Origin of the sequence: Kitasatospora brasiliensis, from assembly GCF_032654805.1 — a bacterium.
Classification (GTDB): Bacteria; Actinomycetota; Actinomycetes; order Streptomycetales; family Streptomycetaceae; genus Kitasatospora; species Kitasatospora brasiliensis.
Map to the genome: position 1 here is coordinate 172,360 of NZ_JAUOOW010000005.1, position 57,671 is coordinate 230,030.

Here is a 57,671-nt window from a genome sequence, read left to right on the forward strand (position 1 = left end):
ACGTGCGCGGCAAGCACGAGCCCGTCCAGGTCGTCGCGCTGCCGTTCTACAAGCGCGCCCGCTGAGGCTCGCCGAAGCCCCCGATTTCCCATACCCGCACGTCGCGAGCCGTCCGAGCGGCGGCCCGCTTCGCCGTGCCCGCTTCCCATCCTGGAGAATGACGCCATGAGCAACCCCCAGCACCTTCAGTACACCAAGGAGCACGAGTGGCTGACCGCCGCCGAGGCCGGTGTCTCCACGGTCGGCATCACCGAGCACGCCGCCACCGCCCTGGGTGACATCGTCTACGTGCAGCTGCCGGCCGTCGGCGACACCGTGACCGCCGGCGAGACCTGTGGCGAGCTGGAGTCGACCAAGTCGGTCAGCGACCTGTTCTCCCCGGTGACCGGCGAGGTCGTCGAGATCAACGAGGACGTCGTCTCCGACCCGGCCATGGTGAACGCCGACCCGTTCGGCAACGCCTGGCTGATCAAGGTGCGCGTCGAGGCCACCGACACGCTGCTCAGCGCGGACGAGTACACCGCCTTCATCGGCGGCTGAGACACCTGACCGGGGCGGTCTCCGTTCGGCGGCCGCCCCGCCCCAGCCGCGGCCCCCTTTCCTCCTCCACCGGGAAGACCACCACCATGACGGTTCTCAACCAGTCCCTGCACGCCCTCGACCCGGAGATCGCCGCCGCGGTCGACGCCGAGCTGCACCGCCAGCAGACCACCCTGGAGATGATCGCCTCCGAGAACTTCGCCCCGGTGGCGGTCATGGAGGCCCAGGGCTCGGTTCTCACCAACAAGTACGCCGAGGGCTACCCCGGCCGCCGCTACTACGGCGGCTGCGAGCACGTCGACGTGGTCGAGCAGATCGCCATCGACCGCATCAAGGCCCTGTTCGGCGCCGAGCACGCCAACGTCCAGCCGCACTCCGGCGCGCAGGCCAACGCCGCCGCGATGTTCGCGCTGATCCAGCCGGGCGACACCATCCTGGGCCTGAGCCTGGCCCACGGCGGTCACCTGACCCACGGCATGAAGATCAACTTCTCCGGCAAGCTCTACAACGTGGCCGCGTACCACGTGGACGAGAAGACCGGCCAGGTCGACATGGCCGAGGTCGAGCGCCTCGCCAAGGAGCACCAGCCGAAGCTGATCATCGCCGGGTGGTCCGCCTACCCGCGCCAGCTGGACTTCGCCGCGTTCCGCCGGATCGCCGACGAGGTCGGCGCGCTGCTCATGGTGGACATGGCGCACTTCGCCGGCCTGGTGGCCGCCGGTCTGCACCCGAACCCGGTGCCGTACGCGGACGTCGTCACCACCACCACCCACAAGACCCTGGGCGGCCCGCGCGGCGGCGTCATCCTGTCCAAGGCCGAGTACGCCAAGAAGATCAACTCCGCGGTCTTCCCCGGCCAGCAGGGCGGCCCGCTGGAGCACGTGATCGCCGGCAAGGCGGTCGCCTTCAAGGTCGCGGCCTCGGAGGAGTTCAAGGAGCGCCAGCAGCGCACCCTGGACGGTGCCCGCATCCTCGCCGAGCGTCTGCTCCAGGCCGACGTGGCCGAGGCCGGCGCCACCGTGCTCTCCGGCGGCACCGACGTCCACCTGGTCCTGGTCGACCTGCGCAACAGCCAGCTCGACGGCCAGCAGGCCGAGGACCGGCTGCACGAGGTCGGCATCACCGTCAACCGCAACGCCGTCCCGAACGACCCGCGCCCGCCGATGGTCACCTCGGGCCTGCGCATCGGCACCCCGGCCCTGGCCACCCGCGGTTTCCAGGCCGAGGACTTCCGCGAGGTCGCCGACGTCATCGCCGAGGCGCTCAAGCCCGCCTTCGACGAGACCGTCGCCGCCGCGCTGAAGGCCCGGGTCACCGCCCTGGCCGACAAGTACCCGCTCTACCCCACCCTGGGCAACCAGGAGTGATCCCGCTCGGGATGAGGTGACCGGCCTCACCCCGCCGGCGCACCTGGGCCCCCGGGGCACCGCGCACACTGGACAGTGCGCGCGGTGCCCCGTCCCGTGTCATCCCCCTGCCCGTCCTTCCACGAGACCAGACAAGGACGTCCCCGTGGCCATCAGCGTCTTCGACCTCTTCTCCATCGGCATCGGCCCGTCGAGCTCCCACACCGTGGGCCCGATGCGCGCCGCCCGGATGTTCGCCCGCCGACTGCGCTCCGAGGGCCTGCTGGACCGGGTGACGGGCGTGCGCGCCGAGCTGTACGGCTCGCTCGGCGCCACCGGCCACGGCCACGGCACCCCGAAGGCCGTCCTGCTGGGCCTGGAGAACGCCTCGCCCCGCACCGTCGACGTCGACCAGGCCGACAAGGACGTCGAGCGGATCATCGCCGAGAAGCGGATCAACCTGCTCGGCGAGCACACCATCGACTTCGACCCGGACACCCAGCTGGTGCTGCACCGCCGGCGCTCGCTGCCGTACCACGCCAACGGCATGACCCTGTGGGCGTACGCGGCCGACGGCTCGACCCTGCTGGAGAAGACCTACTACTCGGTCGGCGGCGGCTTCGTGGTGGACGAGGACGCGATCGGCGCGGACCGGGTCAAGCCCGACGACACCGCGCTGCGCTACCCCTTCCGCACCGGCGAGGAGCTGCTGCGGCTCACCCGCGAGACCGGGCTGTCCATCTCCGGCCTGATGCTGGAGAACGAGAAGGCCTGGCGCAGCGAGGAGGAGATCCGCACCGGGCTGCTGGAGATCTGGTCCGTGATGCAGGAGTGCGTGCGGGCCGGCATGACCCGCGAGGGCATCCTGCCGGGTGGGCTGAAGGTCCGCCGCCGGGCCGCCGCGGCGGCGCGGACGCTGCGCGCCGAGGGGATCGGGCCGGCCAACGCGATGGAGTGGGTGACCCTCTACGCGATGGCGGTCAACGAGGAGAACGCCTCCGGCCGCCGGGTCGTCACCGCGCCGACCAACGGCGCCGCCGGGATCATCCCGGCCACCCTGCACTACTACCTGAACTTCATCCCGGGCGCCGACGACGAGGGCATCGTCCGCTTCCTCCTCGCCGCCGGCGCCATCGGCATGCTCTTCAAGGAGAACGCCTCCATCTCCGGCGCCGAGGTCGGCTGCCAGGGCGAGGTCGGCTCCGCCTGCTCGATGGCCGCGGGCGGCCTCGCCGAGGTCCTCGGCGGCACCCCCGAGCAGGTCGAGAACGCCGCCGAGATCGGCATCGAGCACAACCTCGGCCTCACCTGCGACCCGGTCGGCGGCCTGGTCCAGATCCCCTGCATCGAGCGCAACGGCATGGCCTCGGTCAAGGCCGTCACCGCCGCCCGGATGGCGCTGCGCGGCGACGGGCGTCACCACGTCTCGCTGGACAAGGCGATCAAGACGATGAAGGAGACGGGCGCGGACATGAAGATCAAGTACAAGGAGACCTCGCGCGGCGGTCTCGCCGTGAACGTCATCGAGTGCTGATCGCCGCGGTTTGACGGCCCTGTGCCGCGAGCCCCTCGCCTCAGGCCCCCCGGGCGGAACTCCCGTCCGCCCGGGGGGCTTTCGCTCTGCCACTGGCGACGGCACGCCGGGAGGTCCATAATCCCGTCGGGTTGGCGCACGCCGAAGGGGGATGTGAATGGACTACCAGGCGTCGGTGCCCCACCAGCAACCGTACGGGCCTCCACCGGATCCGCCGCCGTCCCCGCACGCCAAGTCCGAGGCCACCCGGCTGATGTGCGCCGGGGTGTACCTCGACCCGGAGTTCCGCCGGCGGGTGATCGGCGAGCTGGTCGAGCACGACGAACGCACCGTCCCGCCCTCGCTCGGCTTCGACGCGATCACCGTCCTGGCACACGCGCTGCGGGCCCGCGTGCTGGAGCTGCGGACCGGCGCGGTGCTCGCCGCGATCTGGCTCGGCTTCGCGTACACCTCGATCGCACCGGCCTTCGAGGACACGTCGTCGGGCGGCCTCTGGGGCCCGTACGACGGGCGGGCGGGCGGCTACGGCTCGTACGCCGGCTCGGCGTCCGACCAGCCGTTCGGCTCGCTCGCCGAGCACCTGCCCGCCCAGACCACCAACTTCGCCGTCGCGTACGCCCTGGTCACGCTGGTCTCCTGGTTCGCCAAGCCCGCGCGGGTCCGCGAGTACGCGCTGTACGCCCCCGCCACGCCGGGCGGCACCCGGGCCACCGCACGGCGCTCCGGCGGCTTCCGTACGGCCGGCGCCGTGATCCTCCAGCTCTGGTACTGGGTGGCGGCGGTGGTGTCCCTCTTCCACTCGCACCCGGAGGGCGCGCTGTTCCCGCTGGCGCTCGCCGCGACGATCGGCGGGCACCGGCTGCTGGTCGCGCAGCTCGTCCGACGGGAACTGAGCCGCGGGGGTTTCGGCGACGGGACGCCGCTCGCGCTGCCCGACCGGCCGTACTACCGGCGGCTGCGGCGGGCGATCGCCGCCGAGCAGGACTCCCAGCTGATCGTCTACGACCCCGCCGACCCCTTCCTCGGCGCCGGATTCCCGTACCGCGCCTGGTCGTTCTCGCTGGAGCTGAAGCGCCGCCAGACCGGTCCGGTGGCCGTCCCCGACGGGGAGCTCACCGCGCGCGCCGTGCTGGAACTGGTCGTTCCGCGCCTGGCCGACCTGCGGCAGGCCACCGCCGACACCAGCCTGGACCGGCTGCGGGACCTGGAGATCGACCACGTGGTCTTCCTCCCGTACGGGCCGACCCGCGGCAACGTGCCCCGCGGGCAGGCCGACATCACCCAGCACATCGCCGAGGCGGTGGACGAGGGCGGCGAGCGGCGCCGGCACTTCCTGCGGGTCCGGGTCGGCGCCTGGGACGAGCAGGTGGTGCTGACCGTGCACCTGCGGGTGCACACCCAGGGCGGGCTGCTGGTGCTGGAGGTCGTCCCGCACGTGCTCGGGCCGGTGTGGCGCGAGTACGAGCTGCTGGCGGACGCGGCGGCCCAGCAGGGCACGCGGCTGCGCCGCAGCCGCCCCGCCGTGTCCGCGTTCACCGCCGGTCCGGCGGCGCTCCGGGCCCTGGTGCGGCCGGGCGGCCGGGCCGGCGCGGCGGAGGAAGCCGATGCCGCACCGGTGTCGGCCCGCCCGATGGTGTCGCTGCGCGAGTCCGCCTCCTCCCGGACCGTCTCGATCTTCCAGGAGCTGGACATCAACCGGTACCTGAAGACGATCCAGGAGCGGGTCATCGACGGCGTGCGCGAGGCGCTGCACCGCCAGGGCTACGAGACCGGGCGCTTCGAGCAGACGGTGGTGCAGGTGATGGCGGGCGGCATCCACATCGGGGAGATGAGCGGTGGCGCCGTCGCCACCAACGGCGGCACGGCGACGTCCAAGGTGAACGTCGCGGCCCAGGGAAACGTCGGACCGGCCGCGTGGCAGGGGAGTGCGGAGAACACATGAGCGAGGAACAGCACGTGGAGCAGAGCGGGAGCAGCGGCGGGGTGTCGATCGGCGCCATGACGGGCGGCGCGGTCGCCTCGGGCCCCGGCGCCAACGCGGAGGACCGCTCCCAGCGGGTCGGCGGGGCGGACGCGGTGCCGGACGTCAGCGGGCTGACGGTGCCCGCCCCGGCGGCGGGTGGCGTCTCCATCGGCGTGCTCACGGGCGGCGCGGTGGCCTCCGGGCCGGACGCCCGGGCGGTCGACGCCTCGGTGCGGATGGGCGCCTCGGCGCGGCAGCTGCTGGAGGCGCTGGCCGAACTGCGGGGCCAGCTGCCGCTGTTCGCGCGGGTGGAGGGCAACGGGGTGAGCGAGGTGGAGCAGGAGGTGACGGCCGTCCACACCTCGCTCCAGGAGAGCGGAACGGCCCCGCGCACCCGGTTGGAGCGGCTGCGCGGCCTCCTGCGGAGCTCGACCACGGTGGTCTCCGGTCTCGCGTCGGCGGTCGCGGTGGTGCAGGCGATCGAGCAGTTCCTGGGCTGAGAGGCGGGGCGGGGCGGGGCGAAGCGGGACGACGGGGGAGCGACGGGTGGCGCAGTACTGGGACAAGAACCTCCAGCGGTGGGTGGAGCGGCCGGTGACGACGGGTGCGGCTCCGCCGCCTCCGCCACCTCCGCCACCTCCGGCGCCTCCGGTCGTGCCGCCGGTGCCTCCCCGCCCCGAGGAACCGCCGTCTCCCCGCCGTGAGGAGCCCCCGCCGCCGTCTCCCCGCCGTGAGGAGCCCCCGCCGCCGGTCCGGCCGTCCCGGCGGCTGCTGCTGGTGGCGGTCGCCTCGGCGCTCATCGGGGCGCTCGTGGGCGGCGGCGCGTACCTGCTGACCCGGGACGACGGCGGCAAGCCGACCCCCGTCGCCACCGGCACGGGCTCGCCGACGGTGTCGGCGAGCCCGTCCCCCACGAGGACGTCCGCCTCGCCGTCCCCGACGTCCACGCCCACCCCCACGCCCACGCCCATCCCCACCGGGGTCCGCCTGACCCCCGTCCAGGACCCGAAGGGCTTCACCCTCCTCGTCCCGGACGGCTGGCAGCGCCGCGACGACGGCACGTCCGTGTTCTACGACTCCCCCGACCGCACCAGCCTGATCCAGGTGTTCGCGATGGGCACCGACACGCCGTACCAGCAGGCCGTCGCCACCGACAGCAGCCTGGCCGGCCAGTCCTCCCGCTTCCCGGGCTACCGCCGCCTGCGCCTGGAGCGGACCGCCGACGGCGGCGCCGAGTTGGAGTACTCCTACGACCTGGCCGGCACCGGTGTCCGCCACACGGTCGACCACATCCTCACCGGTCCGGACGGCGCCGCCTGGGCCGTCCTGGTCGCCGGCCCGGAGAGCGGCTGGCCCACTCCGCTCCGCGACCTGCTGCGTTCGGAGCTCACCTCCTTCTGCTTCACCGGCCGCTGCCCCTGACGCGCTACCCGACGGTCTCCTTCACCTGCGCGCCCTCCGCCACCGCGCCCTGGGCCGGGCGGGCCAGGCAGGCCACCGCCGTGGCCAGCGCCGCCAGGGCGGCGCCGCCGAGGAGCGTGCCGTGCAGGCCGCTGGTGACGGCCTCGCCGACGGCGTCCCGTACAGCCGGCGGCAATCCGGTGAGGGAGGCCGGGGTGAGGCCTCCCCCGCCGGTGAGGCGGGCGGACTCCTCGGGGCCCAGGTGGGCGGTGAGCCCGTCGGTGAGCCGCGCCGTGTAGACCGCGCCGAGGGCGGCCATGCCGAGCGACCCGCCGATGCTGCGCAGCAGGGTGACCACGCCCATCGCGGCGCCCATGTCCTGGCGCGGCACGGCGCCCATCGACGTCAGCAGGGTGCTCTGCATCAGCAGGCCGAGGCCGATCCCGGCGACGGCGGTGAGGGCGGAGGCGAGGGCGATCGGGGTGTCCGCGCCCAGGAGCAGCAGCAGCGCGGCGCCGACCAGGGCCAGTGTCCCGCCGAGCAGCGGGTAGCGGCGCTCGCCGCCCGGCCGGCTCATCAGCCGGGCCGTCACCAGCTGGGTGCCCATCATGCCGAGCATCAGCGGCAGCAGGAGCAGGCCTCCGACGGTGGGCGAGGCGCCCTGCACGAACTGGAGGTACTGCGGGAGGTAGCCGACCAGGGCGAGCATCACCGCGCCGGCCAGGAAGCCGAGCACCTGGGCCACCGAGAAGTTGCGGTCGCGGAACAGAGCGGGCGGGATCAGCGGCCCGGGGGCGCGCAGTTCGGTCCGGACGAACCAGCCGAGCGCGCCCGCCGCCACCACGGCCGTCCCGAGGATCCAGGGGGACGTCCAGGCGTACTCGGTGCCGCCCCAGCTGCTGACCAGGGTGAGCGCGAGGATGCCGGTGGTCAGCAGGGCCACGCCGGCCCAGTCGAACGGCGCCCGCACCCGCTCGGTCCGCAGCCGTACCCCGACGCCCACCGCGAGCAGCGCGAGCAGTCCGACCGGCAGGTTGACGTAGAACGCCCAACGCCAGCTGAGCCGGTCGGTGAGGAAGCCGCCGAGCAGCGGGCCGCCGACGAAGGCGATCGGCATCAGCACCCCGATCACCGACTGCACCCGGCCCCGGTCGGACGCGGGCACCAGCACCCCGATCACCGAGAGCGCGCCGACCATCAGTCCGCCCGCGCCGACGCCCTGGAGCGCCCGGAAGGCGATCAACTCGCCCATGTCCTGGGCGAGTCCGGACAGCATCGAGCCGGCCAGGAACAGCACCACCGCCCACTGGTAGGCGCCCTTGCGCCCGTAGAGGTCGCCGAGCCGGCCCCAGAACGGGGTGGCGGCGGCGGAGGTCAGCAGGTAGGCGGTGACCGCCCAGGAGAGGTGCTCCAGTCCGCCGAGGTCGCCGACGATGGTCGGCAGCGCGGTGCCGATGATCTGCCCGTCGAGGGCCGAGAGGAAGATGCCGAGCATCAGCCCGATCACCCCGAGCAGCGGCGGCTTGGGCGGGTCCTCTGTGGTTTCCATGTCTGCACTCGGACCTCTCAGGCCTGTCAGGCCACTCAGGCCACTCAGGCTGCGAACGGGCGGGCCTGCCGGGCGTCCCGCAACGCGCGGGCCCACCAGGCGAGTTGGTCGAGCATGGTCTTGGCGGCGGCGTCGGCGGCCGGGTCCTTCGCCTGACCGTCGGCGTCGAAGCACTGTGCGGCACCGTGGAAGCTGACCGTGTTGCGGATCGTCGCCGCGTTCAACTCGGCCATCACCACCCGCAGTTGCTCGACCGCCCGGAGCCCGCCGGACAGCCCGCCGTACGAGACGAAGCCGACCGGCTTGCCGTGCCACTGCCGGTTGTGCCAGTCGATGGCGTTCTTCAGCGGCGCCGGGAAGCTGTGGTTGTACTCGGGCGTGACGAACACGAAGGCGTCGGCCGCCTCCAGCCGGGGCGACACGGCGGCCAGCAACTCGGCGTCGCCAGGCGCCATTTCGCCGCCGAAGGACGGGAAGGCGGTGGGCAGCGGGGTCTCCACCAGGTCGATCCGGTCGGCGGCGAGGTCGCCGTGCGCTTCGAGGTGGCCGAGCAGCCAGTCGGCGACCACCGGGCCGAAGCGGCCGTCGCGGGTGCTGCCGAGTACGACCGCGACCTTCAGGTGCTGTTCTGTGGACATGGGAATCCCCCTCCAGGATCTGCCGATGTGTACGCCGTATCGGCTCTGGATACAACGTACACAGCAACGCGTACGCCGTCCACTGCCGGTGTACGCCGTACACATCAGTGCTACCGTGGGCCCATGTCCACCCAGCAGGCCCCCAGCGGCGACAGCGACAAGCCCCAGGTCTCACTCTGGGAGCGCCTGGAGCGCCCGGCCCCCGCGCCGCGCACCACCCTGACCGCGCACCGGATCGCCGAGGCCGCCGTCGCCATCGCCGACGCCGAGGGCCTGGACGCCGTCACCATGCGCCGACTGGCCGCCGACCTCGGCGTCGCCCCGATGGCCGCCTACCGGTACGTCTCCGGCAAGGACGAACTCATCGAGCTGATGGTCGACTTCGTGTACGGCCAACTCCCGCTCGGCGCCCCCGCCGAGGGCTGGCGGGACACCATGCGCGCCCTGGCCGTCCACCTACGGGCGATGCACCTGGCCCACCCGTGGACCGTCCGGACGACGACCCCGTTCTCCCTCAGCCCCAACCAACTGGCCGTCCCCGAGCGCGCGTTCGCCGCCCTCGCCGGCCACGGCCTGGACGCCGACACGACGATGGCGGTGTTCCGCACCGTCACCGGCTACGTCCACGGCTCGGTCACCACCGAAGTCACCCTGGACGCCCTGCGCCGCAAGCACGGCTGGTCCGACGGCCACCAGACCCGCATCGGCCTCGCCCCCCAGATGAGCTTCCTGATGAACACCGGCCGCTACCCCGCCTACCAGCGCTACCTCCATGAGGCCACCCGCAAGGACGACCCCGACTGGCAGTTCGAAACCGGCCTCGACTGCGTCCTCACCGGCATCGCCACCCACTTCGGCCTCTGAGCCCTCTACGCCCCCGACTGCGCGGCGGTGAGCACCTCCGGGTCGGCCCCCGGGTGGACGGCCGGCTCACTCGCGCACCCCGCCCTCGGCGCTTGCCCGATCACGCGGGAAGTCGGCCGGTCCGACGTCCCGCGCCCGCTCGCCCGCGACGACCAGGCGGTAGCCGTAGTCCACGCTCTCCCGGTCGAGCAGGTCGGCGTACCGCCGGTACCACTCCCCCGAGGCCAGGTCGGCCCGCCGCCGGGCGACCCGCCGCAACTCGGCGAGCCCCTGCCGCAGGTCCGGCCAGTGGTGGACGGTCAGCACGGCCATCGCCGCATCGAACGCCCCGTCGGCGAAGGGGAGTCGAGAGGCCGACGCCTTGACCTTCCGCCGCCCCGGATGCTGGTCGAGCATCACCTGCGAGGGGTCGACGGCCGTCACCTCGGCCCCCTCCGGCTCGTACGACCCAGCCCCCGCCCCCACGTTGACCACCGTCCGCGCCCCGCCCAGAGCGCCCCCGATCAGCGCATGCAGCCGCGGATCGGGCCGACGAACCTGCCGGTACCCCACCCCGATCCGGTCATACGCCGCCAGTTCGCCCGCGCTCCCCGGATGTCCCATCCACCCACTCCAGCAAAGACACCCGGCATCGGCAACCGCCCCACACCGCGCAGGAAGTCGGCCGACCCGACTTCCTGCGCGGGGGCGGGTGGCTACCGCCGTGCCGGGAGGGTGAGGAAGGCCAGGCCGGCGGCGAGGATGGCGAGGCCGGACCAGGAGAGGGCGGGTAGGCGTTCGCCGAGGGCGGCGACGCCGAGGAGGGCGGCGACGGCGGGTTCGGCAAGGGTGAGGGTGGTGGCGGTCTGGGCGGTGGTGTGCCGGAGGCCGTGGCCGAAGAGGCGGTAGGCGAGGAAGGTGGTGATGACGGCGAGGTGGAGCACCACGCCCGTTCCGCGCGCCGAGGCGAGCCACCCGGTGTCGCCCGCGAGCAGTACCGGCAGGACGATCAGCGCCGCGCCGCCGAACATCGCCCCCATCACCCCGCCCGAGGGGTGCCCGGCCGCGATGAGCCGTCCGCCGATCAGCGAGTACACGGCGTACGAGAGCCCCGAGAGCGCCGCGAGCAGCACCCCCAGCGGGTCCACCGCCGTACTGTCGCCGCTCAGTTCGGGGCCCAGCACCAGGACCGCGCAGCCGAGCACGGCGAGCGCCGTGGCCCCGGCCCATCGGCCGCCGGGCCGCCCTTGCCGGGCGAGCCGGCCGAGCAGCCCGGTGAACACCGGCGCGCTGCCGAGCGCGATCACGGTGGCCACCGCCACGCCCGTGCGGCTCACCGCCGGGTAGAAGGTGACGGGGTACCCGGCCACGGCGAGCGCCCCGGCGGCGAGCAGCCGTCGTTCGCGCGGCGCGCAGTGCCGGGGCAGGGCGCGGGCCGAGCGGTCGGACAGGAGCAGCAGGAGCCCGCCGAGCACCAGCCCGGCGGCCCCGATCCCGGCCGCCGGGGCGCCGCCGGGGGCGAGTGAGCTCGCGGTCCCGGTGGTGCCCCACAGCACAGCGGCGATCAGGATCGGCAGAGCACCACCACGCGAGCGGGCGGCGGAATGGAAACGATTCGGCACAGTCGTGAACTTCCGTCGTCGAAAACCGTCAGAGGCAGGTTCCGAGAACGGGCGCACGCCCCCCCCACGGCGGCCGTCAGCGGGCCGAGCCGGGGTCGCGGGGGATCAAGCCACCGAAGCGCGCGCCCGATCAGGCGCTGAGCGGTGGCAGCACGACGTGCCAGTACAGGTTCACACCCCGATCGTACCGACCAGCAGGGGCACGGGAAGTCGGCCGGTCCGACTTCCTGTGCGGCGCCCCGGAAGCGCCGCCGAAAACACCCCGAAGCGCCCCCGCAGCACCCACCCCATCCGTCCCGGGCGGGGGCGCGTCGGGTAGCGCGCGCAACAGGTGGCGAGCCGCGAGCCGTGGCGGAGCGTCGATCGGCCCCTACGCTGGGTTGTCGGCCCATCAGCCCACCCGGAGGAGCCGCTCATGCGCCGATCCCGCCTTCTGCTGTCCCTGGCCCTGACGATCGTGGCGGCATCCACCCTGGTCGCCGTCGATGTCGCGCAGGACGAGCCGATCCGCTCCGTCAGCCTCCCGGTGCTCCGCGATGTGGAGGCCCAGCAGAAGCTCCACGCGATGACGGACCCGGTGCAGGACTGGGTGGAGTCCGGGGATCCGGCGGCCGCCGGATACGCGGGGACGGTCATCGACGCGTCGAACCAGCACGCCGACCTCTACTGGAAGGGCGAGGCCCCGGCGAAGGTGCGGTCCCTGCTCGACGCCCACGGCGCCGACGGCTTCACCGTCGAGGTGCACCAATCCCCGCACTCCCGCGCGGAGATGCGCACCGCGATCGACCGGTTCACCTCCGCCGTGCCGCGTGACGAGTGGACGTCGATCGGCCCGCAGGAGGACGGCGCGGCCATCGCGATCACCTACGTGCCCGGGACGGCAAAGCGCCTGACCGGCGGTGACACGACCGCGCTGGCGTACTCCCGACGGGCCGCCGAGATCGCCGGGATGCCGGTGACGGCGAGCGTCGCGGGGACGCCGGTGGCGCTGTCCGGCAACCGGCACTCCGACGGGGTGCCGTACTACGCGGGCGCCGAGGTGAGCACGAGCAAGTCGTCGTTCTGCTCGACGGCGTTCAGCGGCTGGAAGGGCGGGACGAAGGTGGTGTTGACAGCGGCCCATTGCGGCGGCGGCCGGTACTACAACGGCACCAGCAGCTACATCGGTGACCTGGTGTCGAGCGGCAGCGGCCTGGACGTCGGGATGATCGGGGTCAACGGGAACGGCGGCGGCCGGTTCTACGACGGGTCGTGGTCGGACAGCGGCGGCTCGTCCCGGCACACGTACGGGGCCGGACGGAACAACGTCGGGGACTTGATCTGCCTGAGCGGCGCCCAGTCGGGGTGGAAGTGCGACGTGCAGATCAAGCGGGTGGATGTGGAGACGACGAACGACGAGGGCACCAGGATCAAGCCGGTGGACCTCGCGGAGTCGAAGGGCGGCGACAAGCGGGCGATCGTCGCGAAGGGGGACAGCGGCGGTCCGGCGGTGGCGAACCCGTCCGGCGCGAACGGGGACATGGAGGCCCGGGGCGTGATCGTGGCCGGGAGGTCGGAGGTCGGCTGCCCGAGCGGCTCGACGGCGCGCCCCACCACCTGTTATGCGCAGGTGCTGTACGTGCCGATGACGCCGGTGGTGAACCAGATGGGATTCTCACTGGGCTGAGCGGCGGGGAGGAGCGAGCGCGAGAAGTCGGCCGGTCCGACTTCTCGCGCAGGCATGGGGGGCGCGGAAAGGCCGAGCTGCTGTCGGCAGGGCGCGGTAGCGTAGTTGACGACTTGTCATGTGAGCGCGAGGGAGAGCGAGGTCCACGATGACCAAGGTTCGAGTTCCGGTGACGGCGGGGATCGTGCTCGCTCTTGCCGCCGCGGCCGGGTGTTCCAGTGGCGGTTCATCCCACAGCCCGACCTTTGCGCCCTCCTCCCCGTACAAGGTGTCGGTGACGGACTTCCCGACCCTCTTCACGGCCCCGCCCCTGCCGGCGCCCACCCCGACGGCCCCGCTCGTGGATCCTTCGATCATGCTCGGGAGCGCCCTCAGGGCGTATCTGCCCACCGAGGAGACCGTCCCGTCGGGTTGGACCCTGAACAGCGGCAAGTACGGCCCCAGCACCCCGTCGGACAGCGGATCGCAGGTCCTCTCCACCACCACGGGGCTGGGGCCCACGGCGCCGTGCGGCGTCATGAACAACCTGACGGTGCTGGACGGCTACGCGGCGTACGCCAGCCAGAGCATATGGTCCACCGACGGCGAGCACGCCGGCTCGGTGACGGTGACCTCCTTCCGCGCCGGCGACGCGGCGAAGCAGCTGGGTGTGATCAGGGACTTCGCGGCGCGCTGCCCGTCGTTCACCGAGAAGGGCACGGGCAAGGGGCACAGCGATGTCGAGATACGCCTCGTCGCCAAGCCGGTGGCCGGACTGGGCGACGAGGCACTGGACTTCAGGATGCTCCCGGAGGGGGGCTACCTGGGCACCGAGACGATCCTCGTCCGCATCGGTGACCGGGTGCTGGACCTCCTGGTCAACGCCGACAAGTCGGGCGACTTCCCCGATGACGCGGTGTCGCTGGCAAGGGAGTTCGCCAAGGCCGTGAAGTAGCCGGTCAGTCGCCGTGGGGGTTGGCGGGGGTGGGGAGGGCGAGCTCGCACCAGGTGGTCTTGCCGATGAAGCCCTCGCCACGCAGGTGGGAGCCCCAGGAGGTGGCGAGGGCGGCGACGAGTTCGAGCCCCCGGCCGGACTCGTCGGCGGTGGTGGCGCGGCGGATGGTCGGGAGGGTGGAGTTGGCGTCCGAGACCTCGATGCGCAGGAGGGAGGGGTTCGGGAGGAGGACGCGGACGCCGATCATGCGGTCGCGGGGGCCCCGGGCGTGACGGCAGGCATTGGTGACGAGTTCGCTGAGGAGGATGAGGCCGGTCTCGGCGGAGTCGATGGGCACCTCCCACTCGAAGGCCTGGCGGATGAAGCGGACGCGGGCACGGCCGGCGCTGCGGGGGAGGCGGGGGAACATCCACTCGACGAGGTCGATGGGCTCAGCAAGCATCGGGGATCAAGTCCTTGGGAGATGCAGACGGGCGGCTTCACTCTGAAGAGCTGAGTTCGGCCATTTCACTCATCAAGAGTCGGCAGGCGGGCATAGCCTCAGGAGTAACACCGCACGTACAGCCAGAGCTTGACCGCCCTGCGACCAGGGCAGGAAGGGGTGCCGGACCGTGAGCACGCCGAAGCAGAACCCGATGTCGTGGAAGTACTGCGGCGATCAGGTCAAGCGCTGGCGCGATAAGGCGGGCGTGACACGGGAGCAGTTGAGCAAGGCGGCCAGCTACGACATCGAGAGCGTGCGGTCGATGGAGGCGGGAAGGCGGAAACCGACGCTCCAACTCCTACAGGCAGCCGATGAGTTGTGCGATGCAAAAGGGATGCTGATCGGGGCTTCCACATTCCTGACGCCGGAGAAGTTCCCGACCTACTCGCAGGACTACACGGACACAGAGCACGAGGCGATCGCCATCCACGGGTACGCCGCCTTGCTCATCCCTGGGTTGCTCCAGACCGAGGAGTACGCCCGGGAGCAGATCAGCCACAGCTACCCGCCACTGGACGACGAGACGGTCGAAGCGCGAGTCGCCGCACGGCTCCAGCGCCAGGAGAAGCTGCACCGCTCACCCACCGCGATGTTCGGATTCGTCATCTACGAGATGGCACTCCGCACCCTCATCTGCGATGCCGACCTCATGAAGCGACAGCTTGAGAAGCTGCTCGACATCGGCAAACTTCGGAATGTCGCCATCCAGGTCCTGCCGGCCAACCGGGCGATCCATGTCTCCATGGAGGGGCCGATGGTGATCCTTGAGACGCCCGAGCACCAGCTACTCGGCTACGTGGAGGGGCAGTACGCGGGAATCTTGTCCGCCGACCCCGAGAAGGTGAGCATCCTCGTGCAACGCCATGGCATGATCCGCTCGCAGGCCCTCAGCATTGAGGAGTCGGAAGCATTCATCAGAACGGTGATGGAGGAGCTATGAAGTGGTTCAAGTCCAGTTACAGCGACTCGCAGGGCGGCGCCTGTGTCGAAGTCGCCATCTCCTGGGTGAAGTCCAGCTACAGCGACACCCAGGGCGGCAACTGCGTCGAGGTGGCAGTCTCCTGGGTGAAGTCCAGTTACAGCGACTCGCAGGGCGGCGACTGCGTCGAAGTTGCCGCCTGCCCCTCGACCATCCACGTCCGCGACTCAAAGGACAAGACCGGCCCGACCCTCGCCTTCTCCCCCGAAGCGTGGTCCGCGTTCGTCTCGTTCGCGCCCGAAGCTCAAGCGGCTCCCGTCGAGTGACCCTCAATGGAACGGTGGGGTAACTACCCCCAACCACCCCCGCACGCAGCACATATGACTTATCGTCATCACTTCGCCACGGCTGGTTCCTCCGTGTAGCGTGCGCAGCAACGAAACAACCCCCGCCGGTGTTACCAGCACCGAACGGGGGTCTGACCGGCACGATCGAAAGCGACTCGATCCTGTGGCTACCCACAACCCTACCGCCATGGCCGCCCCCGGGTACGGCAAGCAGTCCGCGCCGGAGCAACTCCCCCGCTCCGCCTCCGACTTCGCCCACCTCCCGGCCCGCGAGGCCTATCTCGCCTCGCTCATCGACCACCTCCCCGACGGCGCCGCCATGGACGTCAAGACCCTCGCCACCCTCCAGCCCCACTACGGCCAGATGGCGTGCCGCACCGCCCTCAACAGGCTCTCCACCGCAGGCCACCTGCGCCGCGTCCGCGAACGCCTCTCCTCCACCGACTGCCGCTGGGTGTTCCACACCTACTTCTCCCGCACGCCCCGCTCCGACGCCTGGTGGTCGCACTTCCTCGCCACCGGCTCCCCCGGTGACACGTCAACGCCCGCCGCACCCGATCCCCCTCAAGAGCGAAGGCTCAACCACACCCCCCTCCCCTCGGCCGCTTACGCTGCCCTGGCCGGCCTCGGCCTCGCGGACCCCCGTCTCGCCCTCTCGGCCGCCGACTGCACCGCCCTCGAACCCCTCGCCGCCGAGTGGTTCGCCCGGGGCGCCACGCTCCCCCTCTTCACCGCCGCCCTCACCAACGGCCTCCCCCAGGACATCCACAGCCCGGGCGCCTTCACCCGCCGCCGCCTGCTCGACAAGCTCCCCCCGGAGCGCCCCCACTCCCAACCCCTCACCACCCGTATCCCCGAGTGCACGGCCTGCCGCACTCCCTGCCGCCCGCAAGCCCTCCTGGGCGGCCTCTGCCGCGCCTGCCGAGGCACCCCGGCCACCAACCCGCCGCCCCGCCAAGCCCTCTCCCCCACCGCCGTACACCGCCACGCCGCCCGAATCCGCCAAGCGATGGCCACAGCGCCGCGTTCATGAATATTCACAGGCATCGACGTGAACCGATTCAATAACCAAAGGTGAACTAGGTAACACACCTTGCATTCCAAGTCACCCGGTTTGCCCACATGCTGAGATTCGTGCGATAGTCAGGGCATGCCCAACGGCGGGCGACACAGACTCCGCCCTGGGTTGATGACTTCGGCGGGCCCGACCTGGCACTGCCGACGCCCATCGCGCGGCACGCACCCCCTTGGCCGGCGCGATGACTTGCAGGGGCCCCCATCCGCCGGACCACGGCGAATCCGGGGGCCCTGCGTGTTTCCCGGGGAATCACGCAGGGCCCGTCCATCACATCAAGGCCGCTCGCGCACCTTCAGCTCGAACCACACACCCTTGCCGCGCGGCAGTAAGTCCGCCCCCCACCGATCCGAGAGATCATCGACGATCCGCAGGCCCCGCCCCCGCTCGTTCACCGCGTTGACCTCGGCGATGATCATGCAGGGCAGCGCCCGTGACGAGTCCCGGACCTCGACCCGCAGCCAGCCGGGCTTGCGGCTGACGTGCAGGCCGATGGTGCGCCCGGCCGCGTGCCGGACGGCGTTGGCCACCAGTTCGCCGGTGAGCAGCTCCCCGGCCTCCAGGTGCTGGTGGAGGTCCCAGGACTCCAGCACGGACATCACCAGCCGACGGGCCACCGGGGCCGACTCCGGCCGGGAGGGCAGCCGTACCTCGTTCGGGGAGGACGGGTCGCAGAGTCTGCCGGAATACATCTCCTCCAGTTCCGCCGAGGTGAGCCGTTCCAGTGCCGAGAGCCCGCCCTGGACGTCGATCCAGGACACCTCGGCCACCGCACGTGTCACGGGAACCGATGACTGATCTGTTTCGCCCCAACCCGCCATGCGGACCATCATTGCGGAACGCAAGCAGCCGCGTACGGACAATGAGCAAACGATCTCCCCGAGTCGGCATATGCCGGAAGCAAGATGGGGCCGACCCGGGCGACTTCCGTCAAGCCCGGGTTGACCCCACCCCCCCTTCAGCAGCCGTTTACCAGCTGCCCCACGGGACGTTCCAGCCACTCAGCCCGTTCGCCGGGTCGAGCGTGTCCTTCTTGGTCGAGTTCTTGACGATCATCACGTCGCCGACCAGCGTCCCGTCGTAGAACTTGCCCATCGTGGTGCCGGAGCCGCCGCCCTTGACGTCCCGCAGGCCCACGCAGCCGTGGCTGACGTTGTCCTCGCCGAACGCGTCGCTCCAGTAGTTGCCGTGCACGTACGTGCCGGAGTCGGTGAGCCGCATCGAGTGCGGCACCTGGAGGTCGTACGGGGCGCCGGTCATCCCGGGCATGGAGCTGGACTGCATCCGCACCACGCCCTCCTTGGACATGACGACCATCGTGCCGTTCCAGGTGGGGTGTTCGGGCGAGCCGGAGGTGATGTCGATCTCGTTCGTCTGACCACTCTGTACGACGGTCATCTTGTGTGCGGCGGCGTCAACCGTCGAAATCTGGGACCGCCCGATCGTGAAGGGCTCGTCCCGGTCCGAGCCGTACACCCCGGGGGCGAGCTCGACGCTCTTCAGCCGGTAGTGGACGACGACCTTCGTGCCCGGCGCCCAGTACTGCTCGGGGCGGAAGTCCAGCCGGCGGTCGTCGAACCAGTGGCCCTTCACGACGGTGCCGTTGCTGGTCTCGAAGCTGATGCCCTTGGCGACCTCGTCCCGGTTCTTCACGTCCTTGCTGAAGTTCACCGAGACGATCATGCCGACGCCGTAGGTGGCGTCGTTGTCCACGTTGTCCGAGGCCTTGGCCAGCGCCGTCGGGGTCAGCGTGCTGAAGTTGCTGTCCGCCGTGGCGACCGCGCCGTCCGCGTCCGCGGCCATCGCGCTGACCTGGTAGGCGGTGCCCACGTCCAGGCCGGCCGTCGGCGTCCAGGAGGCGCCGTCGGCGGCGATGGTGCCGGGGACCTCCTTGCCGGTCTTGTCGCTCACCTTGACGGTGGTGAGCTTGCCCCCGGTGGCGCCGATCTTGAGCGCGTTCGGCGCCACGTCCACCGAGCCGGCCTTGGGCTCGATGCTCACGGCGGCCTTCGAGACCTTCGGCACCGCGCTCGTCGGCGCCGCCGACGCCTTCGCGCCGGAACCCGCCGCCCCCGCCCCCAGATCGGCCTTCGCCGCGCCGGAGGTGCCCCCGCCGCCGCCCCCACAGGCCGCCGTCAGAGCCATCGACCCGCCGACCAGCCCGACGGCCACCACTCTGCGTACGCTGCGTATCCGTATCGACCGCATCGTCGATCCCCCTCCTCAGAAAACCCGAGAAACTCCCCGTTGGACCCGACGGACCCGACCGGTATACGCGTCGGGACACCGGATAGGTTGCGCCATCCGTGGGCCGCATCGCCCGGAAACCGCGGCGGCCCGCCCCCAACGGGTGAGGATCGGGCCGCACGGCGCGGGACTCGCCGTAGGGACCGGAATGCCGGGCCCTACTTCCGGGTAGGGCCTACCAGTTGGCCCAGTCCACGTTCCAGCCGCTCCACCCGTTCGAGGGCGAGACGGTCTTCTCCTTGCTGTTCACGACCTTGATCGGGTCGCCGATCATCGAGTCGTTGAAGAACTTGCCGGCGACGGAGGCGTCGCTGCCGCCCTTGACGTCCTGCATCGACACGCAGCCGTGGCTGGCGTTGGTCTTGCCGAACGGGTTGGCCCAGTAGTTGCCGTGCACGAAGGTGCCGGAGGTGGTCAGCCGCATGGCGTGCGGCACGTCCTTGATGTCGTACTCGCCGCCGAGACCGACGGTCTGCGAGTTCATCCGGGTGACCTTCTCCTTGGACATGACCACCATGGTCCCGTTCCAGGACGGGTTGGTGTCCGAGCCCAGGGTGACCGGCACGGTGGTGCTCTGGCCGCCCTTCTCGATGGTCATCTGGTGCGACTTGGCGTCCGCCGTGGAGATCATCGAGCGGCCGATGGTGAACGGCTCGTCCTTGTCCACGTCGCCGTAGATGCCGGGCGCGACCTCGACGTTCTTCAGCCGGTACTTGACGGTCACCTTGGTGTCCGGCGCCCAGTACTGCTCGGGGCGGAAGTCCACCCGCGTGTCGCCGAACCAGTGGCCCTTCACCACGGTGCCGTTGCTGGTCTCGAAGCTGATGCCCTTGAGGACGGCGTCCTTGTTCTTGACGGCCTTGTTGAACTCCACCGAGACGATCATGCCGACGCCGTAGGTGGCACCGTCGCTGATGTTGTCGTTGGTGGAGACCTTCTTCTCCGGCGTCAGCGTGGTGAACGTGGTGGTGGACGCGGACACCAGGCCCTCACCGTCCTTGGCCTGCGCGTTCACCTTGTACGCCATGCCGACCGCGAGCGCCCCCGCGGGCTTCCAGCCGGCGCCGTCCGGGGTGATCGCGCCCTCGACCGGCTTGCCGTCCTTGTCGGTCACCTCGACCGTGGTGAGCTTGCCGTTCGACACCGACACCTGGAGACCGTTCGGCGCGACGTCCTGGGCGCCGTCCTTGGGCTCCACCGCGACCACCGCGGCCGAGGTCTTCGTCGAGCCCGCCCCGCCGTCCGCCGCCGCCGAGGCCGCGCCGGTGCCGCCCCCGGAACCCCCGGCGTCACTGCTCTTGTCGTCGTTGCAGGCCGCGGTGAGCAGCAGCACCCCACCCATGACCAGCGCCATCGCACTCCTCCGCCCGTAGCGGTTGGTGGTGCGTATCGCGGCGCCGACCGTCTTCCCCGTCTTCACGGTTTCTCCCCTCCCGGTATTCACTCACTTGACGCGCTGAGTGCCCCCGTAAGTTGCACTGTCCAGCCGATCTTTTCGGCCGAACCCCGGGCGCGCCGGAGCAGGATAGCTAAGCCATCCGAGTGAAAGCTGAGAGGAGTCGAGTTGACGATCCGTGAACCAACGGTGAAGACGGGACAAATGGACCGAAAGGGGACCTAAGGGCGCAGCGCGCTGCCGGCCACCCACTGCTCCCACGGGACGTTCCAGCCGTTGAGCCCGTTGTCCGGCGGCACGATGTCCCCGGACGAGGCCTTCACCTCCAGCACGTCCCCCGGGACGGTGTGCTCGAACAGCCAGCCCCCCGGGGAGTCCTTGCTCGCCCCGCCCTTGGCGTCGGCCAGCCCGATGCAGCCGTGGCTGGTGTTGGCGGCGCCGAACACCCCCGGGTCCGCCCAGTAGTTGCCGTGCACGAAGGTGCCGGAGTTGGTGAGGCGCATCGCGTGCGGGACGTCCTGGATGTCGTACTCGTCGCCCATCCCGACGGTCTGCGAGTTCATCCTGGTCACCTTGTACTTCTCCGACACCACCATCACCCCCCGATAGGTGGAGTGCTCGCGGCTGCCGCCGGAGACCTTGAGCACCTTGACGACCTTGCCGCCCTGGCCGGCCCGCACGGTCAGGGTGTGGGCGTCCAGGTCCACGGTGGAGACCTGCGCCCGGCCGACGGTGAAGTGCAGGTCCCGGTTCTGGGTGCCGAAGTCCCCCGGCGCGCCCTGCACGTCCTTGAGCCGCAGCGACACCGTGACCTTGGTGCCGGCCGCCCAGTACCGCTCCGGGCGGAAGTCCAGCCGCCGGTTGCCGAACCAGTGCGCGGCCACCGGCACCGGCGGGTCGGCGGTGACCTGGACGGCCCGCTCCACCACCGCCCGGTCGGCGATCGAACGGCTGAAGCGCAGCGAGACCGGCATGCCGACGCCGACGGTGGAGCCGTCCTCCGGGGTGAAGAAGGCCACGAAGGTGTGCGCCCGGGCGACGGTGGTGAACTCCGAGTGCTGGGCCGCCTTCCGGCCCTGGTCGTCCTCGGCGACGGAGTCCAGGGTGAAGGCCGTCCCGAGCGGCAGCGGGCCGTCCGGCGCCCAACCCGTGCCGTCCGCCCCGATCGTGCCGGGCACCTCGGCGCCCTTGGCGTCGGCCAGCCGGACGGAGACCAGCCGCCCCTGCGCGACGGCCACCCGCACCGGGCCGTCCGGTTGCACGTCCTGCGCGCCGTCGGCCGGCTGCGCGGTGAGCACCGCCCTGGACGGCGCGGGGGGCGCACTGCGCCCGCCGCCGGCCGTCACGTCCCCGCCCGCGGTGACCGCGTCCCCGTCCGGCACGGCCGGCGAGCCGCACCCCGTCAGGACCGCCAGACAGCAGGCCACCGCCGCCGCACCCCGTGCCCACACCCGTCCTCGGCGCCGCATCCGGGCCCCTCCCACTGTTCACGTTTCGACACCGGGGGCAACGAGGAAGATCCCGGCGAAGACACGCCGGGGCGCGGCACGGCCTGCCCGCCATCCGCCGGTAAGCCCCCGTTCAACGGCTTCCGCTCCGCGCAATCCGGGAAAGAGAGGTGGACGGGGTCCGGGACACCCCGAATCAGGGAGGGCAGGCCATGGCGTCAGGGCAGGAGCTGGAAGCCGGAGCACCGCCGGACGAGCCCCCGTGGCCCGGCAGCTGGCAGCCGCTCGGCGCCCGCTACCGCACCGACCGGCTCGGCGGCCACGGCACCAACTTCGCGCTCTGGGCGGCCGGCGCCGAGGCCGTCGAGCTCTGCCTGTTCGACGAGGACGGCACCGAGAGCCGCCACCCGCTCACCGAACAGGACGTCCAGGTCTGGCACGGCTTCCTGCCCGGCGTACGCCCCGGCACCCGCTACGGCTTCCGCGTGCACGGCCGTTGGGACCCGTGGACGGGCGCCCGCTGGAACCCGGCCAAGCTGCTGCTCGACCCCTACGCCCGCGCCGTCGACGGCTGTTACACCTCCAACGACGCCGCCTGCTCGGCCGTGCGCAACTGGCCCGAGGCCGACGTCGCCGACACCGTCCGGGACAACCGCGACTCCGCGCCGTACGTGCCCAGGTCCGTGGTCGTCCACGACCGGGACGACTGGTCCGACGACCACCGCCCGAAGACCCCGTGGGCCGAGACGGTGCTCTACGAACTCCACGTACGCGGCTTCACCATGCGCCACCCCGACGTCCCGCCGCCGCTGCGCGGCACCTACGCCGGCCTCGCCCACCCCGCCGCTCTCGCCCACCTCACCCGCCTCGGCGTCACCGCCGTCGAACTGCTGCCGGTGCACCAGCACGCCAGCGAGGACCACCTCCAGGCCCGCGGACTGGTCAACTACTGGGGCTACAACACGATCGGCTACTTCGCCCCGCACGCCGGCTACTCCGCCTCCGGCTCCCGCGGCGGCCAGGTCGGCGAGTTCAAGCGGATGGTCCGGGCCCTGCACGCCGCCGGGATCGAGGTGATCCTGGACGTGGTGTTCAACCACACCGCCGAGGGCGGCGCGCTCGGCCCGGCGCTCTCGCTGCGCGGCATCGACAACGCCGCCTACTACCGCCTGCCGCCCAACCGCCCGCGCGGCTACGCCGACTACACCGGCTGCGGCAACACCCTGGACACCCGCCACCCGCAGGTGATCCGGCTGATCACCGACTCGCTGCGCTACTGGGTCACCGAGATGGGCGTGGACGGCTTCCGCTTCGACCTCGCCGCCGCCCTGGCCCGCGGCGGCCCGAACGGCACCGACGCCGTCGACATGGACCACCCGTTCCTCGCCGCCGTCGCCCAGGACCCGCTGCTCAGCCGGGTGAAGCTGATCGCCGAGCCCTGGGACGTCGGCCCGGGCGGCTACCAGGTCGGCGGCTTCCCCCCGCTGTGGGCCGAGTGGAACGACAAGTACCGCGACACCGTACGGGACTTCTGGCGCGGCGCCCGCCCGGACGTGCGCGAGCTCGGCTACCGCCTCTCCGGCTCCTCCGACCTCTACCAGCACGCCGGCCGCCGCCCGTACGCCTCGGTCAACTACGTGACGGCGCACGACGGTTTCACCCTGCGAGACCTGGTCTCCTACGACCGCAAGCACAACGAGGCCAACGGCGAGGACAACCGGGACGGCACCGACGACAACCGCTCCTGGAACCACGGCGCCGAGGGCGAGACGGCCGACCCGGCGATCAACGAGCTGCGGATGCGCCAACTGCGCAACCTGACGGCCACGTTGCTGCTCTCGGCGGGCGTCCCGATGATCACCGCCGGGGACGAGCTGGGCCGCACCCAGGGCGGCAACAACAACGCCTACTGCCAGGACAGCGAGATCAGTTGGCTGGACTGGTCGCTGCTGGAGCAGCCCGGCTGGCGGGAGCTGTGCGAATTCACCGGCCGGCTGGTCGCGTTGCGCCGGGCCCACCCGGTGCTGCGCCGGCGGGCGTTCTTCTCCGGCCGGGCCACCACCCCCGGCGGGCAGCCCGACCTCGCCTGGTTCACCCCGCAGGGCCGGGAGATGACCGAGGCCGACTGGTTCGCGCCGCGGGCCTGCCTCGGCATGCTGCTCTCCGGCAGCGCACTGTCCGAACGGGACGAGGCCGGGCGGCCGCTCGGCGACGACAGCTTCCTGCTGCTGCTCAACGCGGGCCCGGCTCCCGTGGTGTTCACCCTGCCCACCGGGCCCTGGGCGGCGCCGTACGAGACGGTGGTCGACACCGCCGCCGGCTCCGCCGAGCCCGATCCGCCCGGCGCCGTGACGCTGGGCGGGCGCTCGCTGCGACTGCTGCGAGCACCCGCCGGGGGCATCTCCGCTCAGCTGCCGGCGATCGCGATCTCGACGTTCTCCAGCACACCGATCGCGTCCGGCACCAGCACCGCCGCCGAGTAGTAGGTGCTGACCAGGTACGAGGCGATCGCCTTCTCGTCGATGCCCATGAACCGGACGTTCAGACCCGGCTCGACCTCGTCCGGGATGCCGACCTGGGTGAGGCCGACCACGCCCTGGTTGTCCTCGCCGACACGCATCGCGATGAACGAGGTGGTGCCCTGGGGGGACACCTGGATCTTGTTGCACGAGAAGATCGGAATCCCCCGCCAGGCCGGCCGCTGCTTGCCGAGGATGACCGCCGTCTCCGGGTAGACCCCGGCCCGGTTGCACTCCCGCTGGAAGGCCGCGATGGCGCGCGGGTGGGCGAACAGGTAGTCGGTGTCACGCCGCATGCTGAGCAGCTCGTCCAGGTCGTCCGGGGTCGGCGCCCCGGTACGGGTCTGGATCCGCTGGTCGAAGTCGGCGTTGCTGAGCAGCCCGAACTCCGGGTTGTTGATGATCTCGTGCTCCTGCCGCTCCCGCAGGGCCTCGATGGTCAGCCGCAGCTGCTCCTCGGTCTGGTTCATCGGCTTGTTGTAGAGGTCCGCGACCCGGGTGTGCACCTTGAGGACGGTCTGCGCGACGCTCAGCTCGTACTCGCGCGGCCGCAACTCGTAGTCCACGAAGGCGTCGGGCAGCTGGTACTCGCCCTGCTCGCCGGCCGCCAGGTCGATCCGCGCCTCGCCGTGCTCGTTCTGCGCCTGCGCGGCGTCGGCGGCGAAGCCGAGCAGCTGCTCGCGCAGCGCCGGGGAGCGCTCGATCAGCTCCTGGAGCACCGGCCAGGCCAGCGCCATCGCGACCCCGGGGGTGGCCGCCTTCACCGTGTACGGCCAGGTGCCGCCGCCGTCGGTGACCGCCTCGTCGCCGAGGTGGTCGCCGTCCGCGAGCGGGCCGAGCTCCGTCTTCTCGCCGTACTTGCCGGTCCCGATCCGGTCCACCTTTCCGTGCGCGATCAGGAACACCTCCTGGATCGGCTCGCCCTCCTGCACCAGCACGTCGCCCGGCGCGAAGTCCCGCTGCACGAAGCGGCGGGCCATCTCGGCCAGCACGTCCTGGTCCTCGAAGCCGCGCAGCGCCGGCACCTCGGCCAGCGAGGGGGCGATCACCGTCACCGAGGAGCCGGTCTTGGTGAAACTCACCCGGCCGCGCCCGGGGGCGTAGCTCAGCCGGCGGTTGACCCGGTAGGTACCGGCGCTGACCTGCACCCACGGCAGCATCTTGAGCAGCCAGCGGGAGGTGATCTCCTGCATCTGAGGCTTCGACTTGGTGGTCGTCGCCAGGTTCCGCGCGGCAGTCGTGCTGAGGCTGAGCTGGGCCCGTACCTGCACGGTTGCGGAGCCGGGACCGGGGGTGGGTTCGGTTTCGACCGTCATGTGCTCACTCCTGTCACTCGCGTATCCATGTGCATCCGTCAGGAGTTGTCATCGGCGGATCAGTAGGCGCACGCAAGAGGCGCGCGGCGTACTCAGACCTGCACGAACGGCCGCGCGCGCCCCCTGTCTCACCTCCGATCCGGCCGTTCGGGTGGCCGGTTCTCGACGAGGGCGGCCGTCAGGGGCGAAAAACCGGATGAGAAGTGACGGCGACTCCGCCTACCCTCACCGCGATGGCCGAGAACAGACAAGACACCGAGAAGGCCGGGCCGCGACACTCCGCGGTCCGCTCCCTGCTGCGCCTGTGGCCGTACGCCCGGGCCGTCCGCGGCCGGCTGGCGGTCTCGGTCACGGCCGCCTCGCTCGCCATGCTGAGCACCCTCGCCGTCCCCGTCGTCCTCGGCCGGATCGTGGACGGCCCGCTGGCCGAACACGACCTGGCCGGCCTCTGGCCGCTGGTCGCCCTGCTGCTGGTCCTCGGCCTGATCGAGTCCGCGCTCTTCTACACCCGCCGGGTGGTGCTGGCCCGCCCGCTCTCCCGGCTGGAGACGGCGATGCGCGGGGACCTCTTCGCCAAGCTCCAGCGGCTGCCGGTCTCCTTCCACGACCGCTGGGGCTCCGGCCAGCTGCTCTCCCGGGCCACCGCCGACATGTACACCATGCGGCTGTTCCTGGCCTTCCCGCTGGTCTTCCTGATCGTCAACACCGTGATGTTCCTGGCCGGCACGGTGGTGATGTTCACCCAGGACTGGCGGCTCGCGCTGATCGCCCTGATCCCGGTCGTGCCGCTGTTCCTGCTCACCCGGCGGTTCGAGGCCGGCTACTCCGGCGCCTCCCGCCTCGCCCAGGACCAGAACGGCGACCTCGCCACCGTGGTCGAGGAGTCCGTCCTCGGCATCCGCATCCTCAAGGCCTTCGGCCGGCACCGCTCGATGGCCGAGCGCTTCCGCGCCCAGTCCCAGGAGCTGCGCCGCACCGAACTGCGCAAGGCGCACCTGCTCGCCAACCTCTGGGCCGTCGTCGTCGGCCTGCCGGAGATCGCGCTCGGCTGCGCCCTCGCCGTCGGCGCCTACCTGGTCGCCCACGACGAGATGAGCGCCGGCACCCTGGTCGCCTTCCTCTCCACCGCGCTCGCCATGCGCTGGCCGGTCGAGTCGCTCGGCTGGCTGCTCGCCTACGCCAACGAGGCCGCCACCGCCACCGACCGCTTCTTCGAGGTGCTGGACGAGCCGGACGACCCCGACCCGGGCACGGCCGCCGAACTCGGCGCCGCCGACGGCATCCGCTTCACCGGCGTCCGCTTCCGCTACCCCGACGCCCCCGACGGCACCCCCGACCTGCTGTGCGGCATCGACCTGCACATCCGCAGCGGCGAGACGATGGCCCTGGTCGGCGCCACCGGCAGCGGCAAGACCACGCTCACCGCGCTGCTCCCCCGGCTGTACGAGGCCACCGCCGGCACCATCACGCTGGACGGCCGGGACGTCCGCGAGCTGCCCCGGCAGCGGCTGCGCGAACTCGTCGCCGTCGCCTTCGAGGAGCCCACCCTGTTCTCCGCCACCGTCCGGGAGAACGTCCTGATGGGCTCCCCCGGCGCCGGCGAGGAGCAGCTGCGCACCGCCCTCGCCACCGCCCAGGCGGGCTTCGTCGACAAGCTCCCGCAGGGCGCGGACACCGAGGTCGGCGAGCAGGGCCTGAGCCTGTCCGGCGGCCAGCGCCAGCGCCTCGCGCTGGCCCGCGCGGTGGTCGGGGACCCGGCCTTCCTGGTGCTGGACGACCCGCTCTCCGCCCTGGACGTGCACACCGAGGCCCTGGTCGAGCGGGCGCTGCGCGAGGTCCTCGGCACCACCACCGCCCTGGTCGTCGCCCACCGCCCCAGCACCGTGCTGCTCGCCGACCGGGTCGCGGTGCTGGCCGACGGCCGAATACGGGCCGTCGGCACCCACCAGGAGCTGCTGCGCGACTGCGCGCACTACCGAGAACTGATGTCGGGCGAGGCCGCCCCGGTGCCCGAGGGCCCTCTCATCACGCAAGGGGGGCAGGCATGACCACCACCGCCGAACCCGTACGGACCGGACCCGACGAGCCGGCCGAGGAGGAGCTGACCTCGGCGCCCGCCGACGAGGAGGACATCCCCGTCCCGCCCGGCGCGCCCCGGGAGCTGCTGCGCTCGCTGCTCGGCCCGCACCGCGCCCGGATCGCCGTCGCGATGCTGGTGATCCTGGTCCAGCAGGCCGCGCTCCAGTCCGGCCCGCTGCTGGTCGCGGTGGCGATGGACCGCGGCATCCCGGCGCTGCGCGAGCACGACTCCGGGCCGCTGATCGCGGTGGTCGCGGCCTACCTGTTCTGCGCCCTGCTCAGCCCGGCGCTCCAGTGGGTGTTCATCAAGATCAGCGCCCGGGTCAACCAGGACATCGTGCTGGAGCTGCGCGGCCGGATCTTCCGGCACGCCCAGCGGCTCAGCCTGGACTTCCACGAGCGCTACACCTCGGGCCGGATCATCTCCCGCGCCACCAGCGACATCGACGCGCTGCGCGAGCTGCTCTCCGAGGGCCTCCAAGAGCTGCTGACGGTCCTCCTGTCGGTCTGCTACATCTCGGTGCTGCTGCTGGCGCTGGACTGGCAGCTCGGCCTGGTCTCGCTGGCGGCCTTCGTGCCGCTGGGCCTGATCGTCCGCTCCTTCCGCCGCCGCTCGCGCCGGGTCTACCGGCGCTCGCGCACCTCGGCGGCCTCGCTGATCGTCCGCTTCACCGAGACCATGAACGGCATCCGCCCGGTGCAGGCCTTCCGCCGGGAGAAGGCCAACGACGCCGCCTTCGCCGTGGTCAACGGCCAGTCCGCCACCGCGACGGCGGACGGCCTGCTGGAGATCGCCCGCTACGTCGGCCTCTCCCGGGCCACCGCCAACCTGTGGACCACCGGCGTGGTGCTGCTCGGCGCCTACCTGGTCGTCGAGGACGCGCTGGAGCTGGGCGTGCTCACCGCCTTCGCGCTCTACCTGCGCCGGCTCTTCGACCCGATCGACCAGCTGGCGATGTTCCTCAACAGCTACCAGTCGGCCGCCGCCGCCCTGGAGAAGATCGCCGGCCTGCTCGCCCACGAGCCGACCGTCGCCGAGCCCGAGGAGCCCGTCGAGCTGCCCGAGGCCACCGGCAAGGGCCGGGAGGTCGCCTTCGAGCAGGCCCGCTTCGCCTACCGGACCGGAAAGGACGTGCTGCCGCCCTTCGACCTGCTGATACCCGCCGGCCAGACGGTGGCGGTCGTCGGCGCGACGGGCGCGGGCAAGTCGACGATCGCCAAGCTGCTCGCCCGCTTCTACGACCCGACGGACGGCCGGATCCGGCTGGACGGCGTGGACCTGCGCCGCCTCGACGCCGTCGAGCTGCGGCGCGGGGTGGTGATGGTGACCCAGGAGTCCTTCCTGTTCTCCGGCACCGTCGCCGAGAACATCGCGATCGGCCGCCCCGGCGCCACCCGCGAGGAGGTCGAGCAGGCCGCCCGGGACATCGGCGCGTACGCGTTCATCGCCGCCCTGCCGGACGGCTTCGACACCGACGTGCGCAAGCGCGGCGGCCGGATCTCGGCCGGGCAGCGGCAGCTGGTGGCCTTCGCCCGCGCCCTGCTGGCCGACCCGGCGGTGCTGATCCTGGACGAGGCGACCAGCTCGCTGGACGTCCCCGGGGAGCAGGCCGTCCAGCGGGCGATGCGCACCGTGCTGGCCGGCCGGACGGCGGTGATCATCGCCCACCGGCTCTCCACCGTGGAGATCGCCGACCGTGTCCTGGTGATGGATCAGGGCCGGATCGTGGAGGATGGCTCACCACAGGAGCTGATCGACGGCTCCGGGCGCTTCGCCGCCCTCCACCGGGCCTGGCGGGACAGCCTGGTCTAGGCCCTCGGGCCCCATGAATGTGCCCGTCCGGGTGCGCCGTCACGCACCCGGCCGGGCCACCCCACTTCCCTCTGGTGAATACGGACCGGAGGCACGTCCGGTTCAGCGCAGCAGCCCGGCGTCCATCCCGGCCGACTCGACCGGCAGGGCGACCAGCCCCAGCTCGGTCGGCGAGGCCAGCCGGGGGTGCGCGGGCAGCACCCGGACGGTGTAGCCGAACGGGCCGGTCCGGCACAGCTCCAGCGAGCCCTCGTAGCGGATGCGGCCGTCCAGATCGGGCCCGCCGACCGGTTTCAGGGCGAGCAGGCAGGCGTCCGAGATCCGGTCCCGCTCGTCCACCCGCCCGGAGACCGCCTGCACCTCGACGTCGCCCGGCGCCAGCGTCCCGAGCGCGACCTGCACCCGCAGCGCCAGCGAGCTGCCCAGCTCCTGCGTCTCGGTCGGACAGTCCGCCTCGACGTGCTCCACCCGCACGGCCGGCCACGCCTCCCGGACCTTCGCCTTCCAGGCGGCCAGCTCCCGCGCCGCGGCGAATCGCCCGCTCACGGGGGCTCCCACCAGCTCCCGCTGGGCCTGGGCCGCCGGGACATACAGCCGTTCGACGTACTCCCGGACCATTCGGCCGGCCAGCACCTTGGGCCCGAGGGTGACCAGGGTGTGCCGGACCATGGCGATCCACTGCTGCGGCAGCCCGTCCGCGTCCCGGTCGTAGAAGCGGGCGGCGACCTGGTGCTCGATCAGGTCGTAGAGCGCGGCCGCCTCGATGTCGTCGCGCCGCTCGGCCTCGCCGCTGTCCGGGTCGAGCACCCCGCCGCTCTCGTCGGCGGTGGGGATCGCCCAGCCGTTGCGGCCGTCGTACCACTCGTCCCACCAGCCGTCCAGGACGGACAGGTTGAGGCAGCCGTTGAGCGCGGCCTTCATCCCGGAGGTGCCGCAGGCCTCCAGCGGGCGCAGCGGGTTGTTCAGCCAGACGTCGCAGCCCGGGTAGAGGCGCTGGGCCATCGCCATGTCGTAGTCCGGCAGGAAGACGATCCGGTGGCGCACCGCCGGATCGTCGGCGAAGGCCACCATCTGCTGGATCAGCCGCTTGCCGCCGTCGTCGGCCGGGTGGGCCTTGCCGGCCACCACGATCTGCACCGGCCGGGTGGGGTGCAGCAGCAGGGCGCGCAGCCGCTCCGGGTCGCGCAGCATCAGGGTGAGCCGCTTGTACGAGGGCACCCGGCGGGCGAAGCCGATGGTGAGCACGTCGGGGTCGAGCACCGAGGAGACCCAGCCGAGCTCGGCCTCGCCGGCCCCGCGCCGGCGCCAGGAGGCGTGCAGCCGGCGGCGGGCCTCCTCCACCAGCTGGGCCCGCAGGCCGCGGCGCAGTTCCCAGACCTCGGCGTTGCCGATCCTCTCCAGGCCCGTCCAGCGGCGGGTGTCACCGGTGGTCATCGCCTCCTCGGCGCGCTCGGCGCCGATCTCGGCGGCGCCGAGCCGGACCACCGCCGGGTCGATCCAGGTGGGGGCGTGCACGCCGTTGGTGACCGAGGTGATCGGCACCTCGGCGGGGTCGAAGCCGGGCCACAGGCCGTGGAACATCGAGCGGCTGACCTCGCCGTGCAGGGTGGAGACCCCATTGGCGCGCTGGGCCAGCCGCAGGCCCATGGCGGCCATGTTGAACAGCTTCGGGTCCCCGTCGCGCCAGCTCTCGGCGCCGAGCGCGAGCACCTGCTCGACCGGGACGCCCGGCAGCGCCGCGTCGCCGCCGAAGTGGCGGGCGACCAGCTCCCGGTCGAAGCGGTCGATGCCGGCCGGGACGGGCGTGTGGGTGGTGAAGAGGGTGCCGGCCCGGACGGCCTCCAGGGCGGCGGCGAAGTCGAGGCCGGCCGGATCCTCGGCGACCAGCTCGCGGATGCGCTCCACGCCGAGGAAGCCGGCGTGGCCCTCGTTGGTGTGGAAGACGTCGGGGGCGGGGTGCCCGGTGAGCCGGCAGTAGGCGCGCACGGCCCGGACGCCGCCGATGCCGAGCAGCATCTCCTGGAGCAGCCGGTGCTCGCTGCCGCCGCCGTACAGCCGGTCGGTGACGTCCCGCTCGGCGGGCGAGTTGGCCTCGATGTCGGAGTCGAGCAGCAGCAGTGGGACCCGCCCGACCTGGGCCTTCCAGATGTGGGCGGCCAGGGTGCGGCCGCCGGGCAGGGCGAGGTCGACCCGGCCGGGGGTGCCGTCGGCCTCCCGGAGCAGGGTGACGGCGAGTTCATCCGGATCGAGCAGCGGATAGCGCTCCTGTTGCCAGCCGTCGCGGCTCAGCGACTGGCGGAAGTAGCCGTGCCGGTAGAACAGGCCGACGCCGACGACCGGCACGCCGAGGTCGCTGGCGGCCTTGAGGTGGTCGCCGGCCAGGATGCCGAGGCCGCCGGAGTACTGCGGGAGCGCGGCGGCGATGCCGTACTCGGGCGAGAAGTAGGCGATGGCGGCGGGCAGCGGGGCCGGGTCGGCCTCCTGCCGGGTCTGGTACCAGCGCGGGCCGGTGAGGTACTCGCGCAGGTCGTCGGCGAGGTCGCCGAGTCTGCGCAGGAAGCGCCGGTCGGTGGCGAGCGCGGCGAGCCGGGCGGCCGGGACCTCCCCGAGCAGCCGCACCGGGTCCTCGCCGGTCGCGGCCCAGACCTCCGGGTCCACGGACCGGAACAGGTCCCTGGTCTCGGGGTGCCAGGACCAGCGCAGGTTGAGGGCCAGCTCGTGCAACGGCTGGAGTTGTTCGGGCAGGACGGTGCGGACGGTGAATCTGCGGATTGCCTTCACGGCGTGAAGCGTAGCCGCGGCGGTCGGCCCGACAGTGCGTCAAGTGGGCTATTGGGCATCCGTTCGGGCTATTGATGAGATCGCATTCGGCGCATTGGTCTGCACGGGGGGCGCGCGAGGCGCACATTTCGGGGGCCCGCGCTACCAATACGTGAACTCTTCGGTACGGGTCCATTTCCGACGGCGCACTCACCCGGGAGAAGGCTCGAAACTGCTGTCGTACCGCTGCAAAAACCTCGCCTCCAGTGCGAGGATGACCGAAGGTCGTTGATGCCGTGGGGAGTACGGCGACGGGTGGCGTCCCCCTCGAAGCAGCACGTCCGAATCCTTTTCGCGTTGACCGTTCCCGTCCTTCTTAGTCCATTCGGCGATCGCCGCTCACGGACGCGTGTCCTCGCGCCCGGCCCGCTCGTTCACGGGTCGACCGGGTCGCCCAGGAGCGTGCCCCGCGGAGGGCGTGCGCCGGAACGCACACGGGCTCCGGGGCTTCCAGCCACCGGGTCGGCGGGCGCCGGGCAGGTTGCCGGGAACAGCGGCGCGGGCAGGCTTCCGGTCGCACGTCCTCCCCACCCAGCAGTCCTCCGGCACTCCCCCGGCCCGCCCCGGCCCGCGGGGAGCTGCCGCCGATCTCGGGCAGGAGTTTGGCATGCACGGCGACACGCGGGACCAGTCCACACCGGTGGCCGAAGGCCTCGACGCAGCGGTCGCGGAATCCGCCGGACGGATGGATTCTGACACTCGGACAGATCCGGCGATGCCGGCGCCGAGGGCCTCCGGAGCCGTCCGTACCGGATCCTCCGAATCCCAGCCCTCCACGGCGTCCCGGCACCCCGGGGTCGAGGAGGAGCGGCCGGCGGCACCCCGCAGGCGCACCACCACCACGCGCCGCACCACCGCCACCAACGCCGCCACCAAGGCCACCGCCCCGAAGGCCGGCGCCGCGAAGGCCACCACGCCGAAGGCCGACGCCGCGAAGGCCACCACCGGGAAGTCCCCCGCTCGCAAGCCCTCCGCCCGCAAGACGACAGAGAGCGACACCGTGATCGGCCGCATCCCCGTCCTGGACGTCAGCCCCCAGATCGACGCCGGCCGCCGCCCGGCCAAGGCCGTCACCGGCGAGGCCTTCCTGGTCACCGCGACCGTCTTCCGCGAGGGCCACGACGCCGTCAACGCCAACGTGGTGCTGCGCGACGCGCGCGGCCGCGGCGGCCCGTGGACGCCGATGCGCGAGCTGGCCGAGGGCAGCGACCGCTGGGGGGCGTACGTCACCCCGAGCGCGCCGGGCCGCTGGTCGTACCTGGTGGAGGCGTGGAGCGACCCGGTCGCCACCTGGCGCAAGGCCGCCTCGATCAAGCTGCCGGCCGGGATCGACACCGCGCTGGTGCTGGAGGAGGGCGCCCGACTGCTGGAGCAGGCCGCCGCCGGGGTGCCCAAGAAGGAGGGCCGGGCCGACGTGCTGGCCGCCGCCGACGCGCTGCGCGACCAGACCCTGCCGCCGCTGTCCCGGCTGGCCGCCGCGCTCGCCCCCGAGGTGCTCGAAGCGCTGGCCCGCCACCCGCTGCGCGAACTGGTCAGCGCCTCCCGGCCGCTGCCGCTCCAGGTGGACCGCGAGCGCGCGCTGTTCGGCTCCTGGTACGAGTTCTTCCCCCGTTCGGAGGGCGCCCTGGTGGACCCGAACGGCGTCGAGCCGCCGCGTTCGGGCACCCTGCGCACCGCCGCCGAGCGGCTGCCGGCCGTCGCCGCGATGGGCTTCGACGTGGTCTACCTGCCGCCCGTCCACCCGATCGGCCGAGCCTTCCGCAAGGGCCCGGACAACACCCTGACGGCCGGTCCGCACGACGTCGGCTCGCCCTGGGCGATCGGCTCCCCCGAGGGCGGCCACGACGCGGTCCACCCCGACCTCGGCACCATCGAGGACTTCGACCACTTCGTCGCCGAGGCGCAGGCGCTGCACCTGGAGGTGGCGCTGGACTTCGCCCTCCAGTGCTCCCCGGACCACCCCTGGGTGAACAAGCACCCGGAATGGTTCAGCCACCGCGCGGACGGCACCATCGCCTACGCCGAGAATCCGCCGAAGAAGTACCAGGACATCTATCCGGTCAACTTCGACCAGGACATGGACGGAATCGTCAAGGAAACAATCCGGATCCTCCGGTTCTGGATGTCGCACGGGATCAGGATCTTCCGGGTCGACAACCCCCACACCAAACCGGTGATCTTCTGGGAGAAGGTGCTCGCGGACATCGCCCGCACCGACCCCGATGTGGTGTTCCTGGCCGAGGCCTTCACCCGTCCGGCGATGATGCACACCCTGGCGAAGATCGGATTCCACCAGTCGTACACGTACTTCACCTGGCGCACCACCAAGCCGGAACTCACCGAGTACCTCACCGAACTCACCGGTGACACCGCCGCCTACATGCGGCCCAACTTCTTCGTCAACACCCCGGACATCCTGCACGGCTACCTCCAGCACGGCGGCCGCGCCGCCTTCGCCGTCCGCGCGGTGCTCGCCGCCACCCTCTCCCCCAGCTACGGCGTGTACGCCGGCTACGAGCTGTACGAGAACGAGCCGGCCCACCCCGGCTCCGAGGAGTACCTGCACTCGGAGAAGTACGAGCTGCGCCCGCGCGACTGGAGCCGCACCGACACCCTGGCCCCGCTGCTGACCGTGCTGAACCGGCTGCGCCGCCGCCACCCCGCCCTCCAGCAGCTGCGCGACCTGCGCTTCCACCCCACCGACAACGACCAGGTGCTCGCCTACTCCAAGACCGCGACCACCCCCGAGGGCCTCACCGACCAGGTCATCACCGTGGTGAACCTCGACCCGCACCACGTCCAGGAGGCCACCGTCACGTTGGACGGCGACGGCCCCCACGCGGTGCACGACGAGCTCACCGGCGCCGTCTACACCTGGGGCCGGCACAACTACGTCCGGCTCGATCCCTCAGCCGAGCCGGCCCACCTCCTCACGGTTCGGAGGAACCCAGCGTGACAGTGAACGAGCCCGTCCCCGACACCTTCCCCGAGACCTCGAAGAAGAAGCTCGACCCGCAGTGGTTCCGGCGTGCGGTCTTCTACGAGGTGCTGGTGCGGTCCTTCCAGGACAGCAACGGCGACGGGGTCGGGGACCTCAAGGGGCTCACGGCCAAGCTCGACTACCTCCAGTGGCTCGGCGTCGACTGCCTCTGGCTCCCGCCGTTCTTCGCCTCGCCGCTGCGCGACGGCGGGTACGACGTGTCCGACTACACCTCGGTGCTGCCGGAGTTCGGCGACCTCGCCGACTTCATGGAGTTCGTCGACGCCGCGCACGCCCGCGGCATGCGGATCATCATCGACTTCGTCATGAACCACACCAGCGACCAGCACCCGTGGTTCCAGGCCTCCCGGACCGACCCGGACGGGCCGTACGGCGACTTCTACATGTGGGCCGACGACGACAAGCAGTACCCGGACGCCCGGATCATCTTCGTCGACACCGAGACCTCCAACTGGACCTACGACCCGGTCCGCAAGCAGTACTACTGGCACCGCTTCTTCTCCCACCAGCCGGACCTCAACTACGACAACCCCCGGGTCCAGGACGAGATGGTCGCCGGGCTGCGGTTCTGGCTCGACCTCGGCATCGACGGCTTCCGGCTGGACGCGGTGCCGTACCTGTTCGCCCGCGAGGGCACCAACTGCGAGAACCTGCCGGAGACCCACGAGTTCCTCAAGCGGCTCCGCAAGGAGATCGACGCCGACTACCCCGACACCGTGCTGCTGGCCGAAGCCAACCAGTGGCCGGAGGACGTCGTCGACTACTTCGGCGACTTCGCCTCCGGCGGCGACGAGTGCCACATGGCGTTCCACTTCCCGGTGATGCCCCGGATCTTCATGGCGGTGCGCCGGGAATCCCGCTACCCGGTCTCGGAGATCCTCGCCAAGACCCCGCGGATCCCCGGCGGCTGCCAGTGGGGCATCTTCCTGCGCAACCACGACGAGCTGACCCTGGAGATGGTCACCGACGAGGAGCGCGACTACATGTACGCGGAGTACGCCAAGGACCCGCGGATGCGCGCCAACGTGGGCATCCGCCGCCGGCTCGCCCCGCTGCTGGAGAACGACCGCAACCAGATCGAGCTGTTCACCGCCCTGCTGCTCTCGCTGCCCGGCTCCCCGGTGCTCTACTACGGGGACGAGATCGGCATGGGCGACAACATCTGGCTCGGCGACCGGGACGGCGTGCGCACCCCGATGCAGTGGACTCCGGACCGCAACGCGGGTTTCTCCTCCGCCGACCCGGGCAGGCTCAGTCTGCCGCCCATCATGGACCCGGTGTACGGCTATCAGGTGACCAACGTCGAAGCACAGCAAAGCAGTTCGAGTTCGCTGCTGCACTGGACGCGTCGCATGATCGAGATCCGCAAGCTCAATCCCGCGTTCGGCCTCGGCAGCTACGCCGAGCTTCCGTCCAGCAACCCCGCCGTGCTGGCCTTCGTGCGCGAGTACGAGGGGGACCTGGTCATGTGCGTGAACAACTTCTCGCGGTTCGCGCAGCCGACCGAACTGGACCTGCGGCAGTACGGCGGGCGGTACCCGGTCGAGCTGATCGGCGGGGTGCGCTTCCCGTCGATCGGCGAGTGGCCCTACCTGCTCACCCTGGCCGGGCACGGCTTCTACTGGTTCCAGCTCCGGCAGCCCCCGCGCCTGAGCGGGACCAGGCGGTCGAAGTAACGATCCACCGCACGCCGCACACCAGCGTGAACAGCACCACCAGACCCTCCGGGGGCGCGAGTTGAACCCCGCGCCCCCGGAGTTCTCTGCACCACCGCGTACGGAGAACAGCCCAACGGCCACCCACACGAAGGCGTGACACCCGAGCCGTGCTCGCGTGCCGCGACCGCCGCGCCGCCGCAATCCGGAAGACTGACGGACCCGGCCACGACCCGGGCAGTCCGCGTGCTTCCGGGGAAAGGGAGCCATGTCCGAAACCTCCCGTTCTCAAGCCCACCTGGACGCCACCGCCCCCGCCGGACCCGCCACGCCGGCCGGCACCCGGGGCGCCGGGGTCCGGAGAACCGCCCTGGGGGTCAGCGAACTCGTCCAGGCGGCCCTGCCACTGATCGCCGCATGGCTGCCCACCCAGCGCTGGTACGCCGGCAAGGGACGGCCCATCACCGGCCTCACCCCGGTGGTCGGCACCCCGCTGCAGGTCGGCGACCCCGCCCTGCTGCACCTGCTGCTGCGGGTCGAGCACGCCACCACGGCCGGCGCCCCGCACGGCGACATCTACCAGCTGCCACTCGGCATCCGCTCCTCCGGGCTCGGGGACATCGAACCCGGCGCCGTACTCGGCCGGCTCAGCCAGGGCCCGTACGACGGCGCCACCCTGTACGACGCGGTGCACGACCCGGAGCTCACCGGGCGACTGCTGGAACACCTGGCCACCGGCGACCGGTTCGGCGCGCTGTCCTTCCGCCGCACCCCCGGCTCCGGACTGCCCACCAACCTCCCCGGGCGCGCCTCCACCGCCGAGCAGTCCAACAGCTCGGTCATCTACGGCACCTCGTACATCCTCAAGCTGTTCCGCCGCATCCACCCCGGCACCAACCCCGACCTGGAACTCTCACTCGCCCTCTCCCGGGCCGGCTCCACCCGCATCCCCCGGGTCGCCGCCTGGTTCGAGAGCCGGATGGAGCGCGCCGAACCCGCCACCCTCGGACTGCTCCAGCGCTACCTGCCGGACGCCGAGGACGGCTGGGAACTCGCCCTCGACCAGGTCGGCCGGCTCAAGGGCGACCGCTCCCCCGGCAACTTCGCCATCGAGGCGCACCGGCTCGGCCGGGCCACCGCCGAGGTGCACCGGGTGCTGTCCCGCTCGATGCCGGTCGCCCGGCTCGACCGCGCCCAGACCGCCCGACTGGCCGGCGCCATGGCCGACCGGCTGGACAGCGCCGTCGCCGCCGTCCCCGGGCTGCTGCGCTTCCGGGGCGCGCTGCGCACCGCCTTCCAGCAGCTCGCCGACGCCCACCCGGACGGCCTGCCGGTCCAGCGCATCCACGGCGACCTCCACCTCGGGCAGGCCATGCGGACCCCGCACGGCTGGGTCCTGCTGGACTTCGAGGGCGAGCCCGCCAAATCGGTCAACGAGCGCCGCGAGCCACAGCCGGCCCTGCGCGACGTCGCCGCGATGCTGCGCTCCTTCGACTACGCGGCCGCCCACCTGCTGGCCGGCGGCCCGGCCGACCCGGAGCTGGCCCACCTGGCCGCCGCCTGGGCCCAGCGCAACCGCACCGCCTACTGCGCCGGCTACACCGCCGGCGGCGGCGCCGACCCGGCCTCCTCACCGGAGCTGATGCGGGCACTGGAGATCGACAAAGCGGTGTACGAGGTGGTGTACGAGGCCCGGCACCGGCCGAGCTGGCTGCCGATCCCGCTCGCCGCGATCAACCGGCTGGCCCTGTCCGTCTGACCCGCTTGCCGCACCGCCCGCAGGAGTTCGCCCACCCCCGTCGCAGGAGGACCCCGCCGTGACGCCGATCGACCCGACCGGCCGCCCCACCAGCCCCGTACCGGCCACCTTCCTGGCCGGACCGCGGCCGGTCGAAGAGCCGCCCGCCGCGCAGCCGGCCGTCCCCCCGCGGCCCCCGGCGGCCGGGCCGCCCGCGGCCGAGGAACCCCGGACGGTCGCCAAGGAACCCCGGACCCGGGCGGTCGAACGCCCGGCGCCCACCGGGGCGCTGCGGCTGCCCGAGGCGCCGCTGCCGCCGGCCGAGGTCGACCGGCTGGTCGGCGGACAGCACCACGACCCGCACGCCCTGCTCGGGGCGCACCCGGTGCACGGCGGCACGGCGATCCGGGTGCTGCGCCCGTTCGCCGAACGGGTGGTCGTCGAGACCTCCCAGGGGCCGGCCGAACTCACCCACCAGCAGGGCGGATTGTTCACCGGACTGGTGGCCGGCGGCGACCCGCCGGAGTACACCCTGCTGGTGACGTACCCCGGCGGCGGGCCGCTGCGCCAGCACGACGGCTACCGCACCCCGCCCACCCTCGGCGAACTCGACCTGCACCTGATCTCCGAGGGCCGGCACGAGCAGCTGTGGCGGGCGCTCGGCTCGCACGTGCGCACCGTCGACGGGGTGGCCGGCACCGCCTTCGCGGTCTGGGCGCCGAACGCGGTGGGGGTGCGACTGATCGGCGACTTCAACCACTGGGACGGCACCGGGCACCCGATGCGCTCGCTCGGCTCCTCCGGGATCTGGGAGCTGTTCGTCCCCGGCCTCGCCGAAGGCACCACCTACAAGTACGAGGTGCACACCCGGCAGGGCTGGGTGCTGGACAAGGCCGACCCGCTGGCCCGCGCCGCCCAGTGCCCGCCCGGCACCGCCTCCGTCGTCGCCAGCTCCGCGTACGCGTGGGGTGACGGCGCGTGGATGGCCCGCCGGGCCCGCGCCGCGCACCACCGGGCGCCGATGTCGGTGTACGAGCTGCACCTGCCGTCCTGGCGCCCCGAGCTCACCGGCTACCGCGCCATCGCCGAGGAACTCCCGCGCTACCTCAAGGAGTTGAACTTCACCCACGTGGAGTTCATGCCGGTGATGGAGCACCCCTTCGGCGGCTCCTGGGGCTACCAGGTGTCCGGCTACTACGCCCCCACCGCCCGGCTCGGCGACCCGGACGACTTCCGGTACCTGGTGGACACCCTGCACCGGCACGGCATCGGCGTGATCGTCGACTGGGTGCCCGCGCACTTCCCCAAGGACGGCTTCGCGCTCGCCCGCTTCGACGGCGAGCCGCTCTACGAGCCGGCCGACCCACTGCGCGCCGAGCACCCGGACTGGGGGACGCTGGAGTTCGACTACGGCCGCAAGGAGGTGCGCAACTTCCTGGTCGCCAACGCGGCGTACTGGTGCGAGGAGTTCCACGTCGACGGCCTGCGGGTGGACGCCGTCGCCTCGATGCTCTACCTCGACTACTCCCGCGAGGGCGGCGCCTGGACCCCCAACGAGCACGGCGGCCGGGAGAACCTGGACGCGGCCTCCTTCCTCCAGGAGATGAACGCCACCGTCTACCGGCGCTGCCCCGGCGTGGTGACCATCGCCGAGGAGTCCACCGCCTGGGACGGGGTCACCCGCCCCACCGACGCCGGCGGGCTCGGCTTCGGGCTGAAGTGGAACATGGGCTGGATGCACGACTCGCTGGTCTACATGTCCAAGGAGCCGGTGCACCGCAAGTACCACCACAACGAGATCACCTTCTCGATGGTGTACGCCTACTCGGAGAACTACGTCCTGCCGATCTCGCACGACGAGGTCGTCCACGGCAAGCAGGCCCTGGTCTCCAAGATGCCCGGCGACTGGTGGCAGCAGCGCGCCAACCACCGCGCCTACCTGGGCTTCATGTGGTCCCACCCGGGCAAGCAACTGCTCTTCATGGGACAGGAGTTCGCCCAGGGCTCGGAGTGGGACCACGAACAGGGCCCGCAGTGGTGGGTGCTCGACGAGCAGTGGCCGGCCCACGAGGAGCACCTCGGGGTGCGCCGGCTGGTCCGCGACCTCAACCGGCGCTACCTCGACACCCCGGCGCTGTGGGAGCTGGACACCGTCCCCGACGGCTTCCGCTGGCTCGACGGCGGCGCCGCCGAGGACAACCTGCTCTCCTTCGTCCGGTACGCGGCCGACGGCTCGCCGCTGGTCGCGGTCTGCAACTTCTCGCCGGTCGTCCGGCACGGCCACCGGGTCGGCCTGCCCCGGCTGGCGGGCCGCGAGCAGCTGTGGGAGGAGGTGCTGAACACCGATGCCGAGGAGTACGGCGGCAGCGGCATCGGCAACTCCCACCCGGTCAAGGCCGAGCCGGTGGAGTGGGACGGCCAGCCCCGCTCGGCCGAACTGGTACTGCCCCCGCTCGCCACCGTGTGGCTGCGGCCCGTCTGAACCCTGGCTCCGGGCCGCCCGGACGACGTAGGCTCCCCGCCTGATGATGATCGCCGGCAGGTGGGGGGCTTGCTCGTGTTCACGGTCCTGGGACTGCTCTACCTTTCACTGCCCGTGGTCTGCTGGGCCTTCCTGGCCCGCACCCGGGTGGTCGGGGCCGCCGTCCTCGCCGTCCTCGTCGGCCTGGCCGTCGCGCTGTTCGGCCTGGAGAAGGACTGGTGGTTCACCCGGGCCGCCGCCGAGGTCGAGACCGGCTACCCGCTCGCCGCCGGCCTGGTCGTCCTCGTGGGCGGGCTCGCCGAACGGCGGCTGCGCGGCCCCCGACCGGCGAAGGAGTTCCACCATCCGGTCGGCGGCTCGATCGCCGCCTTCGCCGTCCAGCTCCTGGCCGCCGCGGCCATCGCCTTCGGCTACCGGCTCTTCTCCCTCAGCGCCTTCTTCCCGAACACCGCAGAGGTCGCACCCCCGCCCGGCCTGACCGTCACCCGCGTCGATCAGGGCTACTGCGGGTCCAACTTCTGCGCCCGCACCCTCACCATCGGCGGCGCCGGCGACCCGCCCGCCGCCGAGGTGGAGGCCCGGATGCGCGCCGCCCTCACCGCCGACGGCTGGAGCCCCGGCCGCGACGGCGCCCTCGTCCGCCCGCACGGCTGGCTACTGGACCGGCGCCTGTCCGAAATCCACCTGGCCGGCACGGAACTGGACCTGGCCGGGTCCGAATCCGTCAACGGCGGCCGCTGACGGCCCGGGCCTTCCGTCCCTTGCCGGAAGTCCACCCCTCTGCTCGTCGGCACCCGTTCCACGTCCGAATGTATGGTCGATATGACCACCTTCCGAGACGACGGGACGGAGACACCCACGTGGCGCGCAGCGTGTACGTGACCGGCATCGAGCGGGGGGACGGCCGTCAGGCGGTCGAGCTCGGGGTCATGGAACTGCTCACCCGCCAGGTCGACCGGGTCGGGGTGTTCCGCCCGCTGGTCCACGCCGCCGCACCCGGCCGGCCCGGCACCGACCACGTGGTCGAGCTGCTGCGCGGCCGCTACCGGATCGACCTGCCGAGCAGTGAACTGTACGGCCTCACCTACGAGGACGCCGCCGCGCTCCAGGCCGCCCGGGGCCAGGACGAGCTGGTCTCCACCCTGGTCGACCGCTTCCACGCGCTGGAGCGGCGCTGCCAGGCCGTCCTGGTGCTCGGCACCGACTTCGCCGACACCGGCATCCCGGACGAGCTGGCCTTCAACGCCCGGCTGGCCAACGAGTTCGGCGCCGCCGTGCTGCCGGTGGTCGGCGGGCACGGCGAGGACGCCGAGACGGTGATCGCCGAGGTCCGCAACGCCCACCGGGCGTACACCGACCTCGGCTGCGAGACCCTGGCGATGATCGCCAACCGGGTCGCCCCGGGCGTCAAACAGCCCGTCCAGCGCACCCTCACCGAGAAGCTGCCGATCCCCGCCTACGTCATCCCGGAGGAGCCGGCGCTGGCCGCGCCCACCGTCGCCCAGCTGGTCGAGGCGACCGGCGCCGAGGTGCTGCTCGGCGACGCCGCCGGGCTCGCCCGGGACGTGCGCGGCTACGTCTTCGGCGGCGCCATGCTGCCCACCTTCCTGGACGCGCTGACCGAGGGCGCCCTGGTGGTCGCCCCCGGGGACCGCGCCGACCTGGTGATCGGCTCGCTGGCCGCGCACGCCGCCGGCGCCCCGCCGATCGCCGGCGTGCTGCTGACCCTCGGCCTGCACCCCGGCCCCAATGTGATGGCCCTGGCCGACCGGCTCGCCCCCGGCACCCCGGTCGCGGTCGTCCCCGAGCGCAGCTGGCCCACCGCCGCCCACCTGACCCACATCGAGGGCAAGCTCACCGCGGCCAGCCCCCGGAAGGCCGAGATCGCCCTCGGCCTGTTCGAACTGCACGTCGACACCGCCGAGTTGACCAAGCTGATCGAGGTCGGCCGGTCCGAGCGGGTCACCCCGATGATGTTCGAGCACGAGCTGCTGGAACGCGCCCGCGGCGCCCGCCGGCACGTCGTGCTGCCCGAGGGCACCGAGGAGCGGGTACTGCGCGCGGCCGAGATCCTGCTGCGCCGCAACATCTGCGACCTCACCCTGCTCGGCGACCCGGACGCGGTGCGCCGCAAGGCCGCGGCCCACGGCATCGAGCTGCCGCCGGCCGAGACCGGCGCAGACCGCGCCCAGGTCCGGATCGTCGACCCGACCACCAGCCCGCTGCGCCGCCAGTTCGCCGAGCTGTACGCCAAGCTGCGCGCCCACAAGGGGATGACCGTCGAACTGGCCCTGGACGTGGTCACCGACGTCTCGTACTTCGGCACCCTGATGGTGCAGGAGGGCATCGCGGACGGCATGGTCTCCGGCGCGGTGCACTCCACCGCCGCCACCATCCGGCCCGCCTTCGAGGTGATCAAGACCTCCCCGGACGCCTCGATCGTCTCCTCGGTCTTCTTCATGTGCCTGGCCGACAAGGTGCTGGTGTACGGCGACTGCGCGGTCAACCCCGACCCGGACGCCCAGCAGCTGGCCGACATCGCGATCCAGTCGGCCGCCACCGCCGCCCAGTTCGGGGTGGAGCCGAGGGTCGCGATGCTCTCGTACTCGACCGGCACCTCCGGCTCCGGCGCGGACGTCGACAAGGTCCGCAAGGCCACCGAGATCGTCCGCGAGCTGCGGCCGGACATCCTGGTCGAAGGCCCGATCCAGTACGACGCGGCGGTGGACGCCCACGTCGCGGCCACCAAGCTGCCGGGCTCCCCGGTGGCCGGACGGGCCACCGTGCTGATCTTCCCGGACCTCAACACCGGCAACAACACCTACAAGGCCGTCCAGCGCTCGGCGGGTGCGGTCGCGGTCGGGCCGGTGCTCCAGGGGCTGCGCAAGCCCGTCAACGACCTCTCGCGCGGGGCGCTGGTGCAGGACATCGTCAACACCGTCGCGATCACCGCGATCCAGGCGCAGGACCACCAGGGGGCGACCAGTGAGTGAAGGTACGCGCGTTCTCGTTCTGAACGCCGGCTCCTCGTCGGTGAAGTACCGGCTGATCGACATGCTGGACGGGGCCAGGCTGGCCTCCGGGCTGGTCGAGCGGATCGGCGAGGCCGGCGGGCGGCTGGTGCACACCCCGCGCGGCGGCGAGCCGCGGGAGAGCGTCCAGGCGTTCCCGGACCACGCCTCCGCGCTGAAGGCCGTCGCCGAGGAACTCGCCGCCGACGGCCTCGGGCTGGACTCCCCCGAGCTGGCCGCGATCGGCCACCGGGTGGTGCACGGCGGCCTGCGGTTCACCGAGCCGACCGTGATCACCGACGACGTGGTCAAGGAGATCCGCCGGCTGATCCCGGTCGCCCCGCTGCACAACCCGGCCAACATCACCGGCATCGAGGTGGCCCGCGCGCTGCGCCCCGACCTGCCGCAGGTGGCCGTCTTCGACACCGCCTTCCACGCCTCGATGCCCGAGTACTCGGCCCGCTACGCGATCGACAAGGCCGTCGCCGACGAGCACCGGGTGCGCCGCTACGGCTTCCACGGCACCTCGCACCAGTACGTCTCGCGGGCCACCGCCCGACTGCTCGGCAAGGACCCGGCCGAGGTCAACGTGATCGTGCTGCACCTGGGCAACGGCGCCTCCGCCTCGGCGGTCAGCGGCGGCCGCTGCGTGGACACCTCGATGGGCCTGACCCCGCTGGAGGGCCTGGTCATGGGCACTCGTTCGGGCGACATCGACGCCGGCGTGGTGTTCCACCTGCACCGGGTCGGAGGGCTGTCCGTGGACGAGATCGACGACCTGCTCAACCGCCGCAGCGGCCTGCGCGGGCTGTGCGGCGAGAACGACATGCGCGAGATCATGCGTCGGGCGGACGAGGGGGACGCGGACGCGAAGCTCGCGTTCGACTCGTACGTCCACCGGTTGCGCAAGTACATCGGCGGCTACTACGCGGTGCTCGGCCGGGTGGACGCGATCGCGTTCACCGCGGGCGTCGGGGAGAACGCGGCCCCGGTGCGCGCGGCGGCCACCGCGGGACTGGAGGAGCTGGGCATCGCCGTGGACCCGGAGTTGAACTCGGTGCGATCCGGCGCGGCCCGGATCATCTCGCCCGGATTCGCCCGGGTGGCGGTCGCCGTGGTGCCCACCGACGAGGAGCTGGAGATCGCCCGACAGGCCTTCGCGCTGGTGCACCGGGAACGTCCGGAGTCCGAGGACTGATACGAATTCGTCTCACTCCTCGGAACATTTCGTCGGCGATTCCTCCCGGTCCGTACCGAATGCGCCTATAACACGAACGGATAGACTGATCCATATGCGCCGAGCGAAAATTGTCTGCACCCTGGGTCCGGCGACGGACTCCTACGAACAGCTGAAGGCCATCGTCGAGGCGGGCATGAACGTCGCCCGACTGAACATGAGCCACGGCAACCACGCGGACCACGAGGAGCGGTACCGCAAGGTCCGCCAGGTCTCGGAGGACACCGGCAAGGCCATCGGCGTCCTGGCCGACCTCCAGGGTCCCAAGATCCGTCTGGCGACCTTCGCCAACGGCCCGGTGACCGTCGACAACGGCGACGAGTTCACCATCACCACCGAGGACGTCCCCGGTGACCAGCACATCTGCGGCACCACCTACAAGGGCCTGCCCGGCGACGTGAAGCCCGGCGACCCGGTCCTGATCAACGACGGCGTCATCGCCCTGGAGGTCGTCAGCGTCGACGGCCCGCGGGTGAAGACCGTGGTCATCGAGGGCGGCGTGCTCTCGAACAACAAGGGCATCAACCTGCCCGGCGCGGCCGTGAACGTGCCCGCCCTGTCCGAGAAGGACAAGGACGACCTGCGCTTCGCGCTGCGCCTGGGCGTCGACATGATCGCCCTGTCCTTCGTCCGCAACGCGGACGACATCAAGGACGTCCACGAGGTCATGGACGAGGTCGGCATCCGGGTGCCGGTCATCGCCAAGATCGAGAAGCCGCAGGCCGTCGAGGCCATGGAGGAGATCGTCCTCGCCTTCGACGCCATCATGGTCGCCCGCGGCGACCTGGCCGTGGAGTACCCGCTGGAGCGGGTCCCGCTGGTCCAGAAGCAGCTGGTCACCCTGGCCCGCCGCAACGCCAAGCCGGTCATCGTCGCCACCCAGATGATGGAGTCGATGATCCACGCCTCGCGCCCGACCCGCGCCGAGGTCTCGGACGTCGCCAACGCCATCCTGGACGGCGCCGACGCGGTCATGCTGTCCGCCGAGTCGAGCGTCGGCAAGTACCCGGTCGAGACCGTCCGCACCATGGCCCGGATCTGCGAGACGGCCGAGGGGGAGTTGCTCTCCCAGGGCCTCCAGCCGCTCAACCCGGGCCGCAAGCCGCGCACCCAGGGCGGCTCGGTCGCCCGTGCGGCGTGCGAGCTGGGCGACTTCCTGGACGGCAAGGCGCTGGTCGCCTTCACCAAGTCCGGTGACACCGCCCGCCGGCTTTCCCGCTACCGTTCGCCGATCCCGGTGATCGCCTTCACCCCGGACTCCGCCACCCGCAACCAGCTCTCGCTGAGCTGGGGCGTCGAGGCGTACGTGACCGAGCAGGTGGCCACCACCGACGCGATGGTCGCGCAGGTCGACCGGGAGCTGCTGCGGATGGGCCGGCTCGGCGAGGGCGAGACCGTCATCGTCACCGCCGGTGTCCCGGTCGGCATCCCCGGCACCACCAACATGGTGCAGGTCCACCACCTGGGCACCCGGAGCGAGTGAGCCTCCGTCAGGCCTGAACGTCCGTGGGGCGGCCCTCCGTCGGGAGGGCCGCCCCACGCACGTCACTTGTCGCTGTAGGGCGCGTTGTCGTTGAACAGGTGCATCCCCGGGATGTGCAGGGTGCCGCCGAACTGGCCGGCCTGCTTGGCGGTGACGCCGGTCAGCTCCAGGTCCAGCGGGATCGGGATGGAGCCGATCAGGTCGTACAGCCAGCGCGGCAGGGTGTCCGGGGTGAGGGTGATCTCGCCCAGGTCGATCGGCAGCGGCAGGCCGAGCACCTTGGAGAGGTGGCCGGACAGCCGCTCCACGTACATGGTGACCGGGCCCTCGCGCATGGTCGAGGTGGAGCCCGGGGCGCCCTGGACGTGGAAGGTCACGCCGTTGCCCTGGAGGGTCGACATGTCGAGGTTGTCGATGTCCACGCTGTCGACCACGAACTTCAGGACGCGCTTGCTGCCGGTCGGCGTCTTCACGTCGTAGACCCCGTGGAAGACCGCGCCGTGCAGGGCGAGCCGGCTGGTCAGCAGCGTCCAGTTCTGCTCCGGGACGACGTGGTCGGGAGCGGCCGCGCCGGCGCTCAGGCCCCGGGCGTCCACGTCGCAGTTGGGGTTCTCGGTGGGCGTGGCGGTCGGGGAGGCCGCCTCGGTGGGCGTCGCCTCGGCGGACGGCGTCGCCTTGGCCGTCGGCGACGGCTTGGTGCTCGGCCCGCCGCTCGGGGTGGCGGTGGGCGAGGGCTCCTCGGTGGCGGTCGGGGCCTCGGTCGGCGCGGCCTGCGGGGTGGCGGCGGCCGGGGTGCCGGCTGCCGTGGGAGCGGTGGTCGGCGTGTCGGTCGGGTGCGGGCTCGGGCTCGGGCTCTGGCTCGGGCTCTGGCTCGGCGCCTTCGGGTCGAACAGGCCGCCCAGACCGCCGATGATGTCGTCGATCACCCCGGCCCGGGTCGCCGTCGCCGTGCCGGTGGCCGAGGGCTTGACCGGCGAGGTGGGCTGCTGGGCGGGCGCGGTGGTCGGCACCTGGGCGGGCACCGAACCCGGGTCGGTCGAGGCGCCGGTCGGGGCCGGGGCGGTCGGGGCCGAGCTCGGCGTGCCGGACGGGCCCGGCGGCGGCTCGGGCAGCTCGCTCTTGGGCACCGGCGTCTCCAGCGGCGCCACGTCCGGCACCACGGCCGGGGCCGTGCCGCAGGGCTTGCCCGCCGCGGACTCGGCGACCGCCGGGTGGGGCGTGTAGGCGGCGGCCATCAGCAGAGCGGTGGGCACCGCCGCCATCGCCAGCGCCCGGCCCCTCAGCCGGACCCGTACGGGCGTGCGCGGGGCCGCGTGCCGGCCGGAGCGCTGCGCGGGAACGGTCGTACCGTCGGCTTGCTCGGCCGGCCCGGTCACCGCGCCGCCTCCTGGTGCACGGCGCCGACCGGCTGCGGGGCGGCCTCGGCCGTGGACTCGGCGGCCACCGCGGTCGGCTCGGCCGCCGGCTCCGGCAACGGCGCCCAGGAGACCAGCAGCCCGCCGCCGATCAGGCCGGGCAGCAGGGCCAGGCCGAAGCCGGCCAGGTTGGACATCGGCAGCGAGACCAGCGTCAGCAGGATGGTCGCGATGCCCGCGAAGACCCGGACGGCCTGCTGGAACCACCCGGCGAGGCCGAGGGCGATCATCAGCATGCCGATCAGCAGCGAACCGGCGCCCGCGGTGGTCGACATCGCGATGGTCAGGCCGCCGAACGTCAGGTGCGCGTAGGGGAAGTAGAGGATCGGGACGCCGGCGATCATGGCCAGCAGGCCGCCCCAGAAGGGCCTGGTGCGACGGAACGTGCGGAAGCCCCGCCAGAAGGCCCCGAGCGGATTCTGGCGGCCGGTCCGGGTTTCGACCGTTGCGCTGGTCATGGTGCAGCTCCTCGGCATCGCTACGAGGGGAAAACGACTGGCGCGAGGCCGGGGGCGGCGGAATCCGCCGCCCCCGCCCCGCGAGGGACCCGTCCGTCGGGCGTGCCCGCCGGCACCCCGTCAGGCGGGGCTCAGAAGCACTCGTTGTTCGGGCCGTCGCCCTTCTTGAGCGACAGGCTCAGGCCGTTGAGCTTGAACGTTCCGGCCGAGGTGGCGCGGGCGGTCTGCTCGACTCCGTCCAGCGAGGCCGACTGGGCGGCCTGGGCGAAGCCGGTGGCGCCGGTGGGCAGGCCCTTGTTGCCGCTGGCGGCGGCGACACCCGGGTGCGGAGTCCAGCCCTGGGTGGCCGTGCCGGCGAGGGTGGAGGCGTCCTGGCCGATGTTGATGGACTTGAAGGTCGCGTCGGCCTTCAGTTCCTCCATGTCGATCAGCAGGTTGTCGGCGTGCGCCGGGGTGCCGTTGCCACCGGCCTTCAGCTGGAGGGTGATCTTGCCCATGCCGATCTTGCTCAGGTCGGTCACCACGGACTGGCACATGTTGGTGATGTCGGCCGAGTCGAACGCCGAGACGGCGACCGGGTGCGGCGTGCCGTCGGCTTCGAGGTCGACGGTGCCGAACTGGGCGAAGTGGGTGCCCTCGATGTGCGAGGCCTTCACCTTGAACGACTGGCCGGAAATGCTGAACGAGGCGGCGAGCGCGCTGTTGGCGATCGAGACGCCGACCATCGCGGTGGCCGCGACGCTCGGCACCATCACCAGGGCGAAGCGCTTCCAGCGGGTCTTGCCATAGGCCTTGGACATGCGAGTCCTCCTTCTAGGACGTACATCTCCGGCTCCCCGGCGGTGCGTTCCGTACCGGTGGGGGCCTGGGATGGGAGAGAGCTACGTCCTCGGTAGCGGAGAGCGCCTTGGGCGTCGTCGGACGCGGGAGCGGTCCGCGGACAGCGGCCCTCCCGGCCAAGCACCGACCGACCTTGTGGGGCGGCGGGCAGGACCGACGACATCGGCGATCACCCCCGAGCGACAACCAGCGACCGCGCAGGGCCGCGCGGCCGGTCGAAGGACAGGAACCGCCGTGGGACCGCGGATACCCCCCTGCCCTCCCTCCCGTCGGCCGGGGCCGACGGATCGCCCGGTGGGGATCCCGCGCTCCACTGGGCCCACCTGGGTCGGCGGGTGTCGGAGTCTGGGACCGGGCGTGGCCGATCGTGCTTGAATCCCGGGCGAAGCACAAGGGGTGCCTTACTGACGGGTAATCCAACGCCAGATGGAATCGATCATGAAATCGGCCCGAGTTGCACGGTGCGTGACGATCCGACGGAGGCGCGACGGTGAAATTCGCCGGAAACACTGGTGAAACACCCGTGGGTGGTCACGTGATGTGACCACCCACGGGTGAAATCAAGATTTGGTAAACCTAAGGGCTGTTAGTCGGATTGTCGCCAAATCACCTGGCGACACCGCAGGTCATCCGCCGTGACAGGCAGTTGATCTGACTCGGCCTCAGAACAGCACGCGCGCCAGCGCCGCACGGGCCACGACGACCCGCGGGTCCTCCGCGCCGATCACCTCGAACAGCTCCAGCAGGCGCAGCCGGGCGGCGTCCCGGTCCTCGCCGGCCGTCCGACCGACGGTGTCCACCAGCCGCCCGAAGGCGTCCTCGACGTGACCGCCGACCAAGTCCAGGTCGGCCGCCTGGAGCTGGATCTCGACGTCCTTCGGAGCGGCCGCGGCAGCCGCCCGGACGGCCTGGAGGTCCAGACCCTCGACCCGCTTCAGCAGCTCGGCCTGAGCCAGGCCCAGCTTGGCCTCGGTGTTGCCCGGCTGCTCGGCGAGCACGTTCTTGTACGCCTGGATGGCGCCGCCCAGATCGCCGGCGTCCAGCGCGTCGTGGGCGGCGGACAGCGCCGGGTCCTCCGGGCGCTGCGGGACGGCGGCCTCGGCCTCGCCCGGGACGCCCGCCCCGCCGCCGGCCACGCCGGCCACGCCGAAGCGCTGCTCGGCGACCAGGATCAGCTGGTCCAGGATCTTGCGGATGTTGGCGGCGCTCTCGGCGCCCTGGAACAGCGGCACCAGCTGGCCGGCCACCACGGCCATCACGGCCGGGATGCCCTGGATGCCGAACTGCTGGGAGAGCAGCGGGTTGGCGTCCACGTCGATCTTGGCGAGCACGAAGCGGCCGGCGTACTCCTCGACCAGGCCCTCCAGAACCGGGCTGAGCTGCTTGCAGGGCCCGCACCACTCGGCCCAGAAGTCGATGACGACCGGCACCTCGGTGGAACGCTGGACGACCTCGGTCTCGAAGGTGTCCTCGGTGACGTCGATGACGAGCTGGTAGCCGGAGCCGGCGACGGCGGAGCCGTCCGAGTCGGCGGCGGCCGCCTGGCGGGCCCGCTCGGCCCGGGCCTGCTCGGCCTTCTGGGCGGCTTCGCCGGCCGCCTTCACTGCGGCGAGGTCGACCGCACCGCGCAGGGCGGCACTGTTGAGACGCGAATTCCGTGGCTGCATGGCACCATCCTCCCCCGTCCGCGCTGCTCGCGGGCACCAACCTCGGGAAAGTCGCCCCGCGCGGGCCGCGCGGTGCGGGTTGCCGGGCGCGGCGCCCTTCCCCCGGTAGCCTGGACCGTTCGGCGCGGATCCCCACCCGCGCCCGCGCCGCTCCCGTCCCACGGGACGCGGCGCCTGGTTGTCACTGCTTTCGCTACGAGTCGTAGCGTAACTGGAGCCGGTGCCCCGGCCGCAAGCCCCACCGGCGGTTCGAGGACGTGACCTGTCCCACTTTCCCGGGCCGCCCGACTGCCCGAACGGGCGAACAGTCGCTACCGTTACCAGCCCCACCCAAGTTACTTACCAGTAGAGCGCAAGGAGGCCCGGTGCCGGCCGCCCAGCCCCCAGCGACCCCGGAAAGCCCGGAGAGCCCGGCCCGGACGACCGCGGAGCAGGCCGGACCGGCCCCGGAGCCCGCGGGCGCCGCCCGGGCCAAGGGCCGCCCGCGCAGCGCCGCCGCCGACCGCGCGATCCTCGACGCCACCCGCGAGACCCTGGCCGAACTCGGCTGGGGCGGACTGACCATGGGCCACGTGGCGAGCCGCGCCAAAGTCGCCAAGACCACCCTCTACCGCCGCTGGCCGTCCAAGAACGAGCTCGTGGTGGACGCCGTCGCCAGCCTCTTCGACGATCTGGTCATGCCCGACCTGGGCAGCCTGCGGGCCGACATCGAGGCCGTGGTGGCCCAGTTCGCCGCCCTGCTGGACCGCCCGGAGACCCAGGCGGCGCTGCTCGCGCTGTTCGCCGAGGGCACCCGCGACCGGCAGCTGCGGTACCGGATCCGGGAGGCCATCGTGGACCCGCAGAAGCGGCTGGTCCGCCAGGGCCGGGCGGCCGCCCAGGCACGCGGCGAGCTCGGCCCGGACACCGACGACGCGGCCGCCCGCGCGGAGGTCGACATCATCTTCGACACCATCGCGGGCACCGTCGAGCACCGCGTCCTGGTCAGCGGCGAGCCGATCACCCCGGAGTGGACCCGCCGCTTCACCGACCTGCTGCTCGGGCCGCTCATCGGCTGCTGACCGGCGCCGGACACGGCACAGCCGCCCGTACGGGACTTCCGTACGGGCGGCTGCGGCCGTGGCCGGTCAGAACATCGCGTTCTCCTGGTACGTCCCCCACTCCTGGCGCAGCGCGTTGCAGATCTCGCCCAGCGTCGCCTCGGCGCGCACCGCGTCCAGCATCGGCGGGATCATCGACTCGCCCGAGCGCGCCGCCGCCAGCATGGCGTCCAGCCCGGCCCGGACGGCCGCGTCGTCCCGGGCCGCCTTGCGCTCGCGCAGCACCCTGACCTGCTCGCGCTCGACCTCGTGGCTGACCCGCAGGATCTCCAGCTCCGGGGTGACGCTGCGCGGGTGGCAGTTGACGCCGACCACGCGCTTGTCGCCCTTCTCCACCGACTGCTGGTACTGGAAGGCCGCCTCGGCGATCTCCCCGGTGAACCAGCCCTCCTCGATGCCGCGCAGGATGCCGGAGGTGATCGGGCCGATCTCGTGGTCCTCGCGGCCCTTGTCCAGGATGCGCTGGAAGATCGCCTCGGCCTGCTGCTCGATCCGGTCGGTCAGCGCCTCGACGTACCAGGAACCGCCCAGCGGGTCCGCCACGTTGGCGACACCGGTCTCCTCCATCAGCACCTGCTGAGTGCGCAGGGCGATCTCGGCGGCCTGCTCGGAGGGCAGCGCCAGGGTCTCGTCCAGGGCGTTGGTGTGCAGCGAGTTGGTGCCGCCGAGCACCGCGGCCAGCGCCTCGACGGCGGTGCGCACCACGTTGTTGTACGGCTGCTGCGCGGTGAGCGAGACACCGGCGGTCTGGGTGTGGAAGCGCAGCCACTGCGCCTTGTCGGTCTGGGCGCCGAAGCGCTCGCGCATCCAGCGGGCCCAGATCCGGCGCGCGGCGCGGAACTTGGCGATCTCCTCGAAGAAGTCCACGTGGGCGTCGAAGAAGAAGGACAGGCCGGGCGCGAAGACGTCCACGTCCAGGCCACGGGACAGGCCCAGCTCGACGTAGCCGAAGCCGTCGGCGAGGGTGTACGCCAGCTCCTGCGCGGCCGTCGCCCCGGCCTCGCGGATGTGGTAGCCGGAGACGGACAGCGGCTTGTACGCGGGGATGCCCTCGGCGCAGTAGGCCATCAGGTCGCCGATCAGGCGCAGGTGCGGCTCGGGGGCGAAGAGCCACTCCTTCTGCGCGATGTACTCCTTGAAGATGTCCGTCTGGAGGGTGCCGTTGAGCACCGACGGGTCCACCCCCTGGCGCTCGGCGGCGACCAGGTACATGCAGAAGATCGGCACGGCCGGGCCGCTGATCGTCATCGAGGTGGTGACCTCGCCGAGCGGGATGCCGTCGAACAGCACCTCCATGTCGGCGGCCGAGTCGATGGCCACGCCGCAGTGGCCGACCTCGCCGAGCGACTTGGCGTCATCCGAGTCGTAGCCCATCAGGGTGGGCATGTCGAAGGCCACCGAGAGGCCGCCACCGCCCGCGTCCAGGATCATCCGGTAGCGCTCGTTGGTCTGCCGGGCGTTGCCGAAGCCGGCGAACTGGCGGATGGTCCAGGTGCGGCCCCGGTAGCCGGTCGGGTGCAGACCGCGGGTGTACGGGTACTCGCCCGGCCAGCCGATCCGCTCGAAGCCCTCCACGGCCTGCCCGGCGGGCGGGCCGTAGACCGGCTCGACCTCGTCGCCGGAGAGGGTGCTGAAGTCCGCGTCACGCTTGCGGGCCTTGTCGTACCGCTGCTGCCAGCGCTGCCGTCCGCGCTCGATCTCCTCGGCGTCCATGACCCCGAACTCCGCTCCGTACGGCCGCCACGGCGACGGGCGGCACAGCTAGTAGGACGTCCTAGTAATTTACTCGGACGTCCTACTACTTGTCGATGGATGACGGCCGCGAGTCGGCGCTCCGGCCTCGGCAAACACCGCGGAACGCCGTGGAACGCCGTGGAACGCCGAGAGCGCCCCTCCCCCGCGATCAGGGGAGGGGCGCTCTCGAAGGCGCGGGCGGTCGGGCTCAGACCCCGGCCGGCTGGCGGGCACCGGCGCCCGCCGGGAGCTTCGCGGCGGCCTCGGCGGCCACCTTGCGCTCGAAGACGAAGGAGAGGAAGGGGATGCAGCCCGCCGCCAGGGTGAGCAGGAGGCGGCCCATCGGCCACTTCAGCTTCTGCCCGAGCAGGAAGGTCACCACGAAGTACCCGATGTAGAGGTAGCCGTGCAGCATCGCGACGTACATCGTGACGTCCTTGGCGGCGTCGAAGCCGTACTTCGCGACCAGGAAGCCGCAGAACACCAGCAGTGCCACACCGGTCGCAATGGCCAGGGCCCGGTACCAGCCCAGCAGGGGGGTCGCCTTCATGATCTTCCTCGCCTCGCTCGGCAGTATCGGCCGGTACGCCCGGATCCGGGCACCGCTCACACGAGGGTAGCCGCCTTCACGGCCGCTTCTTCGCAGCCCCCTCCGTCGGCCCGTCCGCCGAACTGCTCCCCGGCTCCTGCGCCGGCTCGGCGAAGTCGCCGGCCGCGACCCGCAGCGGGCGGAGCAGCTCGAACACCTGGCGACACTGCTCGGTGTCGTACTCCTCCAGCCCGAACTCCATCGCCATCAGCTCCCGGGTGGCCTCCTCGACCACCTCGCGGCCGCGCACGGTGATCGCGGCCAGCACGCCGCGGCCGTCCAGCGGGTTGGGTCGGCGGGCGACCAGGCCGGCCCGCTCCAGCCGGTCGACGGTGTTGGTGACGCTGGTCGGGTGGACCATGAGGCGCTCGCCGACCTTGGAGAGCGAGAGCTCGCCGGTCCGGCTGAAGGTGAGCAGCACCAGTGCCTCGTAGCGGGCGAAGGTCAGCCCGTACGGCTTGAGCACCGCGTCCACCCGGGACAGCAGGATCTGGTGGGCGCGCATGATCGAGGTGATCGCCGCCATCGAGGGGACTCCGCCCCAGCGGCGGGTCCACAACTCGTCGGCACGGGCGATCGGATCGAAGTCGAGAGCGAGGGGCTTGGCCACCTCCTTACCGTACCGGCGGGCGGGGCGGGTGTTACCAGCCGTCCCAATGGTGGACAAGCGCAACACGTGGCGGGATCCCGCCAATCGGGCGGCCAGGTCGATACCGGGACATTGCGCCGATGTGAACGCGCGGCAACGCCCGCCCGGCGCACCGGGGTTGGCCCCTGATCGGCCCGCTGCCGCACCAGCAGGCTTCGGTTCGGACGGTAACCCGTTGCGAGGCAGGGCGATTCATCCCTTTTGTTCGCTCGTTCACAATCCTTCGCCGTGGCGGGACTTGGCCAACTCATGAGTAAGACCTGTCATTTGATTTGCTCGATTGTCATGCTTTCGATCAACCCCGTTCGGTAGCCACCACCCCCACCCACCGGTGGCGAAGCCGCTCTTCCGACCGCGCGGGGTCTGCACGTCAGCGCCCGTTCCGCCCCTCAGGTGCCGGCCCGGCCCCCGGAACGCGGCGCGACCGCGCCCACCGCGGTTTCCCGGAAGGACTCGTTCGTGAAGCGAAAGCTCGCCGCAGTCGCCGTACTCTCCGCCACCGCCCTGCTCACCGGCGTCGTCCAAGGCACCGCGGCCATGGCGGCCCCGCACTCCGGGGCCCCGCAGCAGAGCGACCCGATCGCCCTGGCGCAGGGCCAGGCCGGCAAGGTGGCGCACGCCCTGGCCCTGGGCGGCCAGGAGCAGCTGGTGGCCAAGGACGCCATCGTGGACGCCGACGGCACCCGCCACCTGCGCTACGAGCGCACCCTGGCCGGCCTCCCGGTCCTCGGCGGCGACCTGGTGGTGCACCAGAAGGCCGACGGCGCGACCACCTCCGTGGACAAGGCCACCGGCGCCTCCCTCGCCCTGCCGAGCCTCACCCCGAAGATCGCCGCCGACCAGGCCGCCGCCCAGGCGACCGGCGCCGTGCAGTCCACCGTGGGCATCACCGCCGACAAGGACGAGGCCCCGCTGACCGCCGTCCACCAGACCGGCAAGGCCGAGCTGGTCGTCTGGGCCGCCGACGGCAACCCGCGCCTGGCGTACCGCACCACGGTCGAGGGCGAGCGCGCCGACGGCACCCCGAGCCGCCAGCTGCTGGTCACCGACGCGGCCAGCGGCCAAGTGCTCTCCACCCACGAGCAGGTGCAGACCGCCGCCGGCTCCGGCAAGGGCGTCTTCGTCGGCTCTGTCCCGCTGACCACCACCCAGAGCGGCACCAGCTACCAGCTGAAGGACACCACCCGCGGCGGGCAGGCGACCTACACGCTGAAGAACAAGACCTCCGGCTCCGGCACCCTGGTCGCCAACACCACCAACAGCTTCGGCAACGGGCTGTCCTCCAACGCGGAGTCCGCCGCGGTGGACGCCCAGTTCGGCGCGGCCGTCACCTGGGACTTCTACAAGAACACCTTCGGCCGCAACGGCATCAAGAACAACGGTGTCGGCGCCGCCAGCCGCGTCCACTACGGCTCCAACTACGTCAACGCGTTCTGGGACGACACCTGCTTCTGCATGACGTACGGCGACGGCGCCAGCAACACCCACCCGCTCACCGAACTCGACGTGGCCGGCCACGAGATGAGCCACGGCGTCACCTCGGCCACCGCCAACCTGAACTACTCGGGTGAGTCCGGCGGCCTCAACGAGGCGACCTCGGACATCTTCGGCACCATGGTCGAGTTCTACGCCAACCTGCCCTCCGACAAGCCGGACTACCTGATCGGCGAGCTGATCAACATCAACGGCGACGGCACGCCGCTGCGCTACATGGACAAGCCGTCCAAGGACGGCGCCTCGGCCGACTACTGGTCCTCCACCGTCGGCACCAAGGACGTCCACTACTCCTCGGGCGTCGCCAACCACTTCTTCTACCTGCTGGCCGAGGGCAGCGGCGCGAAGACCATCAACGGGGTCAGCTACAACAGCCCGACTTCCAACGGCTCCACCCTGGCCGGCATCGGCCGGGACAAGGCCGCGCAGATCTGGTACCGCGCGCTGACCACCTACTTCACCTCCACCACCAACTACGCGGGGGCGCGCACCGGCACCCTGAAGGCCGCGGCCGACCTGTACGGCGCGAGCAGCGCCGAGTACAACGCGGTCGCCGCGACCTGGAGCGGCGTCAACGTCAACTGACGTATCCCACAGGCGCATCGGACGCCCGGGACCC

Annotated in this window: 44 protein-coding genes (1 of these 44 running past the window's edge); 26 read left to right on the plus strand and 18 right to left on the minus strand. The window is 72.0% G+C overall.

What is annotated here, in order from left to right:
- The 7 genes from gcvT to QWJ13_RS20405 all read left to right on the plus strand — a co-directional run.
- A protein-coding gene (gene gcvT / locus QWJ13_RS20375; protein WP_316526183.1) for a glycine cleavage system aminomethyltransferase GcvT crosses the window boundary here: on the plus strand, positions 1–65 show its 3' end. It extends 1,054 nt beyond the left edge of the window; the window shows 65 of its 1,119 coding nt (coding positions 1,055–1,119); its start codon lies off the left edge, out of view; it ends in the stop codon at positions 63–65.
- A 100-nt stretch (positions 66–165) separates the two neighbouring features.
- Positions 166–540 (plus strand): glycine cleavage system protein GcvH, encoded by a 375-nt coding sequence (gcvH, locus tag QWJ13_RS20380; protein WP_316526184.1) that lies wholly within the window; start codon positions 166–168, stop codon positions 538–540.
- Positions 541–626: 86 nt separating this feature from the next.
- Positions 627–1,907, plus strand: a complete 1,281-nt coding sequence (gene glyA / locus QWJ13_RS20385) for a serine hydroxymethyltransferase (protein ID WP_316526185.1) — start codon at positions 627–629, stop codon at positions 1,905–1,907.
- Between the two features lie 145 nt (positions 1,908–2,052).
- The gene (locus QWJ13_RS20390; RefSeq protein ID WP_316526186.1) at positions 2,053–3,420 is read left to right on the plus strand and encodes an L-serine ammonia-lyase; all 1,368 of its coding nucleotides are present in this window, start codon (positions 2,053–2,055) and stop codon (positions 3,418–3,420) included.
- 157 nt (positions 3,421–3,577) lie between these two features.
- Entirely contained in the window at positions 3,578–5,362 is a 1,785-nt protein-coding gene (locus QWJ13_RS20395; RefSeq protein WP_316526188.1) for an AbeC-like domain-containing protein, read from the plus strand.
- A complete protein-coding gene (locus tag QWJ13_RS20400) occupies positions 5,359–5,883 on the plus strand; it encodes a hypothetical protein (RefSeq protein WP_316526190.1) in 525 nt (174 codons plus the stop codon). Before QWJ13_RS20395 ends, QWJ13_RS20400 begins: the two co-directional genes overlap by 4 nt.
- A 277-nt stretch (positions 5,884–6,160) precedes the next feature.
- A complete protein-coding gene (locus QWJ13_RS20405; RefSeq protein WP_316526191.1) occupies positions 6,161–6,805 on the plus strand; it encodes a serine/threonine kinase C-terminal domain-containing protein in 645 nt (214 codons plus the stop codon).
- Between the two features lie 4 nt (positions 6,806–6,809).
- Here the strand turns inward: QWJ13_RS20405 and QWJ13_RS20410 are convergent, their stop codons facing one another.
- Positions 6,810–8,333, minus strand: a complete 1,524-nt coding sequence (locus QWJ13_RS20410) for an MDR family MFS transporter (protein WP_316526193.1) — start codon at positions 8,331–8,333, stop codon at positions 6,810–6,812.
- Between the two features lie 44 nt (positions 8,334–8,377).
- On the minus strand, positions 8,378–8,971 hold the full coding sequence (locus QWJ13_RS20415; RefSeq protein ID WP_316526194.1) for an NADPH-dependent FMN reductase: 594 nt from the start codon (positions 8,969–8,971) through the stop codon (positions 8,378–8,380).
- Between the two features lie 123 nt (positions 8,972–9,094).
- On the opposite strand from QWJ13_RS20415, the gene QWJ13_RS20420 reads away from it, so the two are divergent.
- Positions 9,095–9,835: a TetR/AcrR family transcriptional regulator gene (locus QWJ13_RS20420; RefSeq protein ID WP_316526195.1), complete on the plus strand. Its 741-nt coding sequence runs from the start codon at positions 9,095–9,097 to the stop codon at positions 9,833–9,835.
- Between the two features lie 66 nt (positions 9,836–9,901).
- On the opposite strand, the gene QWJ13_RS34385 is transcribed toward QWJ13_RS20420, so the two are convergent.
- Positions 9,902–10,438, minus strand: a complete 537-nt coding sequence (locus QWJ13_RS34385; RefSeq protein ID WP_432277561.1) for a class I SAM-dependent methyltransferase — start codon at positions 10,436–10,438, stop codon at positions 9,902–9,904.
- A gap of 92 nt (positions 10,439–10,530) precedes the next feature.
- Positions 10,531–11,436 carry a DMT family transporter gene (locus QWJ13_RS20430; protein WP_316526197.1) on the minus strand — a complete coding sequence of 302 codons (906 nt, stop codon included), beginning with the start codon at positions 11,434–11,436 and terminating at the stop codon, positions 10,531–10,533.
- A 415-nt stretch (positions 11,437–11,851) separates the two neighbouring features.
- Between QWJ13_RS20430 and QWJ13_RS20435 the strand changes: the two genes are divergently transcribed.
- Both QWJ13_RS20435 and QWJ13_RS20440 read left to right on the plus strand, forming a co-directional pair.
- Positions 11,852–13,102: a chymotrypsin family serine protease gene (locus QWJ13_RS20435; RefSeq protein WP_316526199.1), complete on the plus strand. Its 1,251-nt coding sequence runs from the start codon at positions 11,852–11,854 to the stop codon at positions 13,100–13,102.
- A 355-nt stretch (positions 13,103–13,457) separates the two neighbouring features.
- Positions 13,458–14,036 (plus strand): hypothetical protein, encoded by a 579-nt coding sequence (locus tag QWJ13_RS20440; protein WP_316526200.1) that lies wholly within the window; start codon positions 13,458–13,460, stop codon positions 14,034–14,036.
- 4 nt (positions 14,037–14,040) lie between these two features.
- Here QWJ13_RS20440 and QWJ13_RS20445 read toward each other — a convergent pair whose 3' ends face one another.
- Positions 14,041–14,478, minus strand: a complete 438-nt coding sequence (locus QWJ13_RS20445) for an ATP-binding protein (protein WP_316526202.1) — start codon at positions 14,476–14,478, stop codon at positions 14,041–14,043.
- A gap of 169 nt (positions 14,479–14,647) precedes the next feature.
- Here QWJ13_RS20445 and QWJ13_RS20450 point away from each other — a divergent pair, with 169 nt between their 5' ends.
- From QWJ13_RS20450 to QWJ13_RS20460, 3 genes are all read left to right on the plus strand, one after another.
- Entirely contained in the window at positions 14,648–15,460 is an 813-nt protein-coding gene (locus QWJ13_RS20450) for a helix-turn-helix domain-containing protein (RefSeq protein WP_316526204.1), read from the plus strand.
- On the plus strand, positions 15,457–15,765 hold the full coding sequence (locus QWJ13_RS20455; protein WP_316526206.1) for a DUF397 domain-containing protein: 309 nt from the start codon (positions 15,457–15,459) through the stop codon (positions 15,763–15,765). The genes QWJ13_RS20450 and QWJ13_RS20455 overlap by 4 nt, the downstream gene beginning before the upstream one ends.
- Before the next feature lie 208 nt (positions 15,766–15,973).
- Positions 15,974–16,819, plus strand: coding sequence for a hypothetical protein (locus QWJ13_RS20460; protein ID WP_316526207.1), 846 nt, complete (start codon positions 15,974–15,976; stop codon positions 16,817–16,819).
- Between the two features lie 317 nt (positions 16,820–17,136).
- On the opposite strand, the gene QWJ13_RS20465 is transcribed toward QWJ13_RS20460, so the two are convergent.
- From QWJ13_RS20465 to QWJ13_RS20480, 4 genes are all read right to left on the minus strand, one after another.
- Positions 17,137–17,694 (minus strand): ATP-binding protein, encoded by a 558-nt coding sequence (locus QWJ13_RS20465; RefSeq protein WP_432277562.1) that lies wholly within the window; start codon positions 17,692–17,694, stop codon positions 17,137–17,139.
- Positions 17,695–17,830: 136 nt separating this feature from the next.
- Positions 17,831–19,036 carry a L,D-transpeptidase gene (locus tag QWJ13_RS20470; RefSeq protein ID WP_316526209.1) on the minus strand — a complete coding sequence of 402 codons (1,206 nt, stop codon included), beginning with the start codon at positions 19,034–19,036 and terminating at the stop codon, positions 17,831–17,833.
- Positions 19,037–19,283: 247 nt separating this feature from the next.
- Complete coding sequence (locus QWJ13_RS20475; protein ID WP_316526211.1) at positions 19,284–20,528, minus strand: L,D-transpeptidase; 1,245 nt, start codon at positions 20,526–20,528, stop codon at positions 19,284–19,286.
- 197 nt (positions 20,529–20,725) lie between these two features.
- Positions 20,726–21,973, minus strand: coding sequence for a L,D-transpeptidase (locus tag QWJ13_RS20480; RefSeq protein WP_432277563.1), 1,248 nt, complete (start codon positions 21,971–21,973; stop codon positions 20,726–20,728).
- 191 nt (positions 21,974–22,164) lie between these two features.
- Here QWJ13_RS20480 and glgX point away from each other — a divergent pair, with 191 nt between their 5' ends.
- Positions 22,165–24,435 carry a glycogen debranching protein GlgX gene (gene glgX / locus QWJ13_RS20485; protein ID WP_316526215.1) on the plus strand — a complete coding sequence of 757 codons (2,271 nt, stop codon included), beginning with the start codon at positions 22,165–22,167 and terminating at the stop codon, positions 24,433–24,435.
- Here the strand turns inward: glgX and QWJ13_RS20490 are convergent.
- On the minus strand, positions 24,360–25,787 hold the full coding sequence (locus tag QWJ13_RS20490; protein WP_316526216.1) for a family 2B encapsulin nanocompartment shell protein: 1,428 nt from the start codon (positions 25,785–25,787) through the stop codon (positions 24,360–24,362). The two genes, glgX and QWJ13_RS20490, sit on opposite strands and share 76 nt — an antisense overlap.
- A gap of 233 nt (positions 25,788–26,020) precedes the next feature.
- On the opposite strand from QWJ13_RS20490, the gene QWJ13_RS20495 reads away from it, so the two are divergent.
- Together QWJ13_RS20495 and QWJ13_RS20500 are read left to right on the plus strand one after the other, a co-directional pair.
- The gene (locus QWJ13_RS20495) at positions 26,021–27,835 is read left to right on the plus strand and encodes an ABC transporter ATP-binding protein (RefSeq protein ID WP_316526217.1); all 1,815 of its coding nucleotides are present in this window, start codon (positions 26,021–26,023) and stop codon (positions 27,833–27,835) included.
- Positions 27,832–29,679: an ABC transporter ATP-binding protein gene (locus QWJ13_RS20500; protein WP_316526218.1), complete on the plus strand. Its 1,848-nt coding sequence runs from the start codon at positions 27,832–27,834 to the stop codon at positions 29,677–29,679. The genes QWJ13_RS20495 and QWJ13_RS20500 overlap by 4 nt, the downstream gene beginning before the upstream one ends.
- A 102-nt stretch (positions 29,680–29,781) precedes the next feature.
- On the opposite strand, the gene glgP is transcribed toward QWJ13_RS20500, so the two are convergent.
- Positions 29,782–32,460 carry an alpha-glucan family phosphorylase gene (gene glgP / locus QWJ13_RS20505; protein ID WP_316526220.1) on the minus strand — a complete coding sequence of 893 codons (2,679 nt, stop codon included), beginning with the start codon at positions 32,458–32,460 and terminating at the stop codon, positions 29,782–29,784.
- Between the two features lie 1,039 nt (positions 32,461–33,499).
- Here glgP and QWJ13_RS20510 point away from each other — a divergent pair.
- The 8 genes from QWJ13_RS20510 to pyk all read left to right on the plus strand — a co-directional run bounded on the left by QWJ13_RS20510 (position 33,500) and on the right by pyk (position 47,106).
- A complete protein-coding gene (locus tag QWJ13_RS20510) occupies positions 33,500–35,455 on the plus strand; it encodes an alpha-1,4-glucan--maltose-1-phosphate maltosyltransferase (RefSeq protein WP_316526690.1) in 1,956 nt (651 codons plus the stop codon).
- Positions 35,452–37,176 carry a maltose alpha-D-glucosyltransferase gene (gene treS / locus QWJ13_RS20515; protein ID WP_316526221.1) on the plus strand — a complete coding sequence of 575 codons (1,725 nt, stop codon included), beginning with the start codon at positions 35,452–35,454 and terminating at the stop codon, positions 37,174–37,176. The genes QWJ13_RS20510 and treS overlap by 4 nt, the downstream gene beginning before the upstream one ends.
- Before the next feature lie 247 nt (positions 37,177–37,423).
- Positions 37,424–38,914, plus strand: a complete 1,491-nt coding sequence (locus QWJ13_RS20520; RefSeq protein WP_316526222.1) for a maltokinase N-terminal cap-like domain-containing protein — start codon at positions 37,424–37,426, stop codon at positions 38,912–38,914.
- A gap of 58 nt (positions 38,915–38,972) precedes the next feature.
- Positions 38,973–41,375, plus strand: a complete 2,403-nt coding sequence (glgB, locus tag QWJ13_RS20525) for a 1,4-alpha-glucan branching protein GlgB (RefSeq protein ID WP_316526223.1) — start codon at positions 38,973–38,975, stop codon at positions 41,373–41,375.
- A gap of 69 nt (positions 41,376–41,444) precedes the next feature.
- Complete coding sequence (locus QWJ13_RS20530) at positions 41,445–42,116, plus strand: hypothetical protein (protein ID WP_316526224.1); 672 nt, start codon at positions 41,445–41,447, stop codon at positions 42,114–42,116.
- A gap of 119 nt (positions 42,117–42,235) precedes the next feature.
- Positions 42,236–44,368: a phosphate acetyltransferase gene (gene pta, locus QWJ13_RS20535; RefSeq protein ID WP_316526225.1), complete on the plus strand. Its 2,133-nt coding sequence runs from the start codon at positions 42,236–42,238 to the stop codon at positions 44,366–44,368.
- Complete coding sequence (locus tag QWJ13_RS20540; protein ID WP_316526226.1) at positions 44,361–45,584, plus strand: acetate kinase; 1,224 nt, start codon at positions 44,361–44,363, stop codon at positions 45,582–45,584. Before pta ends, QWJ13_RS20540 begins: the two co-directional genes overlap by 8 nt.
- 94 nt (positions 45,585–45,678) lie before the next feature.
- Complete coding sequence (pyk, locus tag QWJ13_RS20545; RefSeq protein ID WP_316526227.1) at positions 45,679–47,106, plus strand: pyruvate kinase; 1,428 nt, start codon at positions 45,679–45,681, stop codon at positions 47,104–47,106.
- Between the two features lie 62 nt (positions 47,107–47,168).
- On the opposite strand, the gene QWJ13_RS20550 is transcribed toward pyk, so the two are convergent.
- The 4 genes from QWJ13_RS20550 to QWJ13_RS20565 form a co-directional block, all read right to left on the minus strand.
- Positions 47,169–48,482: a hypothetical protein gene (locus QWJ13_RS20550; protein WP_316526229.1), complete on the minus strand. Its 1,314-nt coding sequence runs from the start codon at positions 48,480–48,482 to the stop codon at positions 47,169–47,171.
- A complete protein-coding gene (locus QWJ13_RS20555) occupies positions 48,479–48,979 on the minus strand; it encodes a DUF6114 domain-containing protein (protein WP_316526230.1) in 501 nt (166 codons plus the stop codon). The genes QWJ13_RS20550 and QWJ13_RS20555 overlap by 4 nt, the downstream gene beginning before the upstream one ends.
- A gap of 131 nt (positions 48,980–49,110) precedes the next feature.
- On the minus strand, positions 49,111–49,779 hold the full coding sequence (locus tag QWJ13_RS20560) for a DUF6230 family protein (protein WP_316526232.1): 669 nt from the start codon (positions 49,777–49,779) through the stop codon (positions 49,111–49,113).
- Positions 49,780–50,481: 702 nt separating this feature from the next.
- The gene (locus QWJ13_RS20565; protein WP_316526234.1) at positions 50,482–51,486 is read right to left on the minus strand and encodes a tetratricopeptide repeat protein; all 1,005 of its coding nucleotides are present in this window, start codon (positions 51,484–51,486) and stop codon (positions 50,482–50,484) included.
- A 365-nt stretch (positions 51,487–51,851) separates the two neighbouring features.
- On the opposite strand from QWJ13_RS20565, the gene QWJ13_RS20570 reads away from it, so the two are divergent.
- A complete protein-coding gene (locus QWJ13_RS20570; RefSeq protein WP_432277564.1) occupies positions 51,852–52,547 on the plus strand; it encodes a TetR/AcrR family transcriptional regulator in 696 nt (231 codons plus the stop codon).
- A gap of 66 nt (positions 52,548–52,613) precedes the next feature.
- Here QWJ13_RS20570 and icmA read toward each other — a convergent pair whose 3' ends face one another.
- The 3 genes from icmA to QWJ13_RS20585 form a co-directional block, all read right to left on the minus strand.
- Positions 52,614–54,299: a coenzyme B12-dependent isobutyryl-CoA mutase large subunit gene (icmA, locus tag QWJ13_RS20575; RefSeq protein ID WP_316526236.1), complete on the minus strand. Its 1,686-nt coding sequence runs from the start codon at positions 54,297–54,299 to the stop codon at positions 52,614–52,616.
- Between the two features lie 229 nt (positions 54,300–54,528).
- Positions 54,529–54,870, minus strand: a complete 342-nt coding sequence (locus QWJ13_RS20580) for a DUF3817 domain-containing protein (protein WP_316526237.1) — start codon at positions 54,868–54,870, stop codon at positions 54,529–54,531.
- 76 nt (positions 54,871–54,946) lie between these two features.
- Complete coding sequence (locus QWJ13_RS20585) at positions 54,947–55,519, minus strand: MarR family winged helix-turn-helix transcriptional regulator (RefSeq protein ID WP_316526238.1); 573 nt, start codon at positions 55,517–55,519, stop codon at positions 54,947–54,949.
- A 498-nt stretch (positions 55,520–56,017) separates the two neighbouring features.
- Between QWJ13_RS20585 and QWJ13_RS20590 the strand changes: the two genes are divergently transcribed.
- Positions 56,018–57,637: a M4 family metallopeptidase gene (locus tag QWJ13_RS20590; protein WP_316526239.1), complete on the plus strand. Its 1,620-nt coding sequence runs from the start codon at positions 56,018–56,020 to the stop codon at positions 57,635–57,637.
- The last annotated feature ends 34 nt before the right edge of the window (positions 57,638–57,671 follow it).

Bases quoted from the DNA above. Each gene is read 5' to 3' on its own strand.
- QWJ13_RS20490 (WP_316526216.1), bottom strand. From the start codon at position 25,787: ATGACGGTCGAAACCGAACCCACCCCCGGTCCCGGCTCCGCAACCGTG.
- QWJ13_RS20415 (WP_316526194.1), bottom strand. From the start codon at position 8,971: ATGTCCACAGAACAGCACCTGAAGGTCGCGGTCGTACTCGGCAGCACC.
- pyk (WP_316526227.1), top strand. From the start codon at position 45,679: ATGCGCCGAGCGAAAATTGTCTGCACCCTGGGTCCGGCGACGGACTCC.
- QWJ13_RS20445 (WP_316526202.1), bottom strand. From the start codon at position 14,478: ATGCTTGCTGAGCCCATCGACCTCGTCGAGTGGATGTTCCCCCGCCTC.
- QWJ13_RS34385 (WP_432277561.1), bottom strand. From the start codon at position 10,438: ATGGGACATCCGGGGAGCGCGGGCGAACTGGCGGCGTATGACCGGATC.
- QWJ13_RS20410 (WP_316526193.1), bottom strand. From the start codon at position 8,333: ATGGAAACCACAGAGGACCCGCCCAAGCCGCCGCTGCTCGGGGTGATC.
- QWJ13_RS20395 (WP_316526188.1), top strand. From the start codon at position 3,578: ATGGACTACCAGGCGTCGGTGCCCCACCAGCAACCGTACGGGCCTCCA.
- QWJ13_RS20455 (WP_316526206.1), top strand. From the start codon at position 15,457: ATGAAGTGGTTCAAGTCCAGTTACAGCGACTCGCAGGGCGGCGCCTGT.
- icmA (WP_316526236.1), bottom strand. From the start codon at position 54,299: ATGGACGCCGAGGAGATCGAGCGCGGACGGCAGCGCTGGCAGCAGCGG.
- gcvH (WP_316526184.1), top strand. From the start codon at position 166: ATGAGCAACCCCCAGCACCTTCAGTACACCAAGGAGCACGAGTGGCTG.
- QWJ13_RS20420 (WP_316526195.1), top strand. From the start codon at position 9,095: ATGTCCACCCAGCAGGCCCCCAGCGGCGACAGCGACAAGCCCCAGGTC.
- QWJ13_RS20520 (WP_316526222.1), top strand. From the start codon at position 37,424: ATGTCCGAAACCTCCCGTTCTCAAGCCCACCTGGACGCCACCGCCCCC.
- QWJ13_RS20400 (WP_316526190.1), top strand. From the start codon at position 5,359: ATGAGCGAGGAACAGCACGTGGAGCAGAGCGGGAGCAGCGGCGGGGTG.
- QWJ13_RS20555 (WP_316526230.1), bottom strand. From the start codon at position 48,979: ATGACCAGCGCAACGGTCGAAACCCGGACCGGCCGCCAGAATCCGCTC.
- QWJ13_RS20580 (WP_316526237.1), bottom strand. From the start codon at position 54,870: ATGAAGGCGACCCCCCTGCTGGGCTGGTACCGGGCCCTGGCCATTGCG.
- QWJ13_RS20500 (WP_316526218.1), top strand. From the start codon at position 27,832: ATGACCACCACCGCCGAACCCGTACGGACCGGACCCGACGAGCCGGCC.
- QWJ13_RS20435 (WP_316526199.1), top strand. From the start codon at position 11,852: ATGCGCCGATCCCGCCTTCTGCTGTCCCTGGCCCTGACGATCGTGGCG.
- glgX (WP_316526215.1), top strand. From the start codon at position 22,165: ATGGCGTCAGGGCAGGAGCTGGAAGCCGGAGCACCGCCGGACGAGCCC.
- QWJ13_RS20565 (WP_316526234.1), bottom strand. From the start codon at position 51,486: ATGCAGCCACGGAATTCGCGTCTCAACAGTGCCGCCCTGCGCGGTGCG.
- QWJ13_RS20560 (WP_316526232.1), bottom strand. From the start codon at position 49,779: ATGTCCAAGGCCTATGGCAAGACCCGCTGGAAGCGCTTCGCCCTGGTG.
- QWJ13_RS20495 (WP_316526217.1), top strand. From the start codon at position 26,021: ATGGCCGAGAACAGACAAGACACCGAGAAGGCCGGGCCGCGACACTCC.
- QWJ13_RS20480 (WP_432277563.1), bottom strand. From the start codon at position 21,973: ATGCGGCGCCGAGGACGGGTGTGGGCACGGGGTGCGGCGGCGGTGGCC.
- QWJ13_RS20460 (WP_316526207.1), top strand. From the start codon at position 15,974: ATGGCCGCCCCCGGGTACGGCAAGCAGTCCGCGCCGGAGCAACTCCCC.
- QWJ13_RS20465 (WP_432277562.1), bottom strand. From the start codon at position 17,694: ATGATGGTCCGCATGGCGGGTTGGGGCGAAACAGATCAGTCATCGGTT.
- QWJ13_RS20440 (WP_316526200.1), top strand. From the start codon at position 13,458: ATGCTCGGGAGCGCCCTCAGGGCGTATCTGCCCACCGAGGAGACCGTC.
- glyA (WP_316526185.1), top strand. From the start codon at position 627: ATGACGGTTCTCAACCAGTCCCTGCACGCCCTCGACCCGGAGATCGCC.